Below are 56,534 nucleotides of genomic sequence, written 5' to 3'. Positions count from 1 at the left end.
CTTGTTGCGGTTCGCGGCGAGGTAGTAGGCGGCCTCGGCGGTGTCCGCGCCATCGGGCGTCTTCAGGTACGGAGGGCCCCAGTGGCGGGTGTCGTCGCCGGCGCCGGGGCGCTCCACCTTGATCACGTCGGCGCCGAAGTCGGCGAGAGTCTGTGCACACCACGGTCCGGCAAGGACGCGGGTGAGATCGAGTACGCGGATATGGCTGAGTGCGCCCATGCTGTGTCTTCCAATGTCGTTCTAAGGCGGGCCGCGAGCGCGCGTGGTGCGCTGGCCGATGCCGCCCATAGTAAGCGAAAAGGCGCGGCATACGCCAATATTCGGTACAAAGTTCCGCACTGCGGAACAAAATCGATCGACGCATCGTGCTGCCTCGGGCCCTGTCGCGCCCATGCAAACCACGCCGGACGCGCCGCCGCGAGCGCGCGACGATCCCGTATAATCGTTCGATTCAGCACCGGGGTTTTCGCGAGTAATGTGGGCTCCGGGCGCGACCACGACAAAGATTCAGCACCGTACGCCCCAGGAAGGACCCAACGCACGCCATGAAAGCCGCCGACATCCGCGAGAAATTCCTCAAGTTCTTCGAATCGAAGGGCCACACGATCGTGCGCTCGTCGAGCCTCGTGCCGGGCAACGACCCCACACTGCTCTTCACCAACTCGGGCATGGTGCAGTTCAAGGACGTGTTCCTCGGCACCGAAAAGCGCCCGTACTCGCGCGCCACGACCGCGCAGCGCAGCGTGCGCGCAGGCGGCAAGCACAACGACCTCGAGAACGTCGGCTACACGGCGCGTCACCACACGTTCTTCGAGATGCTCGGCAACTTCTCGTTCGGCGACTACTTCAAGCGCGACGCGATCCACTACTGCTGGGAGCTGCTGACCAAGGTCTACGCGCTGCCGGCGGACAAGCTCACGGTCACCGTGTACAAGGAAGACGACGAAGCCTTCGACATCTGGGCGAAGGAAATCGGCGTGCCGGTGGAGCGCATCATCCGCATCGGCGACAACAAGGGCGCGCGCTACGCCTCGGACAACTTCTGGCAGATGGCCGACACCGGCCCCTGCGGCCCGTGCTCGGAAGTGTTCTACGACCACGGCCCGGAAATCTGGGGCGGCCCCCCAGGATCGCCTGAAGAAGACGGCGACCGCTTCATCGAGATCTGGAATCTCGTGTTCATGCAGTTCAACCGCGATGCCCAGGGCAACATGACGCCGCTGCCCAAGCAGTGCGTCGACACGGGTATGGGCCTCGAACGTCTCGCCGCGGTGCTGCAGCACGTGCACAGCAACTACGAGATCGACCTGTTCCAGAATCTCATCAAGGCGGCTTCGCGCGAAACGAACACGCCCGACCTCACGAACAACTCGCTGAAGGTCATTGCCGACCATATCCGCGCGTGCTCGTTCCTGATCGTCGACGGCGTGATTCCCGGCAACGAAGGCCGCGGCTACGTGCTGCGCCGTATCGTGCGCCGCGCGATCCGCCACGGCTACAAACTCGGCCAGAAGAGCGCGTTCTTCCACAAGCTGGTGGCGGATCTCGTCGCGGAAATGGGCGCTGCCTACCCGGAACTCGCCGAAGCGCAGCAGCGCGTGACGGACGTGCTGCGCCAGGAAGAAGAGCGCTTCTTCGAGACCATCGAGCACGGCATGTCGATTCTCGAAGCCGAACTCGCCGACCTCGAAGCCAAGGGCGGCAAGACGCTCTCGGGCGAACTCGCATTCAAGCTGCACGACACCTACGGCTTTCCGCTCGACCTCACGGCCGACGTTTGCCGCGAGCGCAACGTCACGGTCGACGAACCGGCGTTCGACGAAGCGATGGCGCGTCAGCGCGAGCAGGCGCGCGCGGCGGGCAAGTTCAAGATGACGCAGGGCCTCGAATACTCGGGCGCGAAGACGACGTTCCACGGCTACGAGGAAATCGCGTTCGACGACGCGAAGGTCGTCGCGCTCTATGTGGACGGCGCATCGGTCACCGAAGTGAAGACGGGCCAGGACGCCGTGGTCGTGCTCGACCACACGCCGTTCTACGCGGAATCGGGCGGCCAGGTGGGCGACCAGGGCGTGATCTCGAACGCGAGCATCCGTTTCGCCGTGGCCGACACGCTGAAGGTTCAAGCCGACGTGAGCGGTCACCACGGCACGTTGGAACAGGGCACGCTCAAGGTTGGCGACGTCGTGAAGGCGGAAATCGACGCGATCCTTCGCGCCCGCACGGCGCGCAACCACTCGGCCACGCACCTGATGCACAAGGCGCTGCGCGAAGTGCTCGGTTCGCACGTGCAGCAGAAGGGCTCGCTCGTCGATGCAGATAAAACCCGCTTCGACTTCGCGCACAATGCGCCGATGACGGACGACGAAATCCGCCGTGTCGAGCAGATCGTCAACGCGGAAGTGCTCGCGAACGCGCCCGGCATCGTGCGCGTGATGTCCTACGACGACGCAGTGAAGGGCGGCGCGATGGCGCTGTTCGGCGAGAAGTACGGCGACGAAGTGCGCGTGCTCGACCTCGGGTTCTCGCGCGAGCTGTGCGGCGGCACGCACGTCACGCGCAGCGGCGACATCGGCTTCTTCAAGATCGTGATGGAAGGCGGCGTGGCCGCGGGCATCCGCCGCGTGGAAGCGATCACGGGCGACAACGCCGTGCGCTTCGTGCAGGAGCTCGACGCGCGCGTGAATGCGGCAGCGGCGGCGCTCAAGGCGCAACCTTCGGAACTGACGCAGCGTATCGCGCAGGTGCAGGACCAGGTGAAGTCGCTCGAAAAGGAACTGGGCGCGCTGAAGTCGAAGCTCGCTTCGAGCCAGGGCGACGAACTCGTGGGGCAGGCCATCGAAGTGAACGGTGTGCACGTGCTGGCCGCAACGCTCGATGGCGCCGATTCGAAGACGCTGCGCGAGACCGTGGACAAGCTCAAGGACAAGCTCAAGAGCGCAGCCATCGTGCTGGCGGCTGTCGAGGGCGGCAAGGTCAGCCTGATCGCGGGCGTGACCGCCGAGGCGAGCAAGAAGGTCAAGGCCGGCGAGCTCGTGAACTTCGTTGCCCAGCAGGTCGGCGGCAAGGGCGGCGGCCGTCCCGACATGGCGCAGGCAGGCGGTACCGAGCCGGCCAATCTGCCGGCCGCGCTCGCGGGCGTGAAGGGCTGGGTCGAAGCGAAGCTGTAATAGGACGCGTCGCGGCGTGAACGCCGCTTTGCGACGAAGAAGGGCTGTCCGTGAGGGCAGCCCTTTTTGATTCCGCGCGGCTTATACGTGAAGGCCTGCGGGCGTAACTGCCGCTTCGGCTGCCAATGGCGCCGCCATGCTGCCCGTGCGTTGCGCATCCTCCAGCAGCGCTTCCTTCAACGCACCAAGCGCAGGCGAATAGTGGCCACGCCGCCAGGCGAGCAGCGTCTCGATCTGACCGAGCTTGCCAAGCGAATGAATCGTGACGTCGTCGGCGCTGCGTGGCAGTTCGAGCACCGAGCGCGGCGCGACGGCCACACCCGCGCCTGCCGCCACGCACGCAATGATCGCGTGATACGAGCCCAACTCCAGCACGCGGGACGGCCGGATGCCATGCTCCACATACCAGCGCTCGACATAGGCCCGATACGCGCAGCTGCGTTCGAACGCGACGAGCGTGGAGAGCGCGATATCGCCGGGCTGCCGGATCGGCCGGTGGCCGCGCGGCGTGATCATCACGAGTTCTTCGCGATAGACCGGCACGTGCTCGAATACCTCGGGGTCCGGCACCCCGTCGAGCGGCGTGGCGATCAGCGCCGCATCGATTGCGTATTCGCGCAGGCGCTCGATCATCGTGCCGGTCGTGCCCGTTTCCAGTTCGAGCGTGACCTCGGGCCACGTCTGGTGATAGCGCGCGAGCAGGCCGGGCAGACGGCTTGCTGCAGCGCTCTCCATGGTGCCCAGCCGCAGGCGTCCCGCCGGGCGACCGGCCTTGAGCGCATGGCGCGCCTCGTCCGCGAGCGCGAGCAGGCGCTCGGCATAGGGCAGCAGGGTTTCGCCAGCCGGCGTAAGGATGAGGCGGCGCCCCTCGCGCGTGAAGAGCGGGGTGCCGAGTTGATCTTCGAGCTGCTTGATGCGCGTGGTCACGTTGGACTGCACGCGGTTGAGCTTGGTGGCGGCCCGCGTCACGCCGTTTTCCCGCACCACCGCCCGGAAAATCGCCAGTTCGGCGAGGTCCATAGTTCTCTCCTTGGAATGCATCGATTCATGATAATTCATTTTTCGTGAACGGTAGAATCGCCTACGATGGTAGGCAGTTGCTTAATCTGCTGATCTCATGAACGACTACGTCCCCGGCACCGTCCACGTTTCCGAAGCCCGCCCGCATGCCGGTCGGCGCGCGGCGTTGGCCTGCATGGTGAGCCTCGCCGTCGCGCTGGGTGTCGGGCGCTTCGCCTTTACGCCGCTCCTGCCGCTGATGCTGCACGGCGGCGCGCTCGACCTGCGTCACGGCGGCTGGCTCGCGTCGCTGAACTACGCGGGCTACTTCGTGGGCGCGATCAGCTGCGTCGCGCTGCGCATGGCGCCCGCGAAGATCGTGCGCGCGGGCCTCGTGGTCACGGTGCTCCTCACGCTCGCGATGGGCCTCACGCAGCAGTTCTGGATCTGGGCCGTGGTGCGCTTCGTGGCGGGCGCGGTGAGCGCGTGGACCTTCGTATTCGCCTCGCAGTGGGGCCTGCGGCGGCTCGCGCAGCTCGGCGCGAACGAGTGGGGCGGTGTGATCTACACCGGTCCCGGCGTCGGCATCATTGCGACCGGGCTGTTCGTGAGCGCGGCCGGCGGTCTCGGCGCGCGCACGGGCTGGATCGGCTTCGGGCTGATCAGCGCGCTGCTCGCCGCCGTCGTCTGGTCGACGTTTGGAGCAGACATGCGCGCGCTGGCGCCGCGTCCCGCCGCGCGTGCCTCGGCAAGCGTCGCACACGCGCAGCGCGAAGGGCGCCGTGCCGACGCCTTCTGGCTCGTGCTGCTCTACGGCGTGCCGGGTTTCGGCTACATCATCACGGCGACGTTCCTGCCCGTGATCGCGCGCCATGCGCTGCCCGGCTCGGCCTGGCCCGACCTGTTCTGGCCGATGCTCGGCGCGGCGCTGATCGCGGGCGCGCTGCTGGCTGCGCGCCTCCCGCTCCACTGGGACAACCGCCTGATGCTGGCGGGCGCCTACGTGCTGCAGGCCGTGGGCATCGCGCTCGGCATCGTCTGGCCCAACGCCGCGGGCTTCTCGTTCGGCAGCGTGTTGATCGGGCTGCCGTTCACGGCGATCACGCTCTTCGCGATGCGCGAGGCGCGCCTGCTGCGCGGCGAGCATGCCGCCGCGCTGATGGGCTATGCGACGGCCGCCTACGGCGTCGGGCAGATCGCGGGGCCGCTCGTGGCCGCGCCGCTTGCGGCTTCCACAGGCTCGTTCTCGCCTTCGCTGTGGCTCGCGGCGGGTGCGCTCGTGGCCGGCGCAATCGGGCTCGTATGGCGGGCGTGGCACACGCGCGAGGCCGCACGCGGACGCTGATAGCACACTAGAATGGACGCTTTCGCGGGCGCCGCGAGCGTGTCCACCGGGCCGCGCGGCTGGATCCCAGCGCCATCGACCCTGCCTTTTCCCCATGAGCGAATACCAGTTTTGCCCGCGCTGCGCCACGCGTCTGACCGAGCGCGCCGATCCCGCCCACGAAGGCGGCCGCGTGCGTCTCGCTTGCCCGGACCACGCCTGCGGCTACGTCCACTGGAACAATCCGCTGCCCGTCGTGGCGGCGATCGTCGAGTATGAGGGCCGCATTTTGCTGGCCCGTAACGCGGCCTGGCCCGAAGGCATGTTCGCGCTCATCACCGGCTTTCTCGAAAACGGCGAGACGCCCGAGGAGGGCATCGCGCGCGAAGTGCACGAGGAAACCGCGCTGCGTGCAGAGAGTGTCGAACTCGTTGGCGTCTACGAGTTCATCCGCAAGAACGAGCTCATCATCGCGTATCACGTGAAGGCGTCGGGCACGATCGCGCTCTCGCCGGAACTGCTCGAATACCGCCTCGTCGAGCCCGCGAAGCTGCGGCCGTGGCGCGCGGGCACGGGCCAGGCGCTCGGCGAATGGATGCGCCGGCGCGGCTTGCCGTTCGAGTTCGTCGAGCGTCCCGGCCAGTGATGGCCGCGCGCCGAGCGACGCTTTCCCGCCCCGCCTTCCCTGGATCTCTTCGATGAACCGACCCGTTACCGTCGCCCGCTCCGGGTATCGTCATTTCCTGCCGATCGGCACGCGCTGGATGGACAACGATGTCTACGGCCACGTGAACAACGTCGTCTACTACAGCTACTTCGACACCGTGGTGAACGAGTATCTGATTCGCGCGGGCGCGCTCGACATCGAGCACGGCACGACCATCGGGCTCGTCATCGAAACACAGTGCAATTACTTCGCGCCGCTCGTGTTCCCGGAGCGCGTGGAAGCGGGGCTGCGCGTTGCGCGCCTCGGGTCGTCGAGCGTGCGCTACGAGGTCGGGCTCTTTCGCGAAGGCGAGGACGCGCCCGCGGCGCAGGGGCATTTCGTGCACGTCTACGTCGATCGCGCGACGCGCCGGCCCGTGAGCGCGTTGCCCGATGCGCTGCGCGCGGCGCTCGAGCCGCTCGTCGTCGGCTAGACGCGGTCGGCTAGACGCGGTCGGCTAGACGCGGTCGGCCAGACGCGGTCGGCTAGACGCGGTCGGCTAGACGCGCCTCGGCGCCTCAACGCGCCACGCTTACGCGTTCGAGCGCCGTCATCGGGCCGAGCTGTGCGAGCGTTTGCAACTGCGCCGCATTGCGCACGAAGAACGAGCCGGCAAAGCCGAGCGAGTTGACCGAAATCCCTTCGACACATTCCGTCGTGCGGGGCACCACCAGCATCCACCGGCGTGTAACGAGCAGGTTGTACGGCGCGCCCTGATGCGCGACGCCGCCCACGTCGATCGTGGGCACGCCCGCCGCGTCCAGCAGCGCGCGATAGCAGCCGAGTGCGACTTGCGCGGCATCTTCCGCCGTGCCGATACTCGGGCCGAGATCGAGGCGCGCGAACGCATGGCGAAACGCGAGCCCCGGCACGATCGCGATGGGACGCGCCCCGTGGACCGCCTGCGCGCCGCCGAGCAGCGCTTCGAGCGGCGCGGCGTGAGGCCCATCGCCTGCGAGCGGCAGCGGCACCATCTGCAAATGCTTGTGCGGCTGGCTCGCACCCGCTACCGCACCACCGTTGTAGAACCCGAGTCCGTCGATCTCGCGCAGCACCGCGATCAGCGCGGTGAAGTCCGCCGCGTCGAGCAGCGCTTCCTGTGGCTCGTAGCGGCGCGTCACGATCAGCAGATGCCGGTCGATCACATTGAACTTGTTGAGCAGCGCGATATGGGTGGGCGAGAGGTCGCCGACGAACAGATCGGACTCGTAAGGCAGGAACGGATTGCGCGGGGGCTGCGGAGCGGACGCAATCGAAGTCTGCGGCGTGAGCCGCGCCGCCTCCTTGCGCGCGAGGTTCTCGGCCACGCGCACGGAGAAACGCATGCCGCCATCGTCGATGAAGGTATGCGCCGTCTCGATGGGATGGAGCGCGCCGCACGCGAGCGCGTGTGCCGTCTGCCGCTCGATCGCCGCGCGCAGCGTCGTCATCGGCGCTCAGGCCTTGTAGCCGATGGCGCGCAACAGGTCCTTGCGCCAGCGCACGTCGTCCTCGGCCTCGACGCCCAGCGGCGGCATGCCGTCCACCACGCCGACGATGCCGCGTCCCTGATCCGTTTCGGCGATCAGCACCTGCGTGGGGTTCGCCGTGGCGCAGAAGATGCGGCAGACCTCGGGCACGGCCTTGATCGTATTGAGCACGTTGACAGGGAAGAAGCCGTCGCCGAGAAAGACGATGAAGCAATGCCCTGCGGCAATGCGCAGCGCGTTCTGCGTCGCCATCTCGATGAGTGCGTCCTGCGTGCCCGAGCGCCGCACGAGCCGCTTGCCCGACGCCTCGCAGAACGCGAGGCCGAACTGGATGCCCGGCACCGTGCCGTAGAGCGCCTCGTGCAGATCCTCGACGGATTTGATGAAGTGGGTCTGGCCAAGGATGAAGTTGGTGGCTTCAGGTTTTTCGATCTCTACCGTGGACAGTTGCATGGCGAACCTCGTGCGCGGGCGTCTCGAAAGCGCCGCCTTGCGCCGGGCCCCAGGGGCTGGCTGGCGGACGGGAGGCGGCGGCCAACCACAAGCCTAGTACGAAGTCGCGGCGAGGCAAAGCGTGTGCAGACGCACAACGAACAACGGCCGGAGCCCCGAGAGGCGTCCGGCCGTTTTGCAGAGCGATGCGCGTGCCGCTGCGCTTAGGCAATTTTCTTCGCGCGCTTGCCTTCCACGTCGGGCAGCAGCACGGTGAGGATGCCGATGAGCGGCAGGAACGAGCAAACCTTGTAGACGAAGCCGATGCTGGTCGCATCCGCCAACTGGCCGAGCACCGCCGCGCCGATGCCGCCCAAGCCGAACGCGAAGCCAAAGAAGAGACCCGCGACCATGCCCACCTTGCCCGGAATCAGCTCCTGCGCATAGACGAGGATGGCCGAGAACGCCGAGGCCAGCACCACGCCGATGATCACGGTGAGCACGCCGGTCCAGAACAGGTTGGCGTAGGGCAGCAGCAGCGTGAACGGCGCCACGCCGAGAATCGAGACCCAGATCACGTACTTGCGGCCGATGCGGTCACCCACCGGGCCGCCAATGATCGTGCCGGCGGCAACCGCGGCGAGGAACACGAACAGATGGATCTGCGCGGCCTGCACGGAGAGGTGGAAGCGGTCGATCAGATAGAACGTGAAGTAGCTGTTGATGCTCGCGAGATAGAAGTACTTCGAGAACACGAGCAGCACGAGCACGCCGATGGCGCCCGCCACGCGTGCGCGCGAGAGCACGACGTGCGGCACCTCGGCGCGCTTTTTCTTCATCGCGGGATGGGCTTTATACCAGCGGCCGATCTGCGTGAGCACGATCATGCCGACGAGCGCCGCCGCCGAGAACCACGCAATGCTGCGCTGGCCGTGCGGAATGACGATCGCGGCGGCGAGCAGCGGCCCGAGCGACGTGCCCGCGTTGCCGCCCACCTGGAAGAGCGACTGCGCGAGACCGTGACGCCCGCCCGACGCCATGCGCGCCACGCGCGACGATTCCGGATGGAACACCGACGAGCCGCAGCCCACCAGCGCGGCCGCCACGAGCAGCACGCCGAAGGTCGGCGCGACCGACATCAGCAGCAGGCCGCACAGCGTGAAGCCCATGCCGACGGGCAGCGAGTACGGCAGGGGCCGCTTGTCGGTGAAGAAGCCCACCAGCGGCTGCAGCATCGACGCCGTGATCTGGTAAGTGAGCGTGATGAGGCCGATCTGCGTGAACGACAGCGAGAAGTTGTCCTTGAGCATCGGGTAGATGGCGAGGATCAACGACTGGATCATGTCGTTGAGCAGGTGCGAGAAGCTGATCGCACCCAGCACCGAGTAGACGGTGCGTTGCACCGCGGCCGCGGCCGCGGCGGCGGGGGCGGAAGCGGCCGCGGACGAACCCGCGGCAGCGCCCGGCAGGGCGCGCTTGTCGAGACTGGTTTCCATGTTGTCGGTAGCAGCAGAGAGTATTCAGCGGGCACCACGCCAGACGGGCAGCGGCGACGGCATGAAAGGACATGTATAAGAGTTATGAGCGCAGTGTAATGTGTCTTGCTCGAACTGTACGGACAAGATTTGTCGAGAATCGGACAGGAGTGGCGCGCCGTTACCCTGCGCCCAATGCCGCAAGGGCTGTTACGAATACTCGAAATTAATGCGGGATTTTTGGCATCTCATTTTGGCCGTGTATAAACCGCCGATATGCGCGCCCACGAGGTGCGCAAAACGGGGCTGGAGTACGGGCCGCACCGCGCGCGCGAAGGCGTTAAAGAATGCGCGGTGGTGTGCCGTAGACCGGGGTTGAGGCGTAGCGCAAATCAGGAACGATGGCGCTGAGCCTGACAACAATGCTGGGGACCAAAATGAAAGCAGTATCGCAAGGCGGCGGGCACGCAGGGTTCGTGCCGCAGGATCCGGCAGGCAGCGCGGCGCACGCGCAGCAACGCAAAACGGGACGCGCCGGCGCGGCGACGCGCCGCTCGCGGCTTTCCGTGAAGGCCACACTGCGTCTCGCCTTCGCGCTGGTGCTGATCGGCACGCTCGCCATCGGCGCCATTTCGCTCGCGCAAATCAGCCGCCTGAACGGCTCGACGCAATCGATCTACGAACAGGGCTACGTCGCGAGCCGCGCGGCCGAGGAAGCGCGCGGCCACGTGCTGCGCGCGAGCCGCGCGCAGAAGATGCTGCTCACCGCGACCACGGCGCGCGAGCGCGACGAACTAGGCCAGGACATCGACAAGGATCTCGGTGCGCTGGAGCGCGGCATAAGCCAGCTGCAGCAGTACGCGCAGGAGCAGGGCGGCGACGCGCTCGCCCTGCAAAAGAAGCTCGCCGATGCGACCACGGCGTGGAGCGGCCATCTGCGCGACTTCGTGACGCTCGTGAAGCAGCAGCCGCTCGATCTCTCGCAGATGAGCTGGCAGGTGGGCACGCAGGACGTCTCGCTGCTCGTGGAGACCGGCAAGCTCGAAACGCTCGTCAACGACCTCGTCGCGCAGCGCGGGACGGCCGCGAAGGCGACCATCGAAAAGGCCGAGTTCATCTTCAAGTCGTCGTTCGTGATGATGGCCGTGGCGACGGTGGCCATGTTCGTGCTCGCGTTCTTCGTGAGCGAATGGGTCGTGCGCCGCATCGCGCGGCAACTGGGCGGCGAGCCCGCGCACGCCAAGGCCATCGCGGCCCGGATCGCGGCCGGCGATCTCGCACAGCCCGTCACGGTTCACGCCCGCGACGCGGCGAGCATGCTGGGCGCGCTGCGCGACATGCAGAAGGGTCTCTCGACCACGGTGGCCGAGATCGCCGCGAGCGCCGAGGCGATCGCCTCCGCCTCGGGCGAAATCTCGACCGGCAATCTCGATCTGTCGCGCCGCACCGAAGAACAGGCCATGGCGCTCGAGCGCACGGCGAGCAGCATGGAGCAGCTCACGTCCACGGTGCGTCTGAATGCCGAAAACGCCGAACAGGCCAGCACGCTCGCGGGCAATGCCTCGGCAATCGCGGAGAAGGGCGGCTCGGTGGTCGGGCGCGTGGTCGCGACGATGCAGGAGATCAACGACAGCGCGAAGAGCATCGCGGACATCATCGGCGTGATCGAGGGCATTGCGTTCCAGACCAATATTCTCGCGCTCAATGCCGCCGTGGAAGCGGCGCGCGCGGGCGAGGAAGGGCGCGGCTTCGCCGTGGTGGCGGGCGAGGTGCGCAGCCTCGCGCAGCGCAGCGCGGCGGCGGCCAAGGAGATCAAGGCGCTGATCGGCGCATCGGTCGAGCGCGTATCGAATGGCTCGACGCTGGCGCAGGACGCGGGCTCGACGATGGACGAGGTCGTAAAGGCCGTGCGGCGCGTGAACGACATCATCGGCGAAATTTCGGCGGCTTCGCGCGAGCAGCGCTCGGGCATCGAGGAAATCAGCCGCGCGGTCACGCAGATGGACGCCGGCACGCAGCAGAACGCGGCGCTCGTTGAAGAGGCGACCGCGGCGGCGCAATCGCTCGACGATCAAGCCAAGGTGCTCAAGCGGCTGGTGGGGAAATTCCGGCTGGCTTGACGCTCCTGCAGTTCGTTGCGGTCACAACGAAAAACGCCGCGTGGTTCGACACGCGGCGTTTTTTATGGACGCGTCACTTCGCGTCGCGCTCGATGATCCACGCGTGCGCCGGGTCGTTGTGGAAGTGCCATTCGCGCGTGGGGCCCGCCATCACATTCAGGTAGTACGAGTCGTAGCCATACGGGACGACGACCGGGTGATAGCCGCGCGGCACCATCACGATGTCGTGATTTTCCACGGCCATCGTTTCGTCCAGATCGCGCGCGTCGGTGTACACGCGCTGGAACGCGAAACCCTGCTGCGGATTGAGCCGGTGATAGTAGGTTTCTTCGAGCGCGCTCTCGTGCGGCAAGCGGTCGGCGTCGTGCTTGTGCGGCGGGTAGCTCGACGAATGGCCCGAGGGCGTGCGCACCTCGACCACGAGCAGCGATTCAGCGGGCGCGTCTTGCGGCAGGATATCGCAGACGTAGCGCGTATTCGCTCCCTTGCCGCGCGTGGAGCGCTTCATCTGCGCGGGCTCGATGAGGCGAGCGGGCAGCGTGCCTTTGGCGGGCGCGCTCGCCACGCCCACTTCGGCATTGCGCTTGGCGCGCACCGTCGCTTTCACGCCGGGCGGCACATAAAGGGCATACGGCGCGGCGTCTTCGAAGACGCTGTCGCGCGAGCCGAGGCTCGACCAGCGCTCGCCGCCCGCCTCGATATCCACCGAGCCCGAGAGCACGACGATGCAGCTCTCGCGATCGGGCTCACTGACATAGACGAGTTCATCCACTTCGAGCCGGTATGCGGCGAAGCCGACATAGCGCCAGCCCGCGGTGTCGGGCGTGACGCGCGCGATCGTCTGACCTTCGCGCGCGGCCTTGACCAGCAGAGTCATGCTGCCTCCTTCGATTGGGTGTCCGTCGCATCGACGAGCGTGCGCAGCGTACGGTAACCCTTTTGCGCATATTCGTACGACGGTGCGATTACGGGGTCCTGCTCGGCTTCGACGACGAGCCAGCCGCGATAGCCGTGACGCTTCAGGCGCGCGATGATCGCGGGAAAATCGATCGCGCCGTCGCCCGGTACGGTGAACGCGCCTGCGAGCACGGCGTCGAGAAAGCTCCAGTTGCGGTTGCGTGCGAGTTTCATGACTGCCGGGCGCACGTCCTTGCAGTGCACATGACATACGCGTGCAATGTGCTTGTCGAGTTCGGCGACGGGGTCGCCGCCTGCAAACGTCATATGGCCTGCGTCGAACAGCAGGCCCACGGCGTCGCTCGTGCGCGCCATGAGCTTGTCGACGTCGGCGGGCGTTTCGACATAAGCGCCCATGTGATGGTGGTACGCGAGCCGCACGCCGCGCGAGAGCGTATGGCGCGCGAAGGCGTCCACGCGCGCGGCGTATTCGTCCCACTGCTTGTCGCTGAAAAAGCGCGGGCGCTGGTAGAGCGGACGCGGCGCGCCCTGGATCGAATCGGCGACCTCGCCGTAGACCATCACGGTCGCGCCGTTCTGTGCGAGCAGGTCCAGATGCTTCTCGACCGCGGCGATCTCTTCTTCCACGCTGCGTCGCGCGAGCATGCCCGAATACCAGCCGGAGACGAGCGATAGATCGTGTTGCGCGAGGAGCGACCTGAGCGCCTGCGGCTCGCGCGGAAACTTGTTGCCTAGCTCGAAGCCCTCGTAACCGATCTCGCGGCCCTCGGTCAGCGCCTGCGATAGCGGCGTCTCGCCGCCGAGCGAGGGCAGGTCGTCGTTCATCCACGACAGCGGGTTGATGCCGATGCGTACTTCAAATGCGCTCATGTGCGCTCCTCGATGTCTGTGTCGTCAGAGCCGTTATGCGTTGCCGGATTCGTCGTCGCTGGCGTGCGCGCGTCCGCTGCGCTGCGCGACCTGCTCTTCATAGCGCTCGCGCGCCTCGCGCACGGTGGCGCGCGTGGACACCTCGGGCACGGCGACCTCCCACCACCAGCCGCCTTCCTCCGTCGTGCGCGCGGGGTCGGTGTCGATGGAGACCACGTAAGTGCGCGACGAAGCGCGCGCGCGTTGCATCGCCGCTTCGAGTTCCGCGACGTTCGCCACGTGCTCGGCCTGCGCGCCGAGCGAGCGCGCATGCGAGGCGAAATCGATGCGAGGGGCGCCGAGCGGCCCTTGCGCGCAATCGTTGAACAGGTTGTTGAACGGCGCGCCGCCGCAAGCCTGCTGCAACCGGTTGATGCAGCCGTAGCCGCGGTTGTCGAGCACGACGATGATGAGCTTCGCGCCCAGCATGACCGAGGTGGCGATCTCGCTGTTCATCATCAGATAGCTGCCGTCGCCCACCATGACGATGACCTCGCGATCGGGCCGCGCAAGCTTCGCGCCCAGGCCGCCCGCGATCTCGTAGCCCATGCACGAGTAGCCGTATTCGACGTGATAGGCGCCGGGCTGGCCCGCGCGCCAGAGCTTGTGCAGCTCGGCGGGCAGCGTGCCGGCCGCGCAGACGACGATGTCTTCGGTGTACGAACGGCTCGACGAGCGCTGCACGGCGCCGATCACATCGGCGTCGTACGGCAGGCGGTTGCGTTCCTGCGGCGCGTGCGTGAGGCGCTCGATGCTCGCGCGCCAGTCGCCCGCGAGGCGCTGGGCGCGGGCGGTCCAGTTCGCGTCGGCGCGCCAGTTGATCAGTTCGTCGTTGAGCGCAGCGAGCGCCTGGCGCGCGTCGGCCTGCACGGCGAGGCCGTCGTGCTTGAGCGCGTCGAAGCCGTTGGCGTTCACGCCGATCACATGCGCGTTCGCAAAGAGCGAGTTCGAGCCGGTCGTGAAGTCCTGCAAACGCGTGCCCACGGCGAGCACGCAGTCGGCGTCGCGCGCCAGTTCGTTGGCGGCGGGCGAGCCTGTCACACCGAGCGCGCCGACGTTGAGCGGATCGTCCCACGCGAGCGAGCCTTTGCCCGCCTGCGTTTCGGCCACGGGTATGCCGCGCGAGGCCGCAAGCGTCTGCAAGGCCTGCGAGGCGCGCGAATAGAGCACGCCGCCGCCCGCGACGATGAGCGGGCGCTTCGCGCGATGCAACTGCATAAGCGCCGCATCGATCTCGGTCTGAATAGGCGCTGGGGCGTGGAATGTCACGAGGCGCGGCGTGAAGAAGCTCGCCGGATAGTCCCATGCCATGGCCTGCACGTCCTGCGGCAGCGCGAGCGTGACGGGGCCGCAGAGCGCGGCGTCGGTGAGCACGCGCAGCGCGCGCGGCAGCGCCGTGAGCAACTGCGCGGGATGCACGATGCGGTCGAAGTAGCGCGAGACGGGGCGCAGCGCGTCGTTAGCGGAGAGGCCGCCGTCATGCAGATCCTCGATCTGCTGCAGCACCGGATCGGGTTCGCGCGATACGAAAATGTCACCGGGCAACAGCAGCACCGGCAAGCGGTTCACGTGCGCAAGCGCGGCCGCCGTGACGAGATTCGTCGCGCCGGGGCCAATCGAGGTCGTCACCGCCATCATGCGGCGGCGAAAGTGCGCCTTGGCATAGGCGATCGCGCTGTGCGCCATGGCCTGCTCGTTGTGCGCGCGCAGCGTGGGCAGTTCGTGCCGATACTGATAAAGCGCTTCCCCGATGCCGGCCACGTTGCCGTGACCGAAGATCGCGAACACGCCGCCGAATAGCGGCTCCGTGCGGCCTGAGCCGTCCTCGCTCGCCACGCGCTGCGCAGCGAGATAGCGCACGAGCGCCTGCGCCGTCGTAAGCCGCACGGTGCTCGTGTGCGCCGCGGGTACTGCGTTCTGCGCGCTTTCCTGCGCGGCGTAGTCGCCAGGAGCAATGCGTTGATTCATGCCGCCTTCTCCTCATGATTGTCGTGCGCCCCTCGAGCGTCGGTGCGCGCGGCGCGCCACGCGCCGATCAGCGTTTCGAAGGCGCGGCGCGCGCGGGCGATCACCTCGTCGTCGCCGATTTCGCCTGCGAGCCAGGCGAGGCTCGGTTCATAGAAGATCGAGCGGCCCACTGTGAAGCCCCGGCAGGTATTTGAGACGGCCGCCGCGCGAAAGCCCTCCACGAGCTGGTCGATCGGCGCGGAGAGTCCGAGCAGCACGACGCCGCGGCAATACGGGTCGCGCTCGGCGATCAGCGCGTCGATCTCGCGCCATTGCGCGGCGCCCGTCGGTTCGAGCTTCCACCACTCCGGATAGAGGCCGATGTTGTAGAGCCGCTTGAGCGCGCGATAGACCGTATCGGGCGCGTTCGGCTCGCCGTTAAGCTTCGGTGGGATCACTTCGAGCAGCAGTTCGTGGCCGCTCGCCTGGGTGGCGTCGTAGAGCGCGCGCAGTTGCGCTTCCTGTTCGAGACGCTGTTCGATGGGCTCGTCGGGGTGGAACTGCACGAGACACTTCACCGTGTGATCAATGGGCCAGGACGCGAGCGTCGTGCCGATCGAGCGGCCATGGTCGAACACGAGCGGCACGGAGCCCGGCAGCTCGACCGGACGGCCGATCCACCAGCCGCGGCCGGTCGCGGCGTTGAGCGCATCCTGGCCGTAGCGGTCATCGATCAGGACACCGATGCGTCCCTGCAAGCCGAGCGTGCGTTCGGTCTGCGCGACCGCTTCGACGAAGAGATTCTTCAGATACGAAATGCGCGCTTCGCTTGCGCCGGTCTGCTGCGCGAGATCGAAGAACTGGTTGCGATGATCGAACGCGAAGCCGAGCACTTCGTCGTGCCGCTTCCGCGCGGGTGTCACGCGATGCAGGCGCGCGAGCGTCGCGTCACGGTCGGGGCGGCGCATGCGTACGGGGTCGGCGGCCGCTTCGCGCAGGAAGTAGTCGAGTTCCACGGGCGTCGGCATGGCGGGCGCGCAGCCGTGCCGCGAGACGACGAGGGCGCCGCACGCGTTGGCCGAGCGCGCGCAGTCTTCGAGCGAGGCGTCGCGCAGCCAGCCCGAAAGAAAGCCGGAGGCGAAAGCGTCACCCGCCCCGAGCACGTTGAGTACTTCGACTTCCACGCCGCGCTGCATGGGCAAATCGTCCATCGAGACGGGCACCGCACCTTCCACGATCTGGCAGCCGAGCGGCCCCCGTTTGACGAGCAGCGTCGCTTCCGTGACTTCGCGCACGCGCTTGAGCGCATCGACGAGCGATTCCTTGCCGCCTGCAATGCGGAACTCTTCCTCGGTGCCGATCACGAGATTGAAATGCGGCAGGATGCGCTGCAAATGCGCGCTCACCCCTTCGCTCGCGACGAAGCGCGTCTCGCCGTCCGCCTTGCCGGTTAGGCCCCAGAGCACGGGACGGTAGTCGATGTCGAGCACGGTGCGCACGTTGTTGCGGCGCGCGTAGTCGAGTGCGGTGAGGCTCGTGCGATTCACCTGTTCGGTCGAGAAGTGCGTGCCGGTAATGAGCAGCGCTTTCGAGGAGGCGATGAAGGCTTCGTCGAAGTCGCCCGCATCGACGGCCATGTCGGCACAGTTCTCGCGGTAGAAAATCAGCGGGAATGTGTCGCGGTCTTTCAGGCCCAGCAGCACGAGCGCCGTGAGGCGTTCATGGTCCACGCGCACGTGGCTCGTGTCGCAGCCTTCCTTCGTGAGCGTTTCGACGAGGAAGCGCCCCATATGGTCGTCGCCCACGCGCGTGAGCATGGCCGACTTCAGGCCCAGACGCGCGCAGCCGAAGGCGATGTTCGCCGAGGAGCCGCCCAGATACTTCGCGAAGGTGGAGACGTCTTCGAGCCGCGCGCCCACCTGTTGAGCGTAGAGATCGACGCCCAGGCGTCCGAGGCAGACGATGTCGCGGCTGCGGCCGGCGGCGAAACGGCCTGGGGTGGAACGGGGCGGGGTTGAATGAGTCAGGGCCATGTGTATTCCTGTTGGGAGCTGTGCCGTGCGCTCGTGCTCAGATGGTCGCGCCGTCGAGTTCGGCGATCATCTTCTGCATCTCCGCACCGCCCGCCATCATGTCGAGCACTTCGTTCTTGCTGATCGTGTCCTTCGTGTAGGTCCCGAGCGAGCGACCGCGATTGAGCAGCGTGAACGAGTCGCCGATGGGGTAGGCGTGGTGCACGTTGTGGGTGATGAAGATCACCGAAATGCCCTTTGCGCGTGCGGCGTGAATCAGCTTGAGCACGTTGAAGCTCTGTTTCACGCCGAGCGCGGCGGTCGGCTCGTCGAGAATCAGCACGCGTGCGCCGAAGTGAATGGCGCGTGCGATCGCGAGACACTGCTTCTCGCCGCCCGACATCGTGCCGATGGCCTGATGCGGGTCGCGCACGTTGATGCCCATTCCGGCGAGGCGGTCCTTCGCGATCGCGGCGCTCGAATCGAGATCCATCACGTTGATGAAGCCGAACAGCTTCTTTTGCGGCTCGCGGCCCATGAAGAAGTTGCGCGCGACCGAGAGCAGCGGCACGAGCGCGAGATCCTGGTAGACGGTGGCGATGCCGAGATCGAGCGCGTCTTTCGGCGAATCGAACATTACGGGTTTGCCGTCCACGAAGTACTGGCCAGAGGTCGGCTGGTGCACGCCGGCGAGTGTCTTGATGAGCGTGGACTTGCCCGCGCCGTTGTCGCCGAGCAGGCAGTGCACCTCGCCGCGTTTCAAGCGCAATGTGACGCCGTTCAGTGCGATGACCTTGCCGAAGTACTTGCTGACATTCTCGAGCGCGAGAATCGTGTCGCCGTCTGCGGTGTTTTGAGTGTCGGACATTTGAGCCTCCGGCTTACGATTGCGCGACGCGGCGGCGCACATAGTGATTGAAGAGCACGGCAATGAGCAGCATCACGCCGAGGAACACGCGGAACCAGTCCGAATCGATGTTCGTGTAAGTGATGCCGATCTGCACGACGCCGAAGATGAGTGCGCCGAATGCTGCGCCGATCACCGAGCCGTAGCCGCCCGTGAGCAGCGTGCCGCCGATCACCGCGGCGATGATCGCTTCGAATTCTTTCTGCAGCCCGCGGTCGGCAGCGGCCGAACCGATGTCGCACACCTGCAGCACGGCGAACAGGCACGAGCAGAACGCGGTGAGCATGAAGAGCGAAATCTTCACGCGCTTCACGGGCACGCCCACGTTCTTCGCGGCGTTGGCGTCGCCGCCCACGGCGAGAATCCAGTTGCCGTAGCGCGTCTTGGCGAGCACGAATGCGCCGATCGCCACGAGCGCGAACCACCAGAGAATCACCTTGGGCACGCCGGGCACAAGCGGCTGACCGTTTTCGAGCATCCTGCCGATGCCGATATGCGCAAGCGCGACGAAGAGGCCCTTGAACGCCGTGCCATGAAAAAGCAGGTTGGTCACGAAGTCGGCTTTGGCCACGTCGCCCACGCCCGAGACGATCGTGCGGTCCGCGAACATGATCGAGAGCGCAAGCGTCAGGCCGCGCAGGATGAAGAGGAACGCGAGCGTGACGATGAACGAAGGCAGCCGCGTGCGCATTACGAGGTAGCCGTTGAGCGCGCCGAGCGCGGTGCAGCCCACGAACGCGAACAGAATGGAAAGCGCGATGGGCCAGTGGAAGTACATCGTGGGGATCGCCACCATCATGCCGGCGAAGCCGATCATCGAGCCGATGGAGAGGTCGAACTCGCCGGCGATCATCAGCAGGCACGCGCCGACGCTCAGGATGCCGAGGTAGGCGGCGACCTGGGACCAGTTCATCACGCCGTCGAGATCGAACATGCCCGAGCCGCCCGCGCCGATCGCGAAGACGGCGAAGACCAGCACGGTGCCGGAAATCGCGGCGAATTCGGGGCGGCCGAGCAGATGGCCGAACCACGATTCGCGGCGCACGCGTTCGTCGCTGGCGCCTGGCTGCGGCGCGGGCGCGTCTTGCGCGCCGTCTTCCTGAGCGTGCGAGGGGAAGTGTTTGCCGGCTACACCCATGATGTCTCCTGTATCGACCAGAGTTGGTGCTTTAGCGCCTTACGCTGGTCTCGTGCAAGGCGATCGGCCGTGGCGGGCGCATTCGCGTCTGCGTTGGCTCAAATACCCGAGCGCATTCCCCACAAGCGACTGCCTTGCAGTAGAAGCAACCCGGTGAATGGCGCGCGGCGAGGCTGGCGAGAGGCGATGGGCATCGGAAGATGCTAGCCACCGCCGCGCGTGGCTGACAAAAAATGCTTAGCGATACTGACCTGCGTACTTCACGACCTTGTCGAGATTCTCCTTGGTGATGAAGCCCGGACCCGAGCGGATGTTCTTCGGACCGTACGAGGGCTGCAGGCCATAGGTTTCGAGGCGCTGCTTGAACTTCGGATTCGCTTCGAGGATCTGGCGGATCTTCTGCGGGTCCGTGGTGTGCTCCTTCTTCACGATCGCGAGAACGGCCACGGGGATGTAGCCCTGCAGGTACGGCTGCTGGTCGATCGCGAACTGGATGGTGCCTGCGCGGATCGCCTTGGCAATGTCATCCGAGAAGTCGAACGTGCAGAAGTAGATCTTGCCCGCGAGGCCCATCTGGTCGATCGCCTTGAGCGTGGCGGCCGCCGGCACCGGGCCGAGCGTGAGGATCGCGCCCGTGTTCGGATGGTTGCGCAAATACGCGCTCACCTTCGACTGGATTTCCGTCGGGTCCTGGCCGGAGTCGATTGTCGAGCTCTTGTAGTCCACGCCGAGCGCATCGGCAAATCCGCGGCAGCGTTCGAACGACACGGCGTTGGTCGCGAAGTGATTCACGCACAGGAACGACTTCACGCCCGCGGCCTTGGCCTTTTCGCCGGCTGCGTGGCCCGCCACGTATTCGGGCTGACCCACGTGCATGATCGCGCCGAGCTTCTCGCTCTGTTCCTCGGTGCCCGAGTTGATCGTCACGAGCGGAATCTTCTTTTGCGTGACCTTGCCGATCGAGCTCTTGAGCACGTCGTAGTCGGCGATGGTCACGATCACGCCGTCGTAGTTACGCGCGGCGGCCTGTTCGATCAGGCGCGACATGTCGGCGATGTCGCCGTTGGGTGGATTGCGGTAGTCGGTCTCGACGTTCCAGTCTTCGTCGGCCTGCTTGATGGCGTTCTTGATCGTGTTCCACCACGAGTCGGAATCGGGCGCGTGGCTGATCAGCACGAAATGGCCGTCGGCGGCTTGCGCCGTTTGCGCGCTGAGCACGCTCGCACCTGTGACGCCCGCTGCCAGCGCGAGCACTGCGGCCAACCTCCGGAGCATGGTCTTGCCCTTGCGTTGAGTCATTGTCTCCACCTTTCTCGGTCTGTCGTTCGTTCTTGGGGTGAATGCCGCAGCCGCGCTTTTGACATGCCGCTTGTTACCTGCACCAGCTGCCGCGCTCATCGACAAGAGTAGGACATCGCCTCGCGACTTGCAACGAAAATTTCATTGCAAATAAAAATGGAAAATCTGTTCCATTCGTGTGACGCGCTGCCTATAATCGGCTCCGTCGGCATGCCGTGGAATCGAAGCCTGGTAAGGCTTTGCGGCAGTGCGGCAACCAGCCGAGGAAAACAATCATGGCGGATGACACAACCGACGCCGTAGCAGGCGTAGACGAATTGATGCAGCGCATCGCCCACGATTACGAGGCGCTGCCGCGTCAGCTGAAAAGCATCGCGACCTACATCGAGCAGCACCGCGCGAGCGTGATGATGGACCGTACGAGCGACATTGCCGCGAGCTGCGGCGTGCATCCTTCGGCGGTGGTGCGCTTTGCGCAGCGCTTCGGCTTCTCGGGCTTCTCCGACCTCCAGGCCGTGTTCCGTCAGGCCTATGCGGGGCAAGGCGCCTCGGCCACGAGCTATCAGCAGCGCATTCGCCAACTGATCGACGCCAAGGAAGGCGAAGCGAGCCCGGACATGGGCGGCGCCGTGGCACGCGAGTTCATCGGCGCGTGCCGCAGCGGGCTCGACGAACTCGAAGCCGGCCTGGACGGCGCGCAGTTCGACGAAGCCGTGAAGATGCTCGAGCAGGCGGACAACATCTACGTGATCGGCGTGCGCCGCTCGTTTCCAGTGGCGAGCTACATCGTCTATGCCTTGCAGCACACGCGCAAGCGCGTGCACCTCGTCTCGGGGCTCGGCGGCATGTACCACGAACAGATTCGCGGCGTGAAGAAGGGCGACGTGGTGATCGCCATCAGCTTCGCGCCCTACGGCAAAGAAACGCAGTACTGCCTGCGGGTGGCGCAGCAGCACCACGCCAGGACGCTCGTCATCACCGACAGCCAGCTTTCGCCGCTCGCGCGCCACGCGAACGCGCAGCTCTATGTGAAGGAAGGGAGCGCGTTCGCGTTCCGCTCGCTCACCAGCACCTTCTGCCTGTGCCAGGCGCTCTTCATTGCGCTTGCGTACCGGCTCGAACTCAACGTGGAAGAATCGACCGACACCGGAGGATACGATGACTAGTGCAGCAAGCGGCGCAGCGACAACGCTGGATGTGGCGGTATTCGGCGCGGGGCGCATTGGCCGCATTCATGCGGGCAATCTCGCGCGCCAGCCGGGCGTGCGTCTGAAGTACGTGATCGATGTCAATCGCGAAGCCGCCGCCGCGCTCGCCGCACAGCACGGCGCGCAGGTCGTGGATGTGGACGCCGCGTTCGGCGACGCTTCGATCGGCGCCACGGTAATTTGCTCGAGCACCGATACGCACTCCGAACTGATCCTCAAGTCGGCGGCAGCGGGCAAGCATATCTTCTGCGAAAAGCCCGTCGACCTGACCATCGAGCGCGCACGCGCCTGCGCAGAAGCGGTGCAGCGCGCGGGCGTCGTGGCCATGATCGGCTTCCAGCGCCGCTACGATCCCACGTTCGCCGCGCTCAAGACGCGCGTCGATGCAGGCGAGATCGGCACGCCGGAAATGCTGATCGTCACGAGCCGCGATCCGGGCGCGCCGCCGGTCGAGTACATCAAGCACTCGGGCGGCATCTTCAAGGACATGCTGATCCACGACTTCGACATCTTCCGCTGGATCCTCGACGACGAGGCGGTGAGCGTGCATGCCACGGGCAGCTGCCTGTCCGACCCGGCGATTGCCGACGCGGGCGACATCGATTCGACGGCGGTGACGATCCGCACGAAGCGCGGGCGTCTTTGCCAGATCAACACGGCGCGGCGCGCGGCCTATGGTTACGACCAGCGCTTCGAGGTGCTCGGCAGCGAGGGCATGCTGCAGGCGGGCAACATGAAGCCGACCGAGGTGGTCGCGTGGTCGAAGACCGCTGTCGCGCAGGACGTGCCCGAGGCGTTCTTCCTCGAACGCTATCGCGCGGCCTATGCGCGCGAAATGGCGCACTTTCACGAAGCCGTGACGCAGGGCGTGCCGGTGCGCACCTCGGTCGCCGACGGCCTGAAAGCGCTGGAGTTGGCCGAAGCTGCCTCGCTGTCGTGGCGCGAGGGCCGTGTCGTGACGCTGGGCGATTGAAGCGAGCGCAGATCAAGCGAGGAGAGCAAGGATGCAGGCAATCGATCGTGCCCAGCCGTTGCGCGTGGGCGTGGCGGGACTTGGGCGGTTGGGGCGGCGGCACGCGCAGAACCTGGCGTATCGCGTGCCGGGTGCAACGCTCGCGGCCGCGTGCAGTCCGCTGGAAGCGGATCTCGCGTGGGCGCGCGAGGCGCTGCCCGCCGCGCGGCTGTATGGCGAGTACGCCGATTTGCTGGCCGATCAAGCGGTCGATGCGGTGTGGCTCGTCACGCCTTCGGCATTGCACGCCGAGCAGATCGTGCAGGCGCTCGAAGCGGGCAAGCACGTGTTCTGCGAGAAGCCGCTCTCGCTCGACGTGGCCGAATGCGAGCGGGTGGTGAACGTGTCGCGTCGTCATGCCGACCGGCAGGTGACCATCGGCTTCATGCGCCGCTTCGATCCAAGTTATCAGGATGCCTACGCAAGCGTGCAGGCGGGGGCGATCGGCAAGCCTTTTCTGGTGCGCTCGCAGACCTGCGATCTGAACGATCCCGAAGGCTTTTTCGTGCGCTTCGCGCCGACTTCGGGCGGCATTTTCCTCGACTGCACGGTCCACGACATCGACGTTGCGCGCTGGCTGCTCGGCAAGCCGCGCGCCACACGCGTGTACGCCGCAGGCGCAATCGCGCTGCACGAAGGGCTGCGCGAATCGGGCGACGTGGACAACGGCGTGGCGATCTGCGAGTTCGAGGGCGGCCGACTCGCGATGTTTTACGCCTCGCGCACGATGGCGCACGGCAACGACACGTCGAGCGAGGTGATCGGCACGGCGGGCGCGCTCGCGATCGGCCGCATCCCGCGCGCGAATCGCGTCGATGTCTACGATTCGACCGGCGTGCGCAGCGTTTGCACGCCCACGTTCTTCGACCGTTTCGAAGAGGCGTTCCTGAACGAAGCGCAGGCGTTCGTCGCCGAAGTGGCGGCACGCAAGGCGGGGCGGACGCAGGCGGGGAGCCTTGGCGCGACGCTCGAAGACGCGCTGGAAGCCACCCGCATCGGCCAGGCGCTGCGCGAATCGCTGCATACGGGGGCGGCGGTCACCCTGTGAGCCGTGCCGTGATCGGGACGCAAGCGGCGGCTGGCGTGGCTGCGGTAAAATCGACGCTATTGCCAGCGCCGTCTCACGCCGTGACGGTGCGCCACCGAAGGATCCAACCCCGATGCAGATTCAGGTTCACAAGGAAGTGGATGCACGCGGGCTGAACTGCCCGCTGCCGATCCTGCGCGCCAAGAAGGCGCTCGCCGACATGGAAAGCGGCCAGATCCTCAAGGTTCTCGCGACCGATCCCGGCTCGCAGCGCGATTTCGCCGCCTTCGCCAAGCAAACCGGCAACGAGATCGTGGAAAGCTCGCAGCAGGACAAGACGTTCGTGTTCCTGATGCGCCGGCGCTAGGCGCATCGGTAGATAAAAAAATGGCCCGCATGAGAATGCGGGCCATTTTCATTTGCCTGAGCGGGAGTCTCAGCGGGGGCCCCTAGCCTTCCAGCACCGGCTTGCGCGTACGCAGATACTCGTCGAAATCCGCGCCGACTTCCGGGTGGCGCAGCGCGAACTCCACCGTCGCCTTCAGGTAGCCGAGCTTGCTGCCGCAGTCGAAGCGCGTGCCGTGGTACTTGTAGGCGAGCACCTGCTCGTCGGCGAGCAGCGACTGGATCGCGTCGGTGAGCTGCAGCTCGCCGCCCGCGCCCGGCTTGATCGACTTCAGATGCTCGAAAATGCGCGGTTTGAGCACGTAGCGGCCGACCACGCCGAGGTTCGACGGTGCGACTTCCGGCGCCGGCTTCTCGACGATGCCCGAGAGCTTGACGATCGAGTCTTCCCACTCCTTGCCGTCGACGATGCCGTACGAGCGCGTTTCCGAGGCCGGAATCTCTTCCACGCCGAGCACCGAGCTATGGTAGTGGTCGAACACCTCGACCATCTGCTGCATGACGGGCGGCGTGCCGTAGAGCAAGTCGTCCGCGAGAATCACGGCGAACGGGTTGTCGCCCACGAGCTTTTCCGCGCACAGCACGGCGTGGCCAAGGCCGAGCGCCTCGGGCTGACGCACGTAGAAGCAGTCGACGTTGTTCGGCTTGATGTTGCGCACCAGTTCGAGCAGCTTGGCTTTGCCGCGCGCTTCGAGTTCGGCCTCGATCTCGTACGACTTGTCGAAATGGTCCTCGATCGCGCGCTTGCTGCGCCCGGTCACGAAGATCATTTCAGTGATGCCCGCAGCCACGGCTTCTTCGACCGCGTACTGGATGAGCGGCTTGTCGACCACGGGCAGCATTTCCTTCGGGCTGGCTTTCGTGGCCGGAAGGAAGCGCGTGCCGAGGCCCGCTACCGGGAATACCGCTTTTGTCACTTTCAGCATGTCTTTGTCCCTGTCCTGGTGCTCGTGTGACGCCGCGGGTGCGGCGCGACGCGTTACAGCCTTTGGCCGATATGGCGCTCAGGCCGGCAACCGCGTGAGTTGCGCGGTCAGCTTGTCCAGCGTTGCCTGGTATTCTGCCAGTCTTTTCTGCTCCTGCTCAACGACTGCGGGCGGTGCTTTCGCTACAAAACTCTCGTTTCCGAGCTTGGCCGTGCACTTCGTTACCTCGTTGCCGAGGCGGGCGATTTCCTTCGACAGGCGTTCGCGTTCGGCGGCGACGTCGATCTCCACCTTCAGCACGAGTTTGTCCGTCCCTACGATAGCAACTGGCGCGCCTGCCGAGGCCGCGTCGAGCGTTGCTTCGTCGGCGATGATCTGGACCTCCGAAAGCTTTGCAAGCGCCTGCGCATAGGGCGCGAACGTCGCGAGCCGCTCGGCGTTGCCCGTGGCGAGCAGCGGCACCTTCGTGGCGGGCGAGAGGCCCATTTCGCCACGCAGATTGCGGCACGCGTCGATCACGGCCTTCAGGTCGGCGGCCCACTGTTCCGCGGCTTCGTCGATCTTCTTTGCTTCTGCCACCGGGTAACGCTGCACCATGATCGATGCTGCGCCTTCGGCGGCACCCTCGGGGTACGCGTCGGTGAGCGGCGCCACCTTCTGCCACAGCGCTTCGGTGATGAACGGAATCACCGGGTGCGCGAGGCGCAGCACCGTTTCCAGCACGCGCAGCAGCGTGCGGCGCGTGGCGCGCTGCTGCTCGGGCGTACCCGTCTGGATCTGCACCTTGGCCAGTTCCAGGTACCAGTCACAGTATTCGTCCCAGACGAACTTGTATATGGCGTTGGCCACGTTGTCGAAGCGATAGTCCGCGAAGCCCTTCGCGACTTCGGCTTCCACGCGTTGCAGGAGCGAGACGATCCAGCGATCGGCTTGCGAGAAGTCCGTGTAGCCGCCGGGGCCGCAATCGCCCGGCTGGCATGCGCCCGGCTTGCTGAAACCGCAATCGTGGCCTTCGCAGTTCATCAGCACGAAGCGCGTGGCGTTCCAGAGCTTGTTGCAGAAGTTGCGATAGCCTTCGCAGCGCGCGAGGTCGAAGTTCACGTTGCGGCCGAGCGTGGCCATGGAAGCCATCGTGAAGCGCAGCGCGTCGGTGCCGAACGCGGGAATGCCCTCCGGGAACTCCTTGCGCGTCTTCTTTTCGATGGTCGCGGCCTGCTTGGGATTCATGAGGCCGGTGGTGCGCTTGGCGACCAGCGCTTCGAGGTCGATGCCATCGACGATATCGATCGGGTCGAGCGTGTTGCCCTTGCTCTTCGACATCTTCTGGCCTTCGGCGTCGCGCACGAGGCCGTGCACGTACACCGTGTCGAACGGCACCTTGCCGGTGAAGTGCGTGGTCATCATGACCATGCGCGCCACCCAGAAGAAGATGATGTCGAAGCCCGTGACCAGCACGGAAGAGGGCAGGAAGGCCTTCAGTTCGGGCGTATCCGCAGGCCAGCCGAGCGACGAGAACGGCACGAGCGCCGACGAGAACCACGTGTCGAGCACGTCTTCGTCGCGCTTCAGTGCGCCCGTGTAGCCCTTGGCTTCGGCCTGCGCGCGCGCCTCTTCCTCGCTCTTCGCGACGAAGATCTCGCCGTTCTCGCCGTACCACGCCGGGATCTGGTGGCCCCACCAGAGCTGGCGCGAAATGCACCAGTCCTGGATGTTCTCGAGCCACTGGTAGTAGGTCGTGGTCCAGTTTTCCGGCACGAACTTGATCTGGCCGCTGCGCACCACGTCGAGCGAAGTTTCGGTGATCGACTTGCCGGGATTGAAGGTGCCCTCGGGCGCGGGCTTCGTCATCGCGACGAACCATTGGTCCGTGAGCATCGGCTCGATCACCACGCCCGTGCGGTCGCCGCGCGGCACCATCAGCTTGTGCGGCTGCACCGAATCGAGCAGGCCGAGCGCCTCGAAGTCGGCCACGACCTGCTTGCGCGCCTCGAAACGGTCGAGGCCGCGGTATTTGGCGGGCGCGTTGTCGTTGACCTTCGCGTCGAGCGTGAGAATCTCGATCATCGGCAGACCGTGGCGCAGGCCCACCTGGTAGTCGTTGAAGTCGTGCGCGGGCGTGACCTTCACGACGCCCGTGCCGAACTCGCGGTCCACGTATTCGTCGGCGATGATGGGGATCTCGCGATCGGCCAGCGGCAGCGTCACGGTCTTGCCGATCAGGTGCGCGTAGCGCTCGTCTTCCGGATGGACCATCACGGCCGTGTCGCCGAGCATGGTTTCCGGGCGCGTGGTCGCAACCGTGAGGTGGCCCGAACCGTCCGTGAGCGGATAGCGCAGGTGCCACAGGTTGCCGTTTTCCTCTTCGCTCACGACTTCGAGGTCCGAAACGGCGGTGCCCAGCACCGGGTCCCAGTTCACGAGGCGCTTGCCGCGGTAGATCAGGCCCTGTTCATAGAGGCGCACGAACACGTCGCGCACGGCGGTCGACATCTTGTCGTCCATCGTGAAGTACTCGCGCGACCAGTCGATCGACGCCCCCAGGCGCCGCACCTGGCCCGTGATGGTCGAACCCGACTGCTGCTTCCATTCCCACACGCGCTCGACGAACTTCTCGCGGCCCAGGTCGTGGCGCGAAATCTTCTGCGCGTCGAGCTGGCGCTCGACCACGATCTGCGTGGCGATGCCCGCGTGGTCCGTACCCGGCACCCACAGCGTGTTGTCGCCGAGCATGCGGTGGTAGCGCGTGAGGCCGTCCATGATCGTCTGGTTGAACGCGTGCCCCATGTGCAGCGTGCCGGTGACGTTGGGCGGCGGCAACTGGATCGAGAAATTGTTGCGGCCGGGCTCGAAGGTCGCGGCGGCGTAGCCTCGACGCTCCCATTCGGGGCCCCATTGGGCCTCGATCGTCTGGGGCTCGAAGCTTTTCGCTAGCGTGCTGTCGCTCATGGGTGGAATCTGCCGAAAAAAGGATGCGGAAACCTTCGATTATAAGGGGAAGTCCTGCCGGAGCCGACGCGCCAGCCGGGCTGGGGCACTGGGCGGACCATGGTGCGGGCCGTCGTGCGGGCGTTCTGCGCGCGAGGCGTGCCGCTTGGGTCACCCAAGCCGCAGCGTGCGTGCGCACTTATAATGGCGGTCTGCCATTCAACGACGGCGCGCCTGTGCCGCGCGCCACGTCCCCGGGGTCCCGCCCTGGGGTCACGCTCCTTTTCAGCCCATGCCCGAACTGCTCGCGAACCTGAACCCCGAACAACTCGCCGCCGTCACGTTGCCCAACGAACCGGCGCTCATTCTGGCCGGGGCCGGCAGCGGCAAGACGCGCGTGCTGATCACGCGCATTGCGTGGCTGATCCAGCAGGGCATGGCCTCGCCCTCGACCATCCTGGCCGTGACCTTCACGAACAAGGCCGCGCGCGAAATGGTCGGGCGCCTCCAGGCGCTTTTGCCCATCGACACGCGCGGCATGTGGATCGGCACGTTCCACGGCCTGTGCAACCGCATGCTGCGCGCGCATTTCCGCGACGCCGGTCTGCCGCAGACCTTCCAGATCCTCGACACCGCAGATCAGCTTTCGGCCATCAAGCGTCTGATGAAGGGCCTGAACGTCGACGACGAGAAGTACCCGCCCAAGAACCTGCAGTATTTCATCAACAACGCGAAGGAGCAGGGCCTGCGTCCGAAAGACGTGGATGTAAGCGACGATTTCAACCGCAAGTTCGTCGAACTCTACGAAGCGTACGACCAGCAGTGCCAGCGCGAAGGCGTGGTCGATTTCGCGGAGCTGCTGCTGCGCTGCTACGAACTGCTCGCGTACAACCCGCCGCTGCGCGCGCACTATCAGAGTCGCTTTCGCGACATTCTGGTGGACGAGTTCCAGGACACCAACAAGCTTCAGTACGCGTGGCTCAAGCTGCTCGCGGGGCCGGGCAATGCGATCTTCGCGGTGGGCGACGACGACCAGTCGATCTACGCGTTCCGCGGCGCGAACGTCGGCAACATGCGCGACTTCGAGAACGAGTTCCGCGTGAAGCACATGATCAAGCTGGAGCAGAACTACCGTTCGCACGGCCATATTCTCGATGCGGCCAACTATCTGATCGCGCATAACTCGCGGCGTCTGGGCAAGAACCTGCGCACCGATGCGGGCCACGGCGAGCCGGTGCGCGTGTACGAGGCGGCCACCGACTCGCAGGAAGCCGGCTGGATCGTCGAGGAGATTCGCGCGCTGATCAACCAGGGGCTCGCGCGCAACGAGATCGCCATCCTCTATCGCAGCAACGCGCAGTCGCGCACGATCGAGCACACGCTCGTGAACGCGGGCGTGCCGTACAAGGTGTATGGCGGCTTGCGCTTCTTCGAGCGCCAGGAAGTGAAGCATGCGCTCGCGTATCTGCGTCTGATCGACAATCCGAACGACGACACGGCGTTCGCGCGTGTCGTGAATTTCCCCACGCGCGGCATTGGCGCGCGCTCGATCGAGCAGCTGGCGGATGCCGCGCGCCTCTACAACTGCTCGATGGCCGCGGCCATTCCGTACGTCACGGGCAAGGCGGGCTCGAGCCTGGGTTCGTTCGCCAATCTGGTCGCGAAGATGCGTGCCGAGACCGCGCAGATGAGCCTGCCGGAAACGGTCGAATACACGGTACGCATGAGCGGTCTCGCCGAGTTTTATCAGAACGAGCGTGAAGGTCAGGATCGCCTCGAGAACTTGCAGGAACTCGTGACCGCGGCCACGGCGTTCGTGAGCGAAGAGGGCTATGGCCTCGACACGCCCGCGCGCTCGATTCCGCTGCGCCCGGGCGCGAGCGCGGTGCCCGAGATCGTCTCGCAGGACGGCGAGATCGAAGTGCTCGATGCGCCCACGATCACCGACCCCGCGCAGAACCCCGACGTCATGACGCCGCTCGCGGGCTTCCTCTCGCACGCGTCGCTCGAAGCCGGCGACAACCAGGCGCAGGCAGGCCAGGACGCCGTGCAGTTGATGACGGTGCACGCGGCGAAGGGCCTCGAATTCACGGCGGTCTTCATCACCGGTCTCGAAGAGGGCTTGTTCCCGCACGAGAACAGCGCGATGGAAGCCGACGGCCTCGAAGAAGAGCGCCGCCTGATGTACGTGGCGATCACGCGTGCGAAGGAGCGGCTCTATATCTCGTTCGCGCAGAGCCGCCTGCTGCACGGCCAGACGCGCTACAACGTGCGTTCGCGCTTTTTCGACGAACTGCCGCAGGAATCGCTCAAGTGGCTCACGCCCAAGGTCGAGGCCGGTTCGCGCTGGGGCGGGCGTTCCGACAACGCCGGCTGGGGCCGCGACTGGTTCGCGCGTCCGGGCGGCGGCAGTGGCGGCAGCAGCGAAGGCGGCCGTCGCGAGCGCGACGCCTATATCGCCGACAAGAGCCCGGCGCCCGCGTTCGCCAACGAGCAGCGCGCCGCCGAGACGGGCTTCCGTGTGGGCCAGGGCGTGTTCCACACGAAGTTCGGCGAAGGCACGATCACGGCGCTCGAAGGCAGCGGCACCGACGCCAAGGCGCAGGTGCGCTTCAAGCGTCACGGCGAGAAGTGGCTCGCGCTGGCCGTGGCCAAGCTGCAGCCGGTGGAGTGAGCGCGCGTAAGCCTCAAACGACTCAGACGGAAATCATTCGAAGATGAACCTCTCGACCCAAGCGAGCGGCAGTGCCGCCCGTCCGCTCGGCGTGCTCGCCGCGCTGCCCCAGGAACTCGGCGATCTGATCGCGGCCATGCAGGCCGAATCGGGCGTCGTCACGCGCACGTTCGGCCGGCGTGACTATCACCTGGGCACCGTGCACGGCGCGCCGTGCGTGGTGACGCTCGCGCGCGTCGGCAAGGTGGCGGCGGCCGCCACGGCCAGCGCGCTGATCCATGCGTTCGATGTGGAAGCGATCGTCTTTACGGGCGTGGCCGGCGGCGTGGGTTCGGGCGTCCACGTGGGCGACGTGGTGGTGGGCGAAACGCTGCTCCAGCACGACATGAACGCCGAGCCGCTGTTCCCGCGTCACGAAATCCCGCTGCTCGCGCGCTCGCGTTTCGATGCCGACCACGCGTTGGCTCAGGCGCTCGCCGCCGCATGCGAGCGTTTCATCGCGGAGGAGGGGCCGGAGTTGACGGCGCGCTTCAAGGCCGCGCTGCCGCGCCTGGAAACCGCGTTGCCGCAGGTGCATCGCGGCCTCGTGATCAGCGGTGACCAGTTCGTGGCGAGCGCCGCGGCCGTGGGCGCGCTGCGCGCGCTGTTGCCCGATGCGCTCGCCGTCGAGATGGAAGGCGCCGCGATCGCCCAGGTCTGCCACGAGTACGACGTGCCGTGCGCGATCGTGCGTACGATCTCCGATACCGCCGACGAGCACGCGAGCACCTCGTTCTCGAGCTTCCTCACCGATATCGCGGGCACGTACTCGACGGGCATCCTCAAGCGCTTCCTGGCCGCGTACCGCCCGCTCGCACGCTGAGCGGGCACAGGCCTCAGTTGTCGCCTGCGCTCACCGCCTCGCGAATCGACTGCAGCGCCGAGGCATCCTCGATGGTCGGCAGATCGCCCGGGTCGCGCCCTTCGGCGAGCGCCGCGATCGCGCGGCGCAATAGCTTGCCGGAGCGCGTCTTGGGCAGCATCGGCACGAAGTGCACGCGCGCGGGCCGGCCGATCGCGCCGAGCTGGCGGTCCACCGTCGCGGCGAGCGAAGCCGCGAGCTTCTGTGCATCGGCGGGATTCGCTGCCGCATTCGCGTCGCGCAGCACGACGAACGCCAGCGCCGCCTGACCCTTCACCGCGTCGTTCACCCCCACCACGGCCACTTCCGCGACGGCCGCGTGCGACGAGATCGCCTCTTCTATCTCGCGCGTGCCGAGACGATGGCCCGCCACATTGATCACGTCGTCGGTGCGGCCGAGGATCGTCACGTAACCGTCGCTGTCCTGCACGCCCCAGTCGAAGGTCGAATACACCTGCTGGCCCGGCACGCTTTCCCAGTACGTGTTCACGAAGCGCGCGTCGTCGCCCCACACGGTCTGCATACAGCCTGGCGGCAACGGGTAGCCGAGCGTGATCACGCCTTTCTCGCCTTGTGCGCAGGGCTCGCCCGTATGTTCGTTGCGCAGCACGAGGTCGTAGCCGTAGCAGGGCACGCCCGGTGAGCCGAGCTTTTGCGGCAGCGGATCGACGCCGCGCTGGATCGCCAGCATCGGCCAGCCGGTCTCGGTCTGCCAGTAGTTGTCGACGACGGGTTTGGCGAGTGCATCCGAGATCCATTCGGCCGTGGGCTCGTCGAGCGGTTCGCCCGCGAGAAAGAGCGTGCGCAGGCTCGACAGATCGGCGCAGTGCAGCAGCGCCGGGTCCTGCTTCTTGAGCACGCGAATGGCCGTCGGCGCCGTGAACATCAGGTTGATGCGGTGCTGCTCGACGAGGCGCCACCAGATGCCACCGTCGGGGCGCACCGGCGTGCCTTCGTACATCACCGTGGTCATGCCCGCGAGCAGCGGCGCATAGATGATGTAGCTATGGCCCACCACCCAGCCGATGTCCGACGCCGTGAACATGGTGTCGCCGGCGTGTCCTTCGAAGATGTATTCCATCGATGCGGCGAGCGCCACCGCGTAGCCGCCCACGTCGCGCTGCACGCCCTTGGGCTTGCCCGTCGTGCCCGAGGTGTAGAGGATGTACGAAGGCTCGTTCGATTCGAGCCATTCGCAGGGAATCTGCACATCGTAGTGTTGCTCGCGCAGCGGCTCGTAGTCGACGAGATACGGCGCGTTCAGCCGCTCGGGCGCGAGCTGGCGGTCGATCAGCAGCACCTTGGGCGGCGCGTACTCGGCGCGCGCCATGGCTTCGTCCACGAGCGGCGTGTAGTCGATCACCTTGCCGCCGCGCGCCCCGGCGTCGGCGCTCACGAGCAGCACGGGCTTCGCGTCGTCGATGCGCGCGGCGAGGCTCGGCGCGGCGAATCCGCCGAACACCACCGAGTGGATCGCGCCGAGGCGCGCGCAGGCGAGCATGGCAAAGACGGCCTCGGGAATCATCGGCAGATAGATCAGCACGCGCTCGCCGCGCGCGACGCCGAGCGAGCGCATCACGGCGGCCATGCGGTTCACTTCGGCGTGCAGGTCGGCGTAGGTGTAGCGCCGCTCGATGCCGGTCTCGGTCGAGACGTAGACGAGCGCGTTCTGGTGGGCGCGCGACGAGAGGTGACGGTCCACGGCGTTGAAGCACAGGTTCGTGCGGCCGCCGCAGAACCAGCGCGCAAACGGCGGATTCGAGCGGTCTAGCACCTGGTCGAACGGCGTCTCCCAATGGATGCGCTCGGCCTCGCGGCGCCAGAAGTCGTCGGGGTTCGCGACCGACTCGCGGTGAAAATCGCGGTAACGCATGACTACCTTCCTCCCGTGCTGATGGTGCAGCCGTTGGCCGATCTGGCGCAGTTTTTCAGGATAGTGCAGTGCAATGCGTGCGGGCAACGCGGGTTCTCCCGCGGATTCTCTCGCGGATTTCCGCGTACGGGCGCATGCGGCGCGCCCGCCGGGCGCGTGCAACCGCTGTGCGGCGCTCAGCCGCGGATGTCGGGATGCTCGAGACGCGGCAACGGTGCGACGCGCCAGCGGCGCAGCCAGAGCCGGGCGGCATCGACAGTCGCATCGAGTTGCGCGCGCACCGTGCTCGACAAGCCCGCGCCGTAACAGTCGCTGCCTTGCGGCTGCACGCCGATCAGCACGATCTCGCGCGGCGAGCGGCCGCTCAGCTGCGCGCAGGCCAGCGCGTCGGCGAAACCCATGCCAGGCCGGCTCGGGCGGCGCATGTAGAGATGTTCGGCGGCCGCATCGCCGGTGAGGATGCGCAGCGTGCCCGGTTCGAGCCCGAAATCGATTGCTGTGAGCACGATCAAACGCTGCGTGGATTCGACGACGGGCAGCAGCGCGCGGCCGCGCGTACCGCCTTCCACGAGTTCGACCTGCGCGGGGCATTGCCAGGCCGCCTTCAGCCGCTCGAGCGCGAGCACGCCCAAACCGGCGTCGCCCCACTGAACGTTGCCGAGGGCGAGCACGACCACCCGTTGCGGCGCGAGGGCCTGACGCTTCGCGAGCCCGGCCAGTGCGCGGCGCGCGAACGCGCGCACCGCGCCGTCGTCGCGCGCCGTCCGCGGCATGGCGCCGATTTCGCGAGGTCGATGTAGGCGAAGGATCACGTTGAGGGCTGATTGGAAGGCTGGGGAATAGGAATAATCCGAGTATTCCGACCAACTTCCGTTGACATGGATCAAGCGAGAGAGGCTTTAACGTGATAAAGACATTGTTTTGCAATACTCATCGATTCGCTGTCGGCGCACTGTGCGGGAAGCGCTAACACTCCGTGTGCGCACAGCAACAAAAAAGGGAACGCCAAACTGGCGTTCCCTTTTTGCTTGCGCTGTTGCGTAGCCCGGCTGGCAGTACGCGCCGTCACGGCGCCATCACGTGCCTGGTTTGACGACCACCGTGCAGGTCGTGCCCGCGGCGAGGACCATGTCGTCCGGCACCTTGTCGATGTGGATGCGCACCGGCACGCGCTGCGCGAGGCGCACCCAGTTGAAGGTCGGGTTCACGTCGGCGAGCAGTTCGCGGCTTTGCGGATTGTCGCGGTCGTAAATGCCGCGCGAGATGCTCTCGACGTGGCCCTGGAGTGTGCCGCCGCTCATCAGCTTGATGTCGGCCTTGTTGCCCACCTTCACGTGCGGCAGCTTGGTTTCCTCGAAGTAGCCGTAGACCCAGAACGAATGGCTGTCCACCACGGCAAGCTTGGCCTGGCCCGAGATCGCATAGTCGCCCTGGAACACCTGCAGGTTCGTGATGTAGCCGTCCACCGGCGAGACCACGCGCGTGCGTTCGAGGTTGAGCTTGGCTGCGTCGAGCGCAGCGATTGCCTGCTGGTACTGCGCCTGTGCCGAATTTGCCGTATGCGAGGCGTTCTCGCGGTTTTCGGCCGAGACCACTTCGCTGTCCATGTCGGCGCGGCGGCGCGCGTCGTCCTGGCGCATCGTCAGCTCGGCCTTGCGCGCGGCCACGGCGGCCTCGGCCTGCTCCACGGCGATCTGATAGTGCGACGGGTCGATCTGCATGAGCAGGTCGCCCTTGTGCACGAACTGGTTGTCCTTCACGGGCAGCTCGACCACGGCGCCCGAGACGTCGGGGGCGATGTTCACCACTTCGGCGCGCACGCGGCCGTCGCGGGTCCACGGCTCGTCCATGTAGTGAACCCACAGGACGCGCCCGACCAGAATGGCGACGACGAAGATGATGGCCGTCGCGATAAAGCCAATGAGGTTGCGGATTGTCATGATTCGGTTGATTCGTTCAGCGATGCATGCAGTGACGCATTCAGTGATAGACCGCGAGACCGAGCAGGCAGCACACGACCACGAGCAGGCTCACGCGAAAGAGGGACGGGTGCCACACGACGCGGTAGAGGCCGGTTCGGGCCAGTACGGAATCGAGCACCCAGGTGATCGCCGCGCCCAGAATGAAGAGCAGCACGATCGCCGGGATATAGGCGTCGAGAAACGCGACGTCACGAGGCATGGTTGGCTCCTTGGCTCGCGCCGGGGTTCGCGCTTTCGTTGCCCGCATACGCCGCGAGCGGCGATTGCGGGTCGATGAGCGCGGTGCGGATGAAATGCAGATGACTCTGGATGCGCTGCAGCTGGTGGCGCTCTTCGCGCGGCGCGTCGCCACGCTCGGCGGCGCTCGTCGCTTCGGGTTGCCACATGCCTTGCAGCACGGCCTGGCTTGCGTCGATCGCGCGAGCCGTCGCGGCGAGCGCGTCGCGGTAACGCGCTTCGCCCGGGCGATCGAAGAGCGCGCTCACGGCTTTGAGCGTCGCGTCGATCGCCACGCGCCACGCCGTTCCCCGTGCGTACTGCGGATGCGCGGGCAGCGTGGCCAGTTCGTGGCGCAAATCGAGCGCGGCGTTGCCCACTTCGAGCGTCGAGAAGAGCCAGCGCATCGTGTCGCGGCGTTGCGCGTCGTCGTTGCCGGCGATCGCCGAGAGCTGGAACATCAGGTCGCGCGCGCCGCTCTCGAAGCGGTTGCGCAGTCCCTTCAGGCGCGCGCGGCAAGCGTGCACGGCGCCGCCGCGCAAGTCGGCCAGCAGTCGCCGGCGCAGCCACGGCGTGGAAGGCGGCAGGAGCACGGCGAACGCCAGCGCCGAGACTGCCATCGACGCAATGAGCGCGAGCGCGTCGTTCATGTAGCTGCTCGGGTTGTACTGCACGACGTTGTCCGGCCCCGCGAGAAAGCACAGGAAGATGCAATAGCCCACGCCGTAGCCCGCGTATTTCGGGCGCGTCGTGAGGAACACGCCGAACGCGAGCGCGGGGGCGAGCGCGACGCACAGCATGACGAAGCCGTCGATGTGCGGAAACACGCCGAACGTGAGAATCATGCCGACGACCGATGCGAGCACGGTGCCGAGCGCCATCTGCGTCGCCATGCGCGAGGGCTGCGGCGCGGACGAGGCGAGCGCGCAGGTCGCGGCGGCATTGAGCACGAGGTTGGTGCCGCTCGGCCACGCGGTGGCGATCCAGAACGCGCCGAGCAGCGTCATCACGACGGCGGCGCGCAGGCCTGCCACGCCCGCTGCGATCAGGTTGGTCTTCGGCACGTAGCGCGAAATCCATTTCTCGCGCGAGTGCGTATCCACGGCGAGCGAGGCGTAGGTGGCCGTGTACTCGGTCATCTCGTGCACGAAGCGGTAGAGCAGCTCCGTGGCGGTGTCGAAGTCGAGCAGGCGCGCATCGCCTTGTGCTTCGAGTTCGGTGCGCGTGGCGCGCACGCGCCGCGGCAGCGCCGAGCGGTAGTCGTCTAGTTGCTGCGAGACGTGCGTTGCGTCGGCGGCCGTGAGCACAGGCTCGCCTGCTTTGGCGAACAGCGGCGCGATCTCGCGGAAGTACGGTTCGAGCGCATCGACGGTTGCAGAGGAGCCGTCCGCGCGCAGACGGTTCATCAACTGATGCAGCGCGTGAAAGCGCGTGGAGACCGTCATGAACTCGGTGTTCAGGCGCGCGAGGCGCCCCGAGCGCATGCGCGCGTCGGGCGACTCGAACACGGCCATGCTGCGGTTCGCTTCGAGGCCCACGACGTCGGCGACGAACCGCGCATTGCTCGCTTCGATATGCGAACGATCGACACGCCCGGCAAGCGCCGCCGAAACGTAATCGACGAACGACGAGAAACGGCGCCGCACGTTCGAGCGCAGCAGCTCGCCCGTAAACTGCGGAAACACCACGGCGCTGACGAAGCCCGAGCAAAGGATGCCGATCGAGATTTCGCCCACGCGCGTCATCGCCGACATGAACGCGCCGTCGGGATGCTGCGAGGCCGGAATGCCGATCAGCGCCGCCGTGTAGCCCGCGAGCACGAAGCCGTACGAGCGGAAGTTGCGGTTGCGCGCGGCGCCCGCGGTGCACAGGCCGACCCACAGCGCCGTCGAGACGATGAAGAGTTCCGGCTGCTGCGCGAAGAGGCCGATCAGCGCGAGCATCACGACGAGGCCCACGAGCGTGCCGCAAAGCCGGTAAAAGCTCTTGGCGAACACGGGGCCGCTTTGCGGCTGCATCACGATGAACACGGTGGTCATGGCCGTGCGCGGCTGCGGCAGATCGAGTTTCATGGCGATGCCGAGCGCGAGCAGCGCGGCGGCGATCGCCTTGAAGAGATAGATCCAGACGAGGCCGTCGGTACGCGCCCAGTCAGCGAGCGCGGCGTAGAGGCTTTGGCCGCCCGGCTGCGAGGGTGAGGAAGTGGACGCTTGCATCGTCGTCTGCCTCAGTGCGCCGTGCCGGCTGCGCCGGCATTGCCCGATGCGCTCGCATCGGCGTCGTCGGGGCCGGACGAAGCATGCGAGCCATGCGGCGCGAGCAGCGCCGCAGGCATGAGCGGCACGTCGCGCGTCTTCTTGCCGTGCGCGGGCAGTTGCTCGGCTTCGGTTGGGCCCTTTGCTGCGGCATCGCTCGATGCGTCGATCATGCCGCCGCCCAGCGCCGCCACGAGCGTGGCATGGGCGGCCAGCCGCTCGGCCCGGATGTGCGCGACGCCTTCCTGCGCGCGCAGCAACTGCGTTTGCGCAATCAGCACGTTCACATAGTCGGTCAGGCCGCGGCGGAAGCCTTCCTGTGCGAGATCGTAATTGCGCTGCGCGGCCGCGACCGAGCGGTGTGCGTCGTTTTCCTGCGTCGCGAGCGAGCGCATGCGCACCACCTGATCGGCGATTTCCTTGAGCGCGGTGACGATCGTCTGGTTGTACTGATCGACGGCGATGTCGTACGCGGCGGACTGCGCGCCGAGCTGCGCGCGCAGGCGTCCGCCGTCGAAGATCGGCAGCGAGAACGCGGGGCCGCCCGCATAGCTGCCGCTCATCGACTTGAGGAACTGGAACAGCGGGCCGGCCGCCGCGTAGCCGCCCATCGAAACGAGCAGGTTCACGTTCGGATAGAAGTCGGCCTTCGCGACGTCGATGCCGCGCGCCTGCGCGGCGACGAGCCAGCGCGCCGCGACCACGTCGGGGCGATAGCCGATCAACTGGGCGGGCAACGCCGAGGGCAGACCTGCAGGCGCCGCGAGCGAGAGCGCAGGCCGCTCGATCGCTTCACCGGCGCCCGGGCCCTTGCCCGCGAGCGCCGCGAGTTGGTTCTTGCCGAGCGCAATGGATTCTTCGAGCGCGTCGATCTGGCGTTCGTATTCGGGCAGCGGCGTTTGCGCCTGGCTCACTTCGAGCTGCGTGCCGATGCCGCCGGCCAGGCGCTTTTGCGCGAGCGCAAGAATGCGTTGCTGCTGGCCGAGCGTTTGCTTCGCGATGTCGAGCAGCGCGTAGTTCATCGACATCTCGATGTAGGTGCGCGTGACATTGACTTCGAGTTCGAGCTGCGCCGCGCGCGCGTCGGCGGCGGTGGCGTGGGCTACGTCGAGCGCGCGCTCGGCATTGTTCTTGTCCTGGCCCCAGAGGTCGAGGTGATATGACAGGCCGAGCGTGGCTGTGTTGTTCCACGTGTTCGCACCCGCGAGCGGGCCCGGCCCGTAGTAGACGTTGTCGGACCATTGCTGGCGCTGGATGGACATGCTGCCGTTGATTTGCGGCAGGAGCCCGGCCTGGGCCACGCCGACCATCGAGCGCGCTTCGCGCACACGCGCCTGGGCGGCGGCAAGCGAGGGGTTGCCGGCCACGGAGGCTTCGATCCAGGCATTCAGCTGAGGGTCGTTATAGCCGCGCCACCAGTCGCTGGCGGGCCAGCCGGCGTCGGTGTTGGCCGCGCGGATCGCCGATCCGGCGTCGAGTTGCGCGGCTTGCGCCTGTTGCGCTTGCGGTGCGATGCCCCCGGTACTGGCGCAGCCCGCGATTATCAACGAGAACGTAAGAACCGTGAGTGCGGCTAGTCCTTTCGGTACCGGAGACTGCACGATTTACTCCTTATCTTGGCTATGAATCACTGCGTGTCATTATATTTTTTGAGCGATTGATGAATAACCGGTAAGGATGCAAGGCATTTTTACGAAACGTGAGACAATCGATCTTACGAATTATGAAACAATTCGTGTGTCAGAAAGAGGATTGGTATGGATACGCTTCAAAACATGCGTGTATTCGTCCGGGTGGTGGAGGCGGGCAGCTTCACGGGCGCGGCGCAATACCTGAACACGACCACGGCTTACGCTTCGCGCGCGGTTTCCGATCTGGAGGCGCACCTGCGCACGCGCCTGCTGAACCGCACGACGCGCCGCATTGCGCTCACCGAGGCGGGTGAGCGCTACCTGCAGCGCTGCGAGCAGATCCTCGCCTACGTGGATCAGGCCGAAGCGGAAGCCGGCGACGCGCATGCGCGCCCCTCCGGAAAGCTCAAGGTCCACGCGATGACGAGCTTCGGCCAGCACTATGTGGTGCCGGCGGTGGGGCAGTATCAGCAGCGCTATCCGGACGTGCACGTGGAACTCACGCTCGCCCAGCGCATGCCGGACCTGCTCGACGAGGGCTACGACGTGGCCCTCGTCGTCGCGACCGATCTGCCGGATTCCGGTTTCGTGTCGCAGCGGCTGACGAGCGCGTTCAGCATCGTGGTTGCCTCGCCGGCGTATCTGGAAAAGCGCGGCGTGCCGCAAAAGCCCGCGGATCTCGCGAACCACACCTGCCTGCAGATGGTGACGCCCGTGTTCCCGACCTCGCAGTGGCAGTTCACGGGCCCCGAAGGCGAGGCCACGATCGACCTCGGCCCGGCGACCTTCCAGGTGAACGTGGCGGAGGCGATGGCGGTGGCCGTGCGCGAGGGCATGGGCGTGGGCCTGCTGCCGATCTATTCGGCGATCAGCGGTTTGCGCAGCGGCGAGCTGCAATGGATCCTGCCGGAATACAAGTCGCAGGAGATGAACGTCTTTGCGGTGTACCCGTCGCGCCAGTATCTCGACGCGAAGATCCGCACGTGGGTCGAGCTGCTGCGCGAGAGCATGCCTTCGACACTCGCTCGGGATCACAACGAGCTGCGCCAGTTCGCGCGCACCTGAGCGCAATCAAATGGCGCGCGGGCCGTGACAGCCTGTTACAGCTTGCGCAGATGGCAACACTTCCTTACGCCCGGCGGCGCGGTGGCTTGGTAAGGTAGCGGGACTGTTTCACGCAACCTCTTTCTGCCAACACCGGAAACTCGAATGGATACGCATCTGATGATCGGCATCGCCGTGATGATGGGCCTGATCGGCATCGCGGCATCGCGCGATCTGCTGCGCATGCGCCGCGCGCAGCTCCAGCCCGCGACGCTGCGCGTGCGCCGCGACGACGCACGCATGCACTAAAGCCGCGGGTTTGCCTCGCTAGATCTCCACCACCTTGTCCCAAGCAAAGGCCGGATTCTCCGGCCGCCCCGTGCGGCGGTCGCGATAGCCGCGCGGATTGCACACCACGCGGGTGCCGTTGACCGTGTAGTCGAAGCACGTATGCGTGTGGCCATGTATCCATAGCGCGACCGGCGCGCGCACGAGCGCGCCGAGATCGCTCACGAATCCCGCCGACACCAGATCCTCCGCGTAGCGCGGCGCCAGACTCCCTTTATGCGGCGCGTGATGCGTGACGACGATCGTCTCGCCCGCGAAGGGCTTCGCCAGTTCCGCTTCGAGCCATGCGCGCGAACGCGCGTGGAGCGCGAGCGAGTCGGCCGGCGTGAAGTCGCGGGCACCTGCTTGCGGGCTGTCCGGCCAGGACACCTGGATTAATCCGCGAAAATCCAGCATCACGCGCATCGCTGCCGCTATGGCGGCTTCACGCGCGGCGTCGTCGGCGCCGAAGAGTGCGAAGTCGGCCCACAGCGTCGTGCCTAACACCCGAAAGCGGCCCGCCGGATCGACGTAGACGCCATCGTTGAGGAAATGCACGTTGTCGAGCGTGGAGGCGGCGTCGCGCATCGCCGTTTCCAGCGCGCCGAGATCGCCGTCGTAGTACTCGTGATTGCCGGGCACGTACACCACCGGCACCTGCGGATCGAACGTTTCCGCCGCCCAGCGCAAGCCCAGCCCGTGATTGTGGATGTCACCCGCGAGCACGACGAGATCGGCCTGCGCATGCGGGATCGTGTCGGGCTCGTCGTTTTCCAGATGCAGGTCGGACAGCACGCGGATCTTCAACACGATGTCGGCTCCTTGCGTCCCGCGCGTTCAGCGCAGCACTTTCCCCGGATTCATCAGATTCAGCGGATCGAGCGCGGTCTTGATCGCGCGCATCAGCGCGAGTTCGACCTCGCTCTTGTAGTGCATGTTCTCGTCGATCTTCAGCTGCCCGAGGCCGTGTTCCGCACTGATCGTGCCGCGATGGCGATCCACGCTGTCGTAGACGATGCGGTTCAGCGTCTTCTCGTTTTCGGCGAGGAAACGCTTCGGGTCGCCGCCTTCGGGCGCCTGCACGTTGTAGTGCAGATTGCCGTCGCCGAGATGCCCGAAGGTGACCATGCGCGCGCCGGGCACCGCGCGGGCGATTTCGGCGTCGGTTTCCTCGATGAAGTGGCCGATGCGCGAGATCGGCACCCCGATATCGTGCTTGATGTTCAACCCTTCCTGCGCCTGCGCGAGCGGAATGTGCTCGCGGATATTCCAGAACGCCTGCGACTGCGCGAGGCTTTCCGCGACCACGGCGTCTTCCACGAGACCTTGTTCGAGCGCTTCTTCCATGAGCCGCTCGAAGAGGGCGCGCGCGTGCTCTTCGCTTTCGTTGTCCGACAGTTCGAGCAGCACGACCTGCGCGTGATGCTCCGCGAACGGATAACGCAGTTGCGGGAAATGACGGCTGACGAGCGCCATGCAGAAGTCCGACATCAGCTCGAAGCCCGTGAGCAGCGGCCCGGCGTAGCGCTGCGCGAGCGCGAGGAAGTCGAGCGCCGCATGTGCCGAGCCGAGCGCGGCGAGCGCGGTGACGCGCGCGGCCGGCAGCGGATGCAGCTTCATGACCGCGGCGGTGATGATGCCGAGCGTGCCTTCCGCGCCAATGAAGAGATCGCGCAAATCGTAGCCGGTGTTGTCCTTGCGCAGCCCGCGCAGACCGTCCCAGATCTCGCCTTGCGGCGTGACGACTTCGAGGCCGAGACACAGCTCGCGCGTATTGCCATAGCGCAGCACGCCGGTGCCGCCCGCGTTGGTCGAGAGATTGCCGCCGATCGTGCAACTGCCTTCGGCCGCGAGCGAGAGCGGGAAGAGGCGGCCCGCATCTTTTGCGCGCGCCTGGACTTCGGCGAGGATCACGCCGGCTTCGACGGTGATGGTGTTGTTGTGCGGATCGATTTCGCGCACGCGGTTCAGGCGGCGCAGGCTCAGCACGGCCTGGGTGCCGCTGACGTCCGGCGTGGCACCGCCCGCAAGGCCCGTGTTGCCGCCTTGCGGCACGAGCGCCACGCGATGCTCGCGCGCGAGCTTCACGACCGCGGCGACTTCCCGCGTATTGGCCGGGCAGAGCACGGCGACGGCCGCGCCCTGGTAGCGGCGGCGCCAGTCGGCGAGGTAGGGCGCGGTGTCGTGCGCGTCGGTCAGCACGTATTGCGCGCCGATGGCTGCGGCGCAGGCGTCGAGAAAGGCTTGGCAGGCGGTCGGGGTGGAGTCGGTCATGGTGTCTCGGATATTCGCGCCTGGGCTGGCTCGCGGCGCGATTGTCATGAAGTCGCGAGGCTCAAACAGTTAGTTTGACACGGCGGTAACCTTCACGCAGCGCTCGTGGACGAGGCGGTCGCGGCGTGGAAGGCCGTCGCTTAGGCCGACTCGCTTTTAGCGGACTTTGCGGCGGACTTCGCGGCACGCTTTGCCGCGCGCTTGTACGGCGCGACATAGGCAAGCGCACACGCGAAAAAACCAAGAGCCAGCGCGACTTCCACCCAGCCGAGCCGGTTGCCGGGCGCGGGATCGGTCATGCCGCGCACGATGCCTTCCGCGAAGTAGAGCAGCACGAGCATCGCCGCCCATTGCAGCGTGTAGAGCCTGCGTCGCAGCACGCCAGGCAGCGCGATGGCGAGCGGCACGGCCTTGAGCACGAGCGCGCTGCCGCCGGGGCGCAACGGCGCGAGCCGCCACTCCCACGCAATGCACAGCAGCGTGAGCGCGGCGAGCATCGCAAAAGCGCCGAGCGCGGCGCCGCGACGCTGGACGATGGGCTCGGCGATGCCGTCCACGCGGGTATTCACAGCCGCTGGCCTTGCTCGGTGACGGCGAGTGCGAGCGCCGCGCGCGCAAGCCGCACACCCAGCGCGCTCGCGAGCGTCTTTTCATCGGCGCTCAAACCGTGGCCGCGCGCGTCCTGGCGCGCGTGATGCGAGGCGCCGTAGGGCGAGCCGCCGCCCTGCGTGGTCGTGAGCGCGCTTTCCGTGTAGGGGATGCCCACAAGCAGCATGCCGTGATGGAGCAGCGGCAGCATCATCGAGAGCAGCGTGCTCTCCTGGCCGCCGTGCAGGCTGCCCGTCGATGTGAACACGCAAGCGGGCTTGCCCGCGAGCGCACCCGAAAGCCACTGTGGCGTGGTGCCGTCGAGAAAGTATTTGAGCGGCGCGGCCATGTTGCCGAAGCGCGTGGGCGAGCCGAGCGCGAGGCCCGCGCATTCTTCGAGGTCGCGCAGTTCGACGTAGGGCGGCCCGTCGGCGGGGATGTCGGGCGCGGTGGCCTCGCAGACCGTCGAGACGGGCGGCACCGTGCGCACGCGCGCTTCGGCGCCGGGAACACTGTCGATACCCTGGGCGATGGCGCGCGCGAGTTCGCGCGTTGCGCCATGCCGGCTGTAATAGAGCACAAGAATCGGTTTCATCGGGCCTCGTCGGTGGACGGGATATTATAGGGGTTGGGTCTGCCGCCGCAGCGGCGCACCGGCGAGCGACGCGCATCTTACGCGCAAATCATCGGCAAATAGGTACACTGCGTGCGCGCCGGATCAGCGGCAAAAAAACGGCGTCAAGAAAGCGCGGCAATCAACGTGTTCACGGTGGCGAGGAAAGCAGGCCAATGGATGTGCTGTCGAGGGTGAGGATCGATCTGGACATCGTGAAGCGCCTCGCGCGTTTCGCGGCGCGGCGCAGTCGCGAAGATCGCATTGCGCAGGTCGCGGGCAGCCTCACCTTCACCACGCTGCTTTCGCTCGTGCCGCTCGCCACGGTCGCGTTTGCGCTTTTCACCGCGTTCCCGATCTTCGCTTCGTTCCAGAACTCGCTGCAGGCCTTTCTCGCCGACCACCTCATGCCGGCGCAGATCAACAGCCAGATCTTCAAGTACCTGAACCAGTTCGCCTCGAAGGCCAAGGGCCTCACGACGATGGGCATGATCGTGCTCTTCGTCACCTCGGTCATGACGATGATGACCGTGGAGTCGGCCTTCAATCTGATCTGGCGTGTGCGCAAGGCGCGCCCGTTCGCGCAGCGCGTGCTCGTCTACTGGGCCATTCTCACGCTCGGGCCGATCCTGATCGGCGTGAGCCTGTCGATCTCCTCGTACGTGTTCACGCGTTCGGCCGTGATCGCGACCGAGCAGCACGTTTCGGGCATCCTCGACTGGATGCTGATCGGTGCCTCGCTGCCGCTGACGTCGCTCGCGTTCACGATGCTCTATGTGTATCTGCCGAACTGCCGCGTGCAGTGGCGCGACGCATTGGTTGGCGGCATCGCAGCGGCGATCGCATTCGAGGCGGCCAAGCGTGGCTTTGGTTACTACGTGCGGCGTATTCCGACTTATACGGCTGTTTATGGCGCCTTCGCGGCCGCGCCGATGTTCCTGCTATGGATGTACCTGAGCTGGTTCATCACGCTCGTGGGCGCGATGATCACCTCCGCTTTGCCCGAAATCCGCACCGGGCGCTTCGACCGGCCGCGCTTTCCGGGCAGCGATCTGCTCGACGCGCTCGAACTGCTCGCGGGTCTCGCCGATGCGCGGGAAGCGGGCGAGCCGGGCCGCACGACCGAGCAGCTCGCGCAGCTGCTGCGGCGCGACCTGGCCACGGTCAGGCGACTGATCGACGGCCTCGAAGAGGACGAACTCGTGGGGCGTCTCGAGCAGGAGGAACGCGCGAAAACGCTGTTCCTGCTGATCGGCAATCCCGCGCGCATTTCGGTGACGCGCATCTTCGACCGCTTTGCGATCGATCGCGAGGAACTGGCCTATCAGCTCAAGTCGAGCAGTATCGACGCGCACCTGCTGCTGGGTGCGCTCGACAACGACAAGCTCGCGATTTCACTCGCGTCGCTGCTCGCGACGCGGCGTTTTCCGGCGCTCACGGAGGAGCATCCGCCAGTGCTCCCGCATCCGGCGGCATGACGAGGCGGCGCGCCCATGACAGGCGCGCCGTCGCATCAAATTCGAATCAAACGGAAATCTTGCCGCGGCAGATATCCGCGAACATGACCCAGTCGCCCATCAAGCTGTAGATGGGGTGACGGAAGGTGGCCGGGCGGTTCTTCTCGAACTTGAAATGACCGACCCACGCGAAGCCGTAGCCGCACACGACGGCAAGCGGCAGCCAGAGCCAGTTGCCGGTGGCGATCGCCATGCAGACGAAGCCGATCACGCCAAGCGACCCGATGAAATGCAGCCGCCGCGACATGAGATTGCTGTGCTCGCTCAGGTAAAACGGATAGAACTGCGCGAAGCTCGAAAAGTGCTCGGTATGCGTGGTGGGTTGCATCGTCTCCTCCTTTCTGCGCGGGTACGCAGGGGATGGTTGATTGAGCCATTCTGCGGCGTTCCGAACGACCGTGCAACCCGGCCAGCCACAGCTGTCAGCCGTTGCCCACGCGCGGTGTTTGCTGCGTTGCAAAAGCGTAGAGCGCGTCGAGCGTCGCATCGGGCTGCTCCGTCATCAGCGCGTGGCCGGCGTCCAGCGTGACCGTGTCCACGGGCGTGCCCGCTTGCGCGAACGCGTCGGCGAGGGCGCGCGCGGCGCGCGGGGGCGTCATCGCGTCGCGTTTGCCGACGATCAGGCGCACCGGGCAGCGGACTTTCGCGGCGCTGGCGAGGCCGTCCGCATAGGCATTGCACGCCGCGAAATCGGTATGAAAAAGCTGCGGCTCGCCGCGCGCGGAGACGCGCTCCATGAGCCGCTGGTTCATGCCGCGCAGCCAGAAACCCGGCCCGGGGCTTGAGGGCTTGGCGGCGAGCGTCGAGTGCGACCACGCGTTGACGAGCGCGATTGCCTCCGGCTCGCGCTCGCGCGCGGCTTCGAGCAGGGCAGGCGCGACCGTCATCGGGAACGCGGTGGCGAGCAGGGCGATGCGCTGCGCGCGTTCGGGATGGCGTGCCGCGAATTCGAGCGCGACGAGCGAGCCCATGCTATGGCCGGCGACGAAGGCCTGCGGGGCGTTCAGCGCGTCGAGCAGTGCGGCGAGCCAGTCGGCGAGCGCGCCGATGCTCGTGAGCGCCGGACCCGCGCTGCGCAGATGGCCGGGCAGATCGACGGCCAGCGCATTGAAACCGTGGTTGGCGAAATAGCGCGATTGCAGCGCCCAGACGCTGTGGTCGTGCTGCGCGCCGTGGACGAACACCGTGAACGGCAGCGCGTGGTCGATCGCGTGCGAGGCCGTGTAGATGTAGACCGGTTTGCCGGCGACATCGACGATCATGACGCCTCCTTGCCGGCGGACTTGCCTTTCGATGCGTCCACTTTTTGCGACGCCTTCAGTGCGCGCTTGAGGTCATCGACCAGGTCGGCAGGGTCTTCGAGCCCGATCGAGAGCCGGATCGTGCCCTCCGCGATGCCGGCGGCGGCCAGTGCCGCGGCGTCCATGCGGAAATGCGTGGTCGAGGCGGGGTGGATCACGAGTGAGCGCGCGTCGCCGACGTTGGCCAGATGCGAGAACAGCGTGAGCGCTTCGATGAAGCGCTTGCCCGCCGCGCGGCCGCCGCGCAGATTGAAGCTGAACACCGCGCCCGCGCCACGCGGCAGCAGGCGCTTCGCCAGCGCGTAATCGGGATGGCTCGGCAGTTCCGGCCACGCGACCGATTCGACCGCCTCGTGCGCGGCGAGATATTCGACGATGCGCCGCGCGTTCGCCACATGCCGCTCCATGCGCAGCGGCAGCGTTTCGATGCCTTGCAGCAATTGCCACGCGGCCTGCGGATGCAGGCACGCGCCGAAGTCGCGCAGGCCCTCGCGCCGCGCGCGCAGCAAGAAGGGCGCGACCGTGCTTTCCTCGCTGAACACCATGTCGTGAAAGCCCGCATAGGGTTCGGTGAGTTCGGGAAAGCGGCCCGACGCTTCGAAGTCGAACGTGCCGCCATCGACCAGCACGCCGCCGATCGTCGTGCCATGGCCGCCGAGGAACTTGGTAGCCGAGTGATAGACGAGATCGGCGCCGTGCTCGAAGGGGCGCAGCAGGTAAGGCGTGGTGAACGTCGAATCGACGAGGAGCGGCACGCCATGGGCGTGCGCGATCTGCGCGACGGCTTCGATGTCGAGCACGTCGAGGCCCGGGTTGCCGAGCGTTTCGCCGAACAGCAGGCGCGTATTGGGCCGCAGCGCCGCGCGCCAGGCGTCGAGGTCGCCGGGCTTCACAAAGGTCGTTTCGATGCCGAAGCGCTTGAGCGTGTAGTGCAGCAGGTTGTGCGAGCCGCCGTAAAGCGCCGCCGAGGCGACGATGTGCGAGCCCGCGCCCATCAACGTCGCGATCGCGAGATGCAGCGCCGCCTGGCCGCTCGCGGTGCCGATCGCGCCCGCGCCGCCTTCGAGCGCCGCCACGCGCTCTTCGAACACGGCGACGGTCGGGTTCGAGATGCGCGAGTACACGTGGCCCGCGCGCTCCATGTTGAAGAGCGCGGCGGCGTGGTCGGTGTCGCGAAACGAGAACGAGGTGGTGAGGTAGATCGGCGTCGCGCGGGCGCCGGTGACGGGGTCGGGCGCCGCGCCCGCATGCAGCGCGAGCGTGTCGAAGCGGCTATCGGGATTGGATGCGGGATTCGATGACATCGTGGCGGCGCGCCGGCGCGAACCGGCCTGGTGTCGAGGGTGAAGGGCATCGTAACACCGGCGGCGGGGCGCGGGGACGCCCGGCCGGGCGTTTTTCGGGCCTGATGGGGCGCACCCCGCGTGGCCGTTTTCGCGCCGGAAAACCCCTCGCCACGGCTTTCGACAGACGTTTCGGTACGCCGCGGAGCGCCCGCCGCGCGGCTTTCCTTTTAACAATCTTTCCGCTAGGATCGAATCAGGTAGGCATCTTTTCAGCATTTCCCCCATTACTAGCGGCATTCCTGGAGACACATCATGCGTGTCAGCGACATCCTCAAGGTGAAGGGCAATACGCTCTACACCGTCACGCCCGACACTGCGCTGAACGAGGCAGTCAACACCATGGCCGAGCACGATATCGGCTCGCTCGTCGTCATGGAGTACGGCGATCTGGTCGGCATGCTCACGTTCCGCGAGATCATCCTCACGCTGCGCGCAAACGGCGGCAGCGTCGGCACCACGACGATCCGCAAGGTCATGGACGATCATCCCATCACCTGCACGCCGGAAACCGAGGTCGACGAAGTGCGCCGCATGATGCTCGAGCACCACGTACGCTACCTGCCGGTCATGGAAAGCCGCTCGCTCATGGGCGTGATCTCGTTCTACGACGTGGCGAAGGCCGTGGTCGAAGCGCAGGGCTTCGAAAACAAGCTGCTCAAGGCGTATATTCGCGACTGGCCCGAAGAGGAGCGTCAGCCGGCGCGCTGAGCGCAGCCCGACTTCGCCCGATTGATCAGTATGGAAAAGCGCGCGTCAGGCGCGCTTTTTCGCGTCTGGGCCCCATGAATTCTGTCAGTGCGATTCCTGTTCGATGAACGATAGACCGATGCCCGCGGCGCAGCGCGACAAGCGTAAAGCGCACCATGAGGGTGACCACGTTTCGCAGTTCGCGCTGCTGCGCCAGCGTCGTTTCGCCCCGTTTTTCTGGACGCAGTTCCTCGGGGCGATGAACGACAACGTCTTCAAGATCGGCTTCACCTCGCTCGTCACCTATCAGGCCGCGCGCTTTTCCGGCGTCGATCCGAAGACGGTCGCGTTCCTCATCTCGGCCATTTTCATCCTGCCGTTCGTGCTGTTTTCCGCGACCTCGGGCCAGGTCGCCGACAAGTACGACAAGGCAATGCTCACGCGCTGGGTCAAGACCTTCGAGATCGCGGTCATGCTGGTCGGCGCGGCCGGCTTCTGGATGCACAGCGCGCCGCTGCTGTACGCGTGCACTTTCCTGATGGGCGTGCATTCGACCGTGTTCGGGCCGGTCAAGTACGCGTACCTCCCGCAGCGCCTTGCGCCCGATGAACTGGTTGGCGGCAACGGGCTCGTCGAGATGGGCACGTTCGTCGCGATTTTGCTCGGCACGATCGTCGGGGGCGTGGCGGCGGGTATCGGCGCGATGGATCCCGCGTCTGCTCATGCGGACCTCGGGCCGCCCCTTGGCGCATGGTGGCTCGGCAGCATGTGCATTGTCATCGCGCTCGTGGGGCGCGTGGCGTCGGCCTTCGTGCCGCCGTGCGAGCCGTCGCAGCCGGACCTGCGCATCAACTGGAATCCGGTTTCCGAAACCTGGCGCAACCTGCGCCTCGCGCACGGCAACCGCACCGTGTTCCTGAGCCTGCTCGGCATCTCGTGGCTCTGGTTCGTGGGCGCAACGTTTCTCGCCTCGTTCTTCAATTTCGCGAAGGACGTGATGTCGGCCGACCCCGACGTCGTGACCGTGCTGCTCGCCATGTTTTCGCTCGGCATCGGCTCGGGGTCGCTGCTCTGCGATCGGCTCTCGCGGCGGCGCATCGAGGTGGGCCTCGTGCCGCTCGGCTCGATCGGCATGAGCGTGTTCGGCATCGATCTCTTCTTTGCGAGCCACGCGTTGCCTCCCGCGTCCCATCTGCTTTCGGTGGGCGAATTCCTGCGCATCGCCGCGCATTGGCGCGTGCTCGCCGACCTGTTCCTGCTCGCCATGTTCGGCGGCTTCTACAGCGTGCCGCTCTACGCGCTGATCCAGAGCCGCAGCGCGCCCAGCCACCGCGCGCGCATCATCGCCGCGAACAACATCCTCAATTCGCTCTTCATGATCGTCTCGGCGCTCATGGCGATGGCGCTCACATCCGCGGGCGTCGGCATTCCCGGCATCTTTCTGACCACGGCGCTGCTCAATATCGTCGTGGCGGCCTATATCTACACGCTCGTGCCCGAGTTCCTGCTGCGCTTCGTGGCGTGGGTGCTCGTACATACGGTCTACCGCGTGCGGCTCGTGCATACCGAACGCATACCGGCCGAGGGCGCAGCCGTGCTCGTCTGCAATCACGTGAGCTATGTCGATGCGATCGTCATCATGGCCGAGAGCCCGCGGCCGATCCGCTTCGTGATGGATCAGCAGATCTTCCGCTCGCCGTTCTTAGGCTGGGTGTTCCGCCACGCCAAGGCCATTCCGATTGCGCCCGCGCACGAGGACCCGAATGCGCTCGCCGCTGCCTACGACGCGTGCGCGGCCGCGCTGGCCGAGGGCGACCTCGTCTGCATTTTTCCCGAGGGCAAGCTCACCCGCACCGGGGAGATGAACCCGTTTCGCCACGGCGTGAGCGAAATCTTGCGGCGCTCGCCCGTGCCGGTCGTGCCGATGGCGCTGCGCGGGCTGTGGGGCAGTGCGTTTTCGCGCTTCGCGGGGTCCGGCCAGGAGCGGCCGCTGCGACGCGGTCTGACGAGCCGTTTGACGCTCGCGGTGGGCGAGCCGATCGCGGCGGCGGACGCTACGCTTGAGCGCTTGCAGGAGACGGTGACGGAACTGCGCGGCGCGCGGCGCTGACGCCGGACCACGCGCCGTCCAAACCGGCGTCACGCCGCCGCTTCTCACCCGGCGCTCGCCCGACAGCCCGACCGCCCGGTCGGGCGTCGCCGCGCGCGGGCTGGCATAATATTGGATTCCCCGATTCACTTTGGACGACCGCCATGTCCGGCAACACGCTCGGTACGCTTTTCACCGTCACCACCTTCGGCGAATCCCACGGCCCGGCCATTGGCTGCGTCATCGACGGCTGCCCGCCCGGCATGGCGCTCACCGAAGCCGACATCCAGATCGACCTGGACCGCCGCCGCCCCGGCACGTCGCGTCACGTGACGCAGCGCCAGGAAGAGGACAAGGTCGAGATTCTCTCGGGCGTGTTCGAAGGGCTCACCACGGGCACGCCCATCGCGCTCCTGATCCGTAATACCGACCAGCGCAGCAAGGACTACGGCAACATCGTCGAGACCTTCCGTCCCGGTCATGCCGACTACACCTACTGGCAGAAGTACGGCATTCGCGATTACCGCGGCGGCGGCCGCTCGTCGGCGCGCCTCACTGCGCCCACTGTCGCGGCGGGGGCGGTGGCGAAGAAGTGGCTGCGCGAGCGTTTCGGGGTGGAAGTGCGCGGCTACATGCGCGCGCTCGGCGAGATCGACGTGCCGTTCGTCAGCTGGGAGCACGTGCACGAGAACCCGTTTTTCGTGCCGAACGCCGACGTCGTGCCGCAGCTCGAGGACTACATGGATGCGTTGCGCAAGGACGGCGACTCGATCGGCGCGCGCGTGAACGTGGTGGCGAGCGGGGTGCCGGTAGGCTGGGGCGAGCCGCTTTTCGACCGGCTCGATGCCGACATTGCGCACGCCATGATGGGCATCAACGCGGTGAAGGGCGTGGAGATCGGCGCGGGCTTCGCGAGCGTCGCACAGCGCGGCTCGGTGCACGGTGACGAACTCACGCCCAACGGGTTCCACGGTAATCACGCCGGCGGCGTGCTCGGCGGTATTTCGACGGGGCAGGACATTACCGTCTCGATCGCCATCAAGCCGACCTCGAGCATCCGCACGCCGCGGCGCTCGATCGACAAGGCGGGCGATCCCGCAACGGTCGAGACCTTCGGGCGCCACGACCCGTGTGTGGGCATTCGCGCGACGCCGATCGCCGAAGCCATGCTCGCGCTCGTGCTGATCGATCACGCAATGCGCCACCGCGCGCAGAATGCCGACGTCGTCGTGACGACGCCGAAGATCGCGGCCAGCGACGAGTGATGCCGATCGCTGCGGCGTGAGCCGCACGCGTTGCGCAGGCAACAAAAAATCCGCTTCAGGCTCACACCTGAAGCGGATTTTTTTCGCCTATCGGACTTACATGTTCGGATAGTTCGGCCCGCCGCCGCCTTCGGGCGTGACCCACACGATGTTCTGCGTCGGGTCCTTGATGTCGCAGGTCTTGCAATGCACGCAGTTCTGCGCGTTGATCTGCAGGCGGTCGCTGCCGTCGTCGTTCTTCATGAACTCGTACACCGCGGCCGGGCAGAAGCGCGCTTCGGGGCCCGCGTAGGTGCGCAGGTTCACGTTCACGGGCACGCTCGCGTCCTTGAGCGTGAGGTGCGCCGGCTGGTTCTCCTCGTGATTCGTGTTCGAGATGAACACCGAAGACAGACGATCGAACGTGAGCTTGCCGTCGGGCTTCGGATACTCGATCGGCTTGCACTGCGAAGCGGGCTTGAGCATCTCGTGGTCGCGATGCTGGTGATGCAGCGTCCACGGCACATTGCCGCCCAGCAGCTTCTGCTCGATGCCCACCATCAGCGTGCCCAGGTACAGGCCCTTGCTCATCCACTGCTTGAAGTTGCGCGCCTTGTAGAGCTCGGTGTGGAGCCACGACTGCTTGAACGCTTCCGGGTAAGCCGCGAGTTCATCGCTCTGGCGGCCTGCCTGCACGGCTTCGAACGCCGCATCGGCGGCCAGCATGCCGGTCTTGATCGCCGCGTGGCTGCCCTTGATGCGCGAGGCGTTCAGGAAGCCCGCGTCGTCGCCCACGAGCGCGCCGCCCGGGAACACCAGCTTGGGCAGCGACATCAGGCCGCCTGCCGTGATCGCGCGCGCGCCGTACGAGACGCGCTTGCCGCCTTCGAGGTACTTGCGGATTTCCGGATGCGTCTTGTAGCGCTGGAATTCCTCGAACGGCGAGAGATACGGGTTCTGGTACGCGAGACCCACGACAAAGCCCACCATCACCTGGTTGTTGTCGATGTGGTACAGGAACGAGCCGCCGTAGGTGTCCGACTCGAGCGGCCAGCCGGCGGTGTGGATCACGAGGCCGGGCTGATGCTTCGAAGGATCGATCTCCCACAGTTCCTTGATGCCGATGCCGTAGACCTGCGGGTCCGAGTCCTTGCCCAGCTTGAACTTCTCGTTCAGCTGACGGCCCAGGTGCCCGCGGCAGCCTTCGCAGAACAGCGTGTACTTGGCGTGCAGTTCCATGCCGAGCTGGAAGTTTTCGGTGGGCTCGCCGTCCTTGCCGACACCCATGTTGCCGGTGGCGACGCCCTTGACCGAGCCGTCGTCGTTGTAGAGCACTTCGGCGGCGGGGAAGCCCGGGAAGATTTCCACGCCCAGCGCCTCGGCCTGCTGGCCCAGCCAGCGCGTGACGTTGGCGAGGCTGATGACGTAGTTGCCGTGGTTCTTGAAGTTGTCGGGCAGCGCCCAGTTCGGCACAGCCGTAGCCCCCGTTTCGGAAAGAAAAAGGAACTTGTCCTCGGTCACGGGCACGTTCAGCGGTGCGCCTTGCTCTTTCCAGTCGGGAATCAGCTCGTTCAGGGCACGCGGATCCATGACCGCGCCCGAGAGGATATGCGCCCCGATTTCCGAGCCTTTCTCCAGCACGCAGACGCCGATCTCAGCGCCTTTCTCCGCGGCCAGCTGCTTCAGGCGGATCGCGGCAGACAGCCCGGCGGGGCCGCCACCGACGATCACCACGTCGTATTCCATCGACTCGCGTGGGCCGTATTGCTCTAAAAGACTTGCGGGGGTCATCAATGCTCCTCTTGCCATTAGAATGCTTTTTTCGGGATCGTATTGTCGGGTAACGTTCCCCGTGCCGCAACCCAACAGGCTAACATTAGCACGACCGTTCTATTCTGTGGCGTCAGATTTGGCGGGCCGACCCCGCCGCGTTCTGGCGCCTATTTACCTCTGAACAGGAACCGGAAATGGGCCGTTCGATCAATCTGGAAGGCAAGGTCGCGATGATCACGGGGGCCTCCAGCGGGCTCGGCAAGCGTTTCGCCCAAGTGCTCTCGCAGGCGGGCGCAAAGGTCGTGCTGGCGAGCCGCCGTGTGGAGCGGCTCAAGGAGCTGCGCGCCGAAATCGAGGCGAGCGGGGGCGCCGCGCACGTCGTCTCGCTCGACGTGACCGACTACCAGAGCATTCGCTCGGCGGTCGCGCACGCGGAAACCGAGGCGGGGACCATCGACATCCTCGTCAACAACTCGGGCGTCTCCACGACGCAAAAGCTCGCCGACGTCACGCCCGCCGACTTCGAGTACGTGTTCGATACCAACACGCGTGGCGCCTTTTTCGTGGCCCAGGAAGTGGCCAAACGGATGATCATGCGCGGCAACGGCGGCGGCCCGAAGCCGGCCTACCGCATCATCAATATCGCTTCGGTGGCGGGGCTGCGTGTGCTGCCGCAAATCGGCCTGTACGCGATCAGCAAGGCCGCGGTCGTCCACATGACGAAGGCGATGGCGCTCGAGTGGGGCCGCCACGGCATCAACGTGAACGCGATCTGCCCGGGCTACATCGACACGGAGATCAACCACCACCACTGGTCGACCGAGCAGGGGCAAAAGCTCGTTTCGATGCTGCCGCGCCACCGCGTCGGCAAACCCGAAGACCTGGACGGCCTGCTGCTGCTGCTCGCCGCCGACGAGTCGTCGTTCATCAACGGTTCGATCATCACCGCCGACGACGGCTTCGGGCTCACCTGAACTGAGGCGAGTCCGGCCGGCGCCCGGCATTCTGTTTTCCGCAACAACACGAAGTTGAAGTGCAATGAGTGACTACCACCCCGTATTTGAAATGACCATGCCGATCCGTTGGGGCGACATGGATGCGTTCGGCCATGTGAACAACACGGTCTATTTTCGCTACATGGAGCAGGTGCGCATTTCCTGGTTCGAGCATCTTGGCGTGGCCTCGGAGAGCGGCGACGGACAGGGCCCCGTGATCGTCAATGCTTCGATGGAATTTCTCAAGCAACTGCATTACCCCGGCGACATCGTCTGTACGATGACGGTCGGCCAGCCCGGCCGCAGCAGCTTCGACACCGGTTTCGAACTGCGCCGCGCCGACGAGCCGGACACGCTCTACGCACGCGGGAACGCGCGCTGTGTGTGGATCGACTACGCGGCAGGCAAATCGGTGCCGATTCCCGATATGTTGCGCGCCACCATCGAGCATGCCGGACTGGTGAAGTCCGACCGGATAGGCTGAGCGCCCCGATGTCGCGCGCCGCCCCGCAGTGCGCGGCCCTGGCGTCCTTACTGGCCGAGCAGCCGCTGCAGCAGCTCGGTGGCGTTGCCGGTGTCGTACTTGCGCATGAGGCGCGCGCGATAGACATCCACGGTGCGCGGGCTGATATCGAGCACGCGCCCGATCTGCTTGCTGGTCTTGCCCGTAACGAGCTGCGCGGCGATCTCGCGCTCGCGCGGCGTGAGCTCGATGGCCACGCGGCGCGTCGCGCTCAGGTCTTCAAACGTCCAGACGCCCGCCGCGTGCGGCTCGGCGCGATCGAGCGAGCGCCCCGTGACGTGGCACCAGAAGAGTTCGCCGTTGGCGCGCTTCATGATGCGGTCGTCGGCATAGCTGCCTTGCGCCGTCATGAT

The 56,534-nt window shown here is 66.3% G+C and carries 48 protein-coding genes (2 of these 48 only partly in view); 19 read left to right on the top strand and 29 right to left on the bottom strand.

Translation table 11 applies throughout. The features are described 5' to 3' along the window. Positions 1–219: the 5' end (the start) of a CaiB/BaiF CoA transferase family protein gene (locus AB3X99_RS18910; protein WP_368617762.1), read on the bottom strand. The gene continues 1,002 nt to the left of window position 1, outside the view; the window shows 219 of its 1,221 coding nt (coding positions 1–219); the start codon lies at positions 217–219; its stop codon lies beyond the left edge, outside the window. 326 nt (positions 220–545) lie between these two features. On the opposite strand from AB3X99_RS18910, the gene alaS reads away from it, so the two are divergent. Continuing rightward, complete coding sequence (gene alaS, locus AB3X99_RS18905; protein WP_342945971.1) at positions 546–3,170, top strand: alanine--tRNA ligase; 2,625 nt, start codon at positions 546–548, stop codon at positions 3,168–3,170. 81 nt (positions 3,171–3,251) lie between these two features. Here the strand turns inward: alaS and AB3X99_RS18900 are convergent, their stop codons facing one another. After that, positions 3,252–4,190, bottom strand: a complete 939-nt coding sequence (locus AB3X99_RS18900; RefSeq protein ID WP_342945970.1) for a LysR substrate-binding domain-containing protein — start codon at positions 4,188–4,190, stop codon at positions 3,252–3,254. Between the two features lie 97 nt (positions 4,191–4,287). Here AB3X99_RS18900 and AB3X99_RS18895 point away from each other — a divergent pair, with 97 nt between their 5' ends. The 3 genes from AB3X99_RS18895 (at position 4,288) to AB3X99_RS18885 (ending at position 6,632) form a co-directional block, all read left to right on the top strand. Continuing rightward, positions 4,288–5,514, top strand: a complete 1,227-nt coding sequence (locus AB3X99_RS18895; RefSeq protein ID WP_069268684.1) for a YbfB/YjiJ family MFS transporter — start codon at positions 4,288–4,290, stop codon at positions 5,512–5,514. Between the two features lie 94 nt (positions 5,515–5,608). Next, positions 5,609–6,139: an NUDIX domain-containing protein gene (locus tag AB3X99_RS18890; protein ID WP_342945969.1), complete on the top strand. Its 531-nt coding sequence runs from the start codon at positions 5,609–5,611 to the stop codon at positions 6,137–6,139. 52 nt (positions 6,140–6,191) lie between these two features. Beyond that, positions 6,192–6,632 carry a thioesterase family protein gene (locus tag AB3X99_RS18885; protein WP_069268682.1) on the top strand — a complete coding sequence of 147 codons (441 nt, stop codon included), beginning with the start codon at positions 6,192–6,194 and terminating at the stop codon, positions 6,630–6,632. A gap of 85 nt (positions 6,633–6,717) precedes the next feature. On the opposite strand, the gene AB3X99_RS18880 is transcribed toward AB3X99_RS18885, so the two are convergent. The 3 genes from AB3X99_RS18880 to AB3X99_RS18870 form a co-directional block, all read right to left on the bottom strand. Further along, positions 6,718–7,629: a DUF4922 domain-containing protein gene (locus AB3X99_RS18880; protein ID WP_342945968.1), complete on the bottom strand. Its 912-nt coding sequence runs from the start codon at positions 7,627–7,629 to the stop codon at positions 6,718–6,720. Positions 7,630–7,635: 6 nt separating this feature from the next. After that, positions 7,636–8,121, bottom strand: coding sequence for an adenosine-specific kinase (locus AB3X99_RS18875; protein WP_069268680.1), 486 nt, complete (start codon positions 8,119–8,121; stop codon positions 7,636–7,638). Between the two features lie 203 nt (positions 8,122–8,324). Beyond that, positions 8,325–9,596 (bottom strand): MFS transporter, encoded by a 1,272-nt coding sequence (locus AB3X99_RS18870; RefSeq protein WP_368617761.1) that lies wholly within the window; start codon positions 9,594–9,596, stop codon positions 8,325–8,327. A 416-nt stretch (positions 9,597–10,012) separates the two neighbouring features. Between AB3X99_RS18870 and AB3X99_RS18865 the strand changes: the two genes are divergently transcribed. Continuing rightward, positions 10,013–11,695 carry a methyl-accepting chemotaxis protein gene (locus AB3X99_RS18865; RefSeq protein WP_368617760.1) on the top strand — a complete coding sequence of 561 codons (1,683 nt, stop codon included), beginning with the start codon at positions 10,013–10,015 and terminating at the stop codon, positions 11,693–11,695. 73 nt (positions 11,696–11,768) lie between these two features. Here AB3X99_RS18865 and iolB read toward each other — a convergent pair whose 3' ends face one another. The 7 genes from iolB to AB3X99_RS18830 form a co-directional block, all read right to left on the bottom strand. After that, positions 11,769–12,572 (bottom strand): 5-deoxy-glucuronate isomerase, encoded by an 804-nt coding sequence (gene iolB, locus AB3X99_RS18860; RefSeq protein ID WP_368617759.1) that lies wholly within the window; start codon positions 12,570–12,572, stop codon positions 11,769–11,771. Beyond that, positions 12,569–13,483, bottom strand: coding sequence for a myo-inosose-2 dehydratase (gene iolE, locus AB3X99_RS18855; RefSeq protein WP_368617758.1), 915 nt, complete (start codon positions 13,481–13,483; stop codon positions 12,569–12,571). The genes iolB and iolE overlap by 4 nt, the downstream gene beginning before the upstream one ends. A 33-nt stretch (positions 13,484–13,516) precedes the next feature. Beyond that, positions 13,517–15,490, bottom strand: coding sequence for a 3D-(3,5/4)-trihydroxycyclohexane-1,2-dione acylhydrolase (decyclizing) (gene iolD / locus AB3X99_RS18850; protein WP_368617756.1), 1,974 nt, complete (start codon positions 15,488–15,490; stop codon positions 13,517–13,519). Further along, a complete protein-coding gene (gene iolC / locus AB3X99_RS18845; protein WP_368617755.1) occupies positions 15,487–17,502 on the bottom strand; it encodes a 5-dehydro-2-deoxygluconokinase in 2,016 nt (671 codons plus the stop codon). The genes iolD and iolC overlap by 4 nt, the downstream gene beginning before the upstream one ends. 37 nt (positions 17,503–17,539) lie before the next feature. Next, positions 17,540–18,349 carry an ATP-binding cassette domain-containing protein gene (locus AB3X99_RS18840; RefSeq protein ID WP_069268674.1) on the bottom strand — a complete coding sequence of 270 codons (810 nt, stop codon included), beginning with the start codon at positions 18,347–18,349 and terminating at the stop codon, positions 17,540–17,542. 13 nt (positions 18,350–18,362) lie between these two features. Further along, on the bottom strand, positions 18,363–19,526 hold the full coding sequence (locus AB3X99_RS18835) for an ABC transporter permease (protein ID WP_342945963.1): 1,164 nt from the start codon (positions 19,524–19,526) through the stop codon (positions 18,363–18,365). A gap of 237 nt (positions 19,527–19,763) precedes the next feature. Then, entirely contained in the window at positions 19,764–20,825 is a 1,062-nt protein-coding gene (locus AB3X99_RS18830) for a sugar ABC transporter substrate-binding protein (RefSeq protein ID WP_069268672.1), read from the bottom strand. Between the two features lie 275 nt (positions 20,826–21,100). Between AB3X99_RS18830 and AB3X99_RS18825 the strand changes: the two genes are divergently transcribed. The 4 genes from AB3X99_RS18825 (at position 21,101) to AB3X99_RS18810 (ending at position 24,439) form a co-directional block, all read left to right on the top strand. Beyond that, the gene (locus AB3X99_RS18825) at positions 21,101–21,991 is read left to right on the top strand and encodes a MurR/RpiR family transcriptional regulator (RefSeq protein WP_069268671.1); all 891 of its coding nucleotides are present in this window, start codon (positions 21,101–21,103) and stop codon (positions 21,989–21,991) included. Beyond that, positions 21,984–23,006 (top strand): inositol 2-dehydrogenase, encoded by a 1,023-nt coding sequence (gene iolG, locus AB3X99_RS18820; protein ID WP_368617754.1) that lies wholly within the window; start codon positions 21,984–21,986, stop codon positions 23,004–23,006. The genes AB3X99_RS18825 and iolG overlap by 8 nt, the downstream gene beginning before the upstream one ends. A gap of 31 nt (positions 23,007–23,037) precedes the next feature. Then, positions 23,038–24,093: a Gfo/Idh/MocA family oxidoreductase gene (locus AB3X99_RS18815; RefSeq protein WP_368617753.1), complete on the top strand. Its 1,056-nt coding sequence runs from the start codon at positions 23,038–23,040 to the stop codon at positions 24,091–24,093. A 118-nt stretch (positions 24,094–24,211) separates the two neighbouring features. Next, a complete protein-coding gene (locus AB3X99_RS18810; protein WP_028208042.1) occupies positions 24,212–24,439 on the top strand; it encodes a sulfurtransferase TusA family protein in 228 nt (75 codons plus the stop codon). An 82-nt stretch (positions 24,440–24,521) separates the two neighbouring features. Here AB3X99_RS18810 and galU read toward each other — a convergent pair whose 3' ends face one another. Together galU and AB3X99_RS18800 are read right to left on the bottom strand one after the other, a co-directional pair. Then, positions 24,522–25,403, bottom strand: coding sequence for a UTP--glucose-1-phosphate uridylyltransferase GalU (gene galU, locus AB3X99_RS18805; RefSeq protein ID WP_368617752.1), 882 nt, complete (start codon positions 25,401–25,403; stop codon positions 24,522–24,524). A 78-nt stretch (positions 25,404–25,481) separates the two neighbouring features. Beyond that, positions 25,482–28,349, bottom strand: a complete 2,868-nt coding sequence (locus AB3X99_RS18800; protein ID WP_368617751.1) for a valine--tRNA ligase — start codon at positions 28,347–28,349, stop codon at positions 25,482–25,484. Between the two features lie 271 nt (positions 28,350–28,620). Between AB3X99_RS18800 and AB3X99_RS18795 the strand changes: the two genes are divergently transcribed. Together AB3X99_RS18795 and AB3X99_RS18790 are read left to right on the top strand one after the other, a co-directional pair. Next, on the top strand, positions 28,621–31,002 hold the full coding sequence (locus AB3X99_RS18795) for a UvrD-helicase domain-containing protein (protein WP_069268667.1): 2,382 nt from the start codon (positions 28,621–28,623) through the stop codon (positions 31,000–31,002). 43 nt (positions 31,003–31,045) lie between these two features. Next, positions 31,046–31,864: a 5'-methylthioadenosine/adenosylhomocysteine nucleosidase gene (locus tag AB3X99_RS18790; RefSeq protein ID WP_342924572.1), complete on the top strand. Its 819-nt coding sequence runs from the start codon at positions 31,046–31,048 to the stop codon at positions 31,862–31,864. A gap of 13 nt (positions 31,865–31,877) precedes the next feature. Here the strand turns inward: AB3X99_RS18790 and AB3X99_RS18785 are convergent, their stop codons facing one another. The 6 genes from AB3X99_RS18785 to AB3X99_RS18760 form a co-directional block, all read right to left on the bottom strand. Continuing rightward, positions 31,878–33,776: a propionate--CoA ligase gene (locus AB3X99_RS18785; protein ID WP_368617750.1), complete on the bottom strand. Its 1,899-nt coding sequence runs from the start codon at positions 33,774–33,776 to the stop codon at positions 31,878–31,880. A gap of 176 nt (positions 33,777–33,952) precedes the next feature. Beyond that, positions 33,953–34,549, bottom strand: coding sequence for a hydrogenase maturation protease (locus AB3X99_RS18780; protein WP_368617749.1), 597 nt, complete (start codon positions 34,547–34,549; stop codon positions 33,953–33,955). Positions 34,550–34,852: 303 nt separating this feature from the next. Continuing rightward, positions 34,853–35,716 carry an HlyD family secretion protein gene (locus tag AB3X99_RS18775; RefSeq protein ID WP_069268663.1) on the bottom strand — a complete coding sequence of 288 codons (864 nt, stop codon included), beginning with the start codon at positions 35,714–35,716 and terminating at the stop codon, positions 34,853–34,855. Positions 35,717–35,756: 40 nt separating this feature from the next. Further along, positions 35,757–35,957 carry a DUF1656 domain-containing protein gene (locus AB3X99_RS18770; protein WP_042271036.1) on the bottom strand — a complete coding sequence of 67 codons (201 nt, stop codon included), beginning with the start codon at positions 35,955–35,957 and terminating at the stop codon, positions 35,757–35,759. Continuing rightward, positions 35,947–38,190: an FUSC family protein gene (locus AB3X99_RS18765; protein ID WP_368617748.1), complete on the bottom strand. Its 2,244-nt coding sequence runs from the start codon at positions 38,188–38,190 to the stop codon at positions 35,947–35,949. Before AB3X99_RS18765 ends, AB3X99_RS18770 begins: the two co-directional genes overlap by 11 nt. Positions 38,191–38,201: 11 nt before the next feature. After that, complete coding sequence (locus AB3X99_RS18760; protein WP_368617746.1) at positions 38,202–39,830, bottom strand: efflux transporter outer membrane subunit; 1,629 nt, start codon at positions 39,828–39,830, stop codon at positions 38,202–38,204. A 156-nt stretch (positions 39,831–39,986) separates the two neighbouring features. Here AB3X99_RS18760 and AB3X99_RS18755 point away from each other — a divergent pair, with 156 nt between their 5' ends. After that, positions 39,987–40,925: a LysR family transcriptional regulator gene (locus tag AB3X99_RS18755; RefSeq protein ID WP_069268660.1), complete on the top strand. Its 939-nt coding sequence runs from the start codon at positions 39,987–39,989 to the stop codon at positions 40,923–40,925. A 144-nt stretch (positions 40,926–41,069) separates the two neighbouring features. Continuing rightward, entirely contained in the window at positions 41,070–41,213 is a 144-nt protein-coding gene (locus AB3X99_RS18750; RefSeq protein ID WP_169739136.1) for a hypothetical protein, read from the top strand. Between the two features lie 18 nt (positions 41,214–41,231). On the opposite strand, the gene AB3X99_RS18745 is transcribed toward AB3X99_RS18750, so the two are convergent. From AB3X99_RS18745 to wrbA, 4 genes are all read right to left on the bottom strand, one after another. Further along, positions 41,232–42,038, bottom strand: a complete 807-nt coding sequence (locus tag AB3X99_RS18745) for a metallophosphoesterase (protein ID WP_069268659.1) — start codon at positions 42,036–42,038, stop codon at positions 41,232–41,234. A 30-nt stretch (positions 42,039–42,068) separates the two neighbouring features. Next, positions 42,069–43,505, bottom strand: a complete 1,437-nt coding sequence (locus AB3X99_RS18740) for an FAD-binding oxidoreductase (protein WP_368617745.1) — start codon at positions 43,503–43,505, stop codon at positions 42,069–42,071. 140 nt (positions 43,506–43,645) lie between these two features. Continuing rightward, positions 43,646–44,002, bottom strand: coding sequence for a DUF2069 domain-containing protein (locus AB3X99_RS18735; protein ID WP_069268699.1), 357 nt, complete (start codon positions 44,000–44,002; stop codon positions 43,646–43,648). Positions 44,003–44,070: 68 nt separating this feature from the next. Next, positions 44,071–44,688 (bottom strand): NAD(P)H:quinone oxidoreductase, encoded by a 618-nt coding sequence (gene wrbA, locus AB3X99_RS18730; protein ID WP_069268657.1) that lies wholly within the window; start codon positions 44,686–44,688, stop codon positions 44,071–44,073. Positions 44,689–44,882: 194 nt separating this feature from the next. Here wrbA and AB3X99_RS18725 point away from each other — a divergent pair, with 194 nt between their 5' ends. Further along, positions 44,883–46,184 (top strand): YihY family inner membrane protein, encoded by a 1,302-nt coding sequence (locus AB3X99_RS18725; RefSeq protein WP_368606166.1) that lies wholly within the window; start codon positions 44,883–44,885, stop codon positions 46,182–46,184. Positions 46,185–46,230: 46 nt separating this feature from the next. Here AB3X99_RS18725 and AB3X99_RS18720 read toward each other — a convergent pair whose 3' ends face one another. The 3 genes from AB3X99_RS18720 to AB3X99_RS18710 all read right to left on the bottom strand — a co-directional run bounded on the left by AB3X99_RS18720 (position 46,231) and on the right by AB3X99_RS18710 (position 48,828). After that, on the bottom strand, positions 46,231–46,551 hold the full coding sequence (locus AB3X99_RS18720; RefSeq protein ID WP_368617744.1) for an Mpo1-like protein: 321 nt from the start codon (positions 46,549–46,551) through the stop codon (positions 46,231–46,233). Between the two features lie 94 nt (positions 46,552–46,645). Further along, entirely contained in the window at positions 46,646–47,485 is an 840-nt protein-coding gene (locus AB3X99_RS18715) for an alpha/beta hydrolase (RefSeq protein WP_368617743.1), read from the bottom strand. Next, positions 47,482–48,828, bottom strand: coding sequence for an O-acetylhomoserine aminocarboxypropyltransferase (locus AB3X99_RS18710; RefSeq protein ID WP_368617742.1), 1,347 nt, complete (start codon positions 48,826–48,828; stop codon positions 47,482–47,484). Before AB3X99_RS18710 ends, AB3X99_RS18715 begins: the two co-directional genes overlap by 4 nt. Positions 48,829–49,122: 294 nt before the next feature. Here AB3X99_RS18710 and AB3X99_RS18705 point away from each other — a divergent pair, with 294 nt between their 5' ends. The 3 genes from AB3X99_RS18705 (at position 49,123) to aroC (ending at position 52,911) form a co-directional block, all read left to right on the top strand. After that, the gene (locus AB3X99_RS18705; protein WP_069268653.1) at positions 49,123–49,578 is read left to right on the top strand and encodes a CBS domain-containing protein; all 456 of its coding nucleotides are present in this window, start codon (positions 49,123–49,125) and stop codon (positions 49,576–49,578) included. A gap of 103 nt (positions 49,579–49,681) precedes the next feature. After that, positions 49,682–51,667, top strand: coding sequence for an MFS transporter (locus AB3X99_RS18700; protein ID WP_368617741.1), 1,986 nt, complete (start codon positions 49,682–49,684; stop codon positions 51,665–51,667). 143 nt (positions 51,668–51,810) lie between these two features. Then, complete coding sequence (gene aroC, locus AB3X99_RS18695) at positions 51,811–52,911, top strand: chorismate synthase (RefSeq protein ID WP_069268651.1); 1,101 nt, start codon at positions 51,811–51,813, stop codon at positions 52,909–52,911. 96 nt (positions 52,912–53,007) lie between these two features. Here the strand turns inward: aroC and AB3X99_RS18690 are convergent, their stop codons facing one another. Beyond that, positions 53,008–54,681 (bottom strand): electron transfer flavoprotein-ubiquinone oxidoreductase, encoded by a 1,674-nt coding sequence (locus tag AB3X99_RS18690; protein ID WP_368617740.1) that lies wholly within the window; start codon positions 54,679–54,681, stop codon positions 53,008–53,010. A 176-nt stretch (positions 54,682–54,857) separates the two neighbouring features. Between AB3X99_RS18690 and AB3X99_RS18685 the strand changes: the two genes are divergently transcribed. Both AB3X99_RS18685 and AB3X99_RS18680 read left to right on the top strand, forming a co-directional pair. Then, entirely contained in the window at positions 54,858–55,637 is a 780-nt protein-coding gene (locus AB3X99_RS18685) for an SDR family oxidoreductase (protein WP_028204260.1), read from the top strand. A gap of 64 nt (positions 55,638–55,701) precedes the next feature. Then, positions 55,702–56,142, top strand: coding sequence for a thioesterase family protein (locus tag AB3X99_RS18680; protein WP_069268196.1), 441 nt, complete (start codon positions 55,702–55,704; stop codon positions 56,140–56,142). A gap of 47 nt (positions 56,143–56,189) precedes the next feature. On the opposite strand, the gene AB3X99_RS18675 is transcribed toward AB3X99_RS18680, so the two are convergent. Continuing rightward, positions 56,190–56,534 carry the 3' portion of a LuxR C-terminal-related transcriptional regulator gene (locus AB3X99_RS18675; RefSeq protein ID WP_069268195.1) on the bottom strand. The gene runs 228 nt beyond the window's last position, so only the last 345 of its 573 coding nucleotides appear in the window; the start codon falls outside the window, past its right edge; the stop codon is at positions 56,190–56,192.

The sequence above is a fragment of the Paraburkholderia sp. BR10882 genome (assembly GCF_040948855.1).
GTDB classification, from domain to species: Bacteria; Pseudomonadota; Gammaproteobacteria; order Burkholderiales; family Burkholderiaceae; genus Paraburkholderia; species Paraburkholderia nodosa_A.
This window is presented reverse-complemented; position numbering and strand designations above follow the sequence as displayed.

Excerpts from the sequence above, each read along its gene's own strand:
- alaS (WP_342945971.1), top strand. The coding sequence starts at position 546 with ATGAAAGCCGCCGACATCCGCGAGAAATTCCTCAAGTTCTTCGAATCG.
- AB3X99_RS18900 (WP_342945970.1), bottom strand. The coding sequence starts at position 4,190 with ATGGACCTCGCCGAACTGGCGATTTTCCGGGCGGTGGTGCGGGAAAAC.
- AB3X99_RS18895 (WP_069268684.1), top strand. The coding sequence starts at position 4,288 with ATGAACGACTACGTCCCCGGCACCGTCCACGTTTCCGAAGCCCGCCCG.
- AB3X99_RS18890 (WP_342945969.1), top strand. The coding sequence starts at position 5,609 with ATGAGCGAATACCAGTTTTGCCCGCGCTGCGCCACGCGTCTGACCGAG.
- AB3X99_RS18885 (WP_069268682.1), top strand. The coding sequence starts at position 6,192 with ATGAACCGACCCGTTACCGTCGCCCGCTCCGGGTATCGTCATTTCCTG.
- AB3X99_RS18880 (WP_342945968.1), bottom strand. The coding sequence starts at position 7,629 with ATGACGACGCTGCGCGCGGCGATCGAGCGGCAGACGGCACACGCGCTC.
- AB3X99_RS18875 (WP_069268680.1), bottom strand. The coding sequence starts at position 8,121 with ATGCAACTGTCCACGGTAGAGATCGAAAAACCTGAAGCCACCAACTTC.
- AB3X99_RS18870 (WP_368617761.1), bottom strand. The coding sequence starts at position 9,596 with ATGGAAACCAGTCTCGACAAGCGCGCCCTGCCGGGCGCTGCCGCGGGT.
- AB3X99_RS18865 (WP_368617760.1), top strand. The coding sequence starts at position 10,013 with ATGAAAGCAGTATCGCAAGGCGGCGGGCACGCAGGGTTCGTGCCGCAG.
- iolB (WP_368617759.1), bottom strand. The coding sequence starts at position 12,572 with ATGACTCTGCTGGTCAAGGCCGCGCGCGAAGGTCAGACGATCGCGCGC.
- iolE (WP_368617758.1), bottom strand. The coding sequence starts at position 13,483 with ATGAGCGCATTTGAAGTACGCATCGGCATCAACCCGCTGTCGTGGATG.
- iolD (WP_368617756.1), bottom strand. The coding sequence starts at position 15,490 with ATGAATCAACGCATTGCTCCTGGCGACTACGCCGCGCAGGAAAGCGCG.
- iolC (WP_368617755.1), bottom strand. The coding sequence starts at position 17,502 with ATGGCCCTGACTCATTCAACCCCGCCCCGTTCCACCCCAGGCCGTTTC.
- AB3X99_RS18840 (WP_069268674.1), bottom strand. The coding sequence starts at position 18,349 with ATGTCCGACACTCAAAACACCGCAGACGGCGACACGATTCTCGCGCTC.
- AB3X99_RS18835 (WP_342945963.1), bottom strand. The coding sequence starts at position 19,526 with ATGGGTGTAGCCGGCAAACACTTCCCCTCGCACGCTCAGGAAGACGGC.
- AB3X99_RS18830 (WP_069268672.1), bottom strand. The coding sequence starts at position 20,825 with ATGACTCAACGCAAGGGCAAGACCATGCTCCGGAGGTTGGCCGCAGTG.
- AB3X99_RS18825 (WP_069268671.1), top strand. The coding sequence starts at position 21,101 with ATGGCGGATGACACAACCGACGCCGTAGCAGGCGTAGACGAATTGATG.
- iolG (WP_368617754.1), top strand. The coding sequence starts at position 21,984 with ATGACTAGTGCAGCAAGCGGCGCAGCGACAACGCTGGATGTGGCGGTA.
- AB3X99_RS18815 (WP_368617753.1), top strand. The coding sequence starts at position 23,038 with ATGCAGGCAATCGATCGTGCCCAGCCGTTGCGCGTGGGCGTGGCGGGA.
- galU (WP_368617752.1), bottom strand. The coding sequence starts at position 25,403 with ATGCTGAAAGTGACAAAAGCGGTATTCCCGGTAGCGGGCCTCGGCACG.
- AB3X99_RS18800 (WP_368617751.1), bottom strand. The coding sequence starts at position 28,349 with ATGAGCGACAGCACGCTAGCGAAAAGCTTCGAGCCCCAGACGATCGAG.
- AB3X99_RS18795 (WP_069268667.1), top strand. The coding sequence starts at position 28,621 with ATGCCCGAACTGCTCGCGAACCTGAACCCCGAACAACTCGCCGCCGTC.
- AB3X99_RS18790 (WP_342924572.1), top strand. The coding sequence starts at position 31,046 with ATGAACCTCTCGACCCAAGCGAGCGGCAGTGCCGCCCGTCCGCTCGGC.
- AB3X99_RS18785 (WP_368617750.1), bottom strand. The coding sequence starts at position 33,776 with ATGCGTTACCGCGATTTTCACCGCGAGTCGGTCGCGAACCCCGACGAC.
- AB3X99_RS18780 (WP_368617749.1), bottom strand. The coding sequence starts at position 34,549 with ATGCCGCGGACGGCGCGCGACGACGGCGCGGTGCGCGCGTTCGCGCGC.
- AB3X99_RS18775 (WP_069268663.1), bottom strand. The coding sequence starts at position 35,716 with ATGACAATCCGCAACCTCATTGGCTTTATCGCGACGGCCATCATCTTC.
- AB3X99_RS18770 (WP_042271036.1), bottom strand. The coding sequence starts at position 35,957 with ATGCCTCGTGACGTCGCGTTTCTCGACGCCTATATCCCGGCGATCGTG.
- AB3X99_RS18765 (WP_368617748.1), bottom strand. The coding sequence starts at position 38,190 with ATGCAAGCGTCCACTTCCTCACCCTCGCAGCCGGGCGGCCAAAGCCTC.
- AB3X99_RS18755 (WP_069268660.1), top strand. The coding sequence starts at position 39,987 with ATGGATACGCTTCAAAACATGCGTGTATTCGTCCGGGTGGTGGAGGCG.
- AB3X99_RS18750 (WP_169739136.1), top strand. The coding sequence starts at position 41,070 with ATGGATACGCATCTGATGATCGGCATCGCCGTGATGATGGGCCTGATC.
- AB3X99_RS18740 (WP_368617745.1), bottom strand. The coding sequence starts at position 43,505 with ATGACCGACTCCACCCCGACCGCCTGCCAAGCCTTTCTCGACGCCTGC.
- AB3X99_RS18735 (WP_069268699.1), bottom strand. The coding sequence starts at position 44,002 with ATGCTCGCCGCGCTCACGCTGCTGTGCATTGCGTGGGAGTGGCGGCTC.
- wrbA (WP_069268657.1), bottom strand. The coding sequence starts at position 44,688 with ATGAAACCGATTCTTGTGCTCTATTACAGCCGGCATGGCGCAACGCGC.
- AB3X99_RS18725 (WP_368606166.1), top strand. The coding sequence starts at position 44,883 with ATGGATGTGCTGTCGAGGGTGAGGATCGATCTGGACATCGTGAAGCGC.
- AB3X99_RS18720 (WP_368617744.1), bottom strand. The coding sequence starts at position 46,551 with ATGCAACCCACCACGCATACCGAGCACTTTTCGAGCTTCGCGCAGTTC.
- AB3X99_RS18715 (WP_368617743.1), bottom strand. The coding sequence starts at position 47,485 with ATGATCGTCGATGTCGCCGGCAAACCGGTCTACATCTACACGGCCTCG.
- AB3X99_RS18710 (WP_368617742.1), bottom strand. The coding sequence starts at position 48,828 with ATGTCATCGAATCCCGCATCCAATCCCGATAGCCGCTTCGACACGCTC.
- AB3X99_RS18705 (WP_069268653.1), top strand. The coding sequence starts at position 49,123 with ATGCGTGTCAGCGACATCCTCAAGGTGAAGGGCAATACGCTCTACACC.
- AB3X99_RS18700 (WP_368617741.1), top strand. The coding sequence starts at position 49,682 with ATGAACGATAGACCGATGCCCGCGGCGCAGCGCGACAAGCGTAAAGCG.
- aroC (WP_069268651.1), top strand. The coding sequence starts at position 51,811 with ATGTCCGGCAACACGCTCGGTACGCTTTTCACCGTCACCACCTTCGGC.
- AB3X99_RS18690 (WP_368617740.1), bottom strand. The coding sequence starts at position 54,681 with ATGACCCCCGCAAGTCTTTTAGAGCAATACGGCCCACGCGAGTCGATG.
- AB3X99_RS18685 (WP_028204260.1), top strand. The coding sequence starts at position 54,858 with ATGGGCCGTTCGATCAATCTGGAAGGCAAGGTCGCGATGATCACGGGG.
- AB3X99_RS18680 (WP_069268196.1), top strand. The coding sequence starts at position 55,702 with ATGAGTGACTACCACCCCGTATTTGAAATGACCATGCCGATCCGTTGG.